The organism is Aureivirga sp. CE67 (assembly GCF_015767245.1).
Taxonomy (GTDB): Bacteria; Bacteroidota; Bacteroidia; order Flavobacteriales; family Flavobacteriaceae; genus Aureivirga.
In genome coordinates this window covers 1-57,671 of sequence record NZ_JADOTV010000007.1, presented here as the reverse complement: position 1 = coordinate 57,671, position 57,671 = coordinate 1, and the positions used below count along the sequence as shown (strand labels likewise).

52 protein-coding genes (1 of these 52 running past the window's edge) are annotated in these 57,671 nt (G+C 28.8%); 19 read left to right on the top strand and 33 right to left on the bottom strand.

Features of this window, described 5'->3' with window-relative positions:
• The 5 genes from I0K12_RS10355 to I0K12_RS10335 all read left to right on the top strand — a co-directional run.
• Nucleotides 1–857 carry the 3' portion of a helix-turn-helix domain-containing protein gene (locus tag I0K12_RS10355; RefSeq protein ID WP_196887735.1) on the top strand. Its footprint begins 31 nt before the window's first position, so only the last 857 of its 888 coding nucleotides appear in the window; its start codon lies beyond the left edge, outside the window; its stop codon occupies nucleotides 855–857.
• An 86-nt stretch (nucleotides 858–943) separates the two neighbouring features.
• Complete coding sequence (locus tag I0K12_RS10350) at nucleotides 944–1,804, top strand: SDR family oxidoreductase (protein WP_196887733.1); 861 nt, start codon at nucleotides 944–946, stop codon at nucleotides 1,802–1,804.
• A 93-nt stretch (nucleotides 1,805–1,897) separates the two neighbouring features.
• Nucleotides 1,898–2,761 (top strand): helix-turn-helix domain-containing protein, encoded by an 864-nt coding sequence (locus I0K12_RS10345; RefSeq protein WP_196887731.1) that lies wholly within the window; start codon nucleotides 1,898–1,900, stop codon nucleotides 2,759–2,761.
• Between the two features lie 134 nt (nucleotides 2,762–2,895).
• Nucleotides 2,896–3,891 (top strand): zinc-binding alcohol dehydrogenase family protein, encoded by a 996-nt coding sequence (locus tag I0K12_RS10340; RefSeq protein ID WP_196887729.1) that lies wholly within the window; start codon nucleotides 2,896–2,898, stop codon nucleotides 3,889–3,891.
• A gap of 18 nt (nucleotides 3,892–3,909) precedes the next feature.
• Complete coding sequence (locus I0K12_RS10335) at nucleotides 3,910–4,896, top strand: bestrophin family protein (RefSeq protein WP_196887727.1); 987 nt, start codon at nucleotides 3,910–3,912, stop codon at nucleotides 4,894–4,896.
• A 12-nt stretch (nucleotides 4,897–4,908) separates the two neighbouring features.
• On the opposite strand, the gene I0K12_RS10330 is transcribed toward I0K12_RS10335, so the two are convergent.
• Complete coding sequence (locus I0K12_RS10330; RefSeq protein ID WP_196887725.1) at nucleotides 4,909–5,739, bottom strand: LysR family transcriptional regulator; 831 nt, start codon at nucleotides 5,737–5,739, stop codon at nucleotides 4,909–4,911.
• 123 nt (nucleotides 5,740–5,862) lie between these two features.
• Between I0K12_RS10330 and I0K12_RS10325 the strand changes: the two genes are divergently transcribed.
• The 3 genes from I0K12_RS10325 (at nucleotide 5,863) to I0K12_RS10315 (ending at nucleotide 8,981) form a co-directional block, all read left to right on the top strand.
• Nucleotides 5,863–6,594: an SDR family oxidoreductase gene (locus tag I0K12_RS10325; RefSeq protein WP_196887723.1), complete on the top strand. Its 732-nt coding sequence runs from the start codon at nucleotides 5,863–5,865 to the stop codon at nucleotides 6,592–6,594.
• A gap of 210 nt (nucleotides 6,595–6,804) precedes the next feature.
• Nucleotides 6,805–8,583, top strand: a complete 1,779-nt coding sequence (locus I0K12_RS10320; RefSeq protein ID WP_196887721.1) for an AMP-dependent synthetase/ligase — start codon at nucleotides 6,805–6,807, stop codon at nucleotides 8,581–8,583.
• 242 nt (nucleotides 8,584–8,825) lie between these two features.
• Nucleotides 8,826–8,981, top strand: coding sequence for a hypothetical protein (locus I0K12_RS10315; protein ID WP_196887719.1), 156 nt, complete (start codon nucleotides 8,826–8,828; stop codon nucleotides 8,979–8,981).
• Nucleotides 8,982–9,061: 80 nt separating this feature from the next.
• Here the strand turns inward: I0K12_RS10315 and I0K12_RS10310 are convergent, their stop codons facing one another.
• The 11 genes from I0K12_RS10310 to I0K12_RS10260 form a co-directional block, all read right to left on the bottom strand.
• A complete protein-coding gene (locus I0K12_RS10310; RefSeq protein ID WP_196887717.1) occupies nucleotides 9,062–9,538 on the bottom strand; it encodes a tRNA (cytidine(34)-2'-O)-methyltransferase in 477 nt (158 codons plus the stop codon).
• Nucleotides 9,539–9,542: 4 nt separating this feature from the next.
• On the bottom strand, nucleotides 9,543–11,642 hold the full coding sequence (locus I0K12_RS10305; protein WP_196887715.1) for a type IA DNA topoisomerase: 2,100 nt from the start codon (nucleotides 11,640–11,642) through the stop codon (nucleotides 9,543–9,545).
• Nucleotides 11,643–11,920: 278 nt separating this feature from the next.
• Complete coding sequence (locus tag I0K12_RS10300) at nucleotides 11,921–12,568, bottom strand: GPP34 family phosphoprotein (protein WP_196887714.1); 648 nt, start codon at nucleotides 12,566–12,568, stop codon at nucleotides 11,921–11,923.
• A 36-nt stretch (nucleotides 12,569–12,604) separates the two neighbouring features.
• Nucleotides 12,605–13,198 (bottom strand): hypothetical protein, encoded by a 594-nt coding sequence (locus I0K12_RS10295; protein ID WP_196887712.1) that lies wholly within the window; start codon nucleotides 13,196–13,198, stop codon nucleotides 12,605–12,607.
• An 86-nt stretch (nucleotides 13,199–13,284) separates the two neighbouring features.
• The gene (locus tag I0K12_RS10290) at nucleotides 13,285–13,962 is read right to left on the bottom strand and encodes an SH3 domain-containing protein (RefSeq protein ID WP_196887710.1); all 678 of its coding nucleotides are present in this window, start codon (nucleotides 13,960–13,962) and stop codon (nucleotides 13,285–13,287) included.
• Between the two features lie 4 nt (nucleotides 13,963–13,966).
• Entirely contained in the window at nucleotides 13,967–14,686 is a 720-nt protein-coding gene (locus I0K12_RS10285) for a hypothetical protein (protein ID WP_196887708.1), read from the bottom strand.
• 30 nt (nucleotides 14,687–14,716) lie between these two features.
• Nucleotides 14,717–18,379, bottom strand: coding sequence for an SbcC/MukB-like Walker B domain-containing protein (locus tag I0K12_RS10280; protein ID WP_196887706.1), 3,663 nt, complete (start codon nucleotides 18,377–18,379; stop codon nucleotides 14,717–14,719).
• 75 nt (nucleotides 18,380–18,454) lie between these two features.
• On the bottom strand, nucleotides 18,455–19,657 hold the full coding sequence (locus I0K12_RS10275) for an exonuclease SbcCD subunit D C-terminal domain-containing protein (RefSeq protein WP_196887703.1): 1,203 nt from the start codon (nucleotides 19,655–19,657) through the stop codon (nucleotides 18,455–18,457).
• Between the two features lie 190 nt (nucleotides 19,658–19,847).
• A complete protein-coding gene (locus tag I0K12_RS10270; protein ID WP_196887701.1) occupies nucleotides 19,848–20,963 on the bottom strand; it encodes a hypothetical protein in 1,116 nt (371 codons plus the stop codon).
• 241 nt (nucleotides 20,964–21,204) lie between these two features.
• Nucleotides 21,205–21,567, bottom strand: coding sequence for a cupredoxin domain-containing protein (locus tag I0K12_RS10265; RefSeq protein WP_196887700.1), 363 nt, complete (start codon nucleotides 21,565–21,567; stop codon nucleotides 21,205–21,207).
• A gap of 418 nt (nucleotides 21,568–21,985) precedes the next feature.
• On the bottom strand, nucleotides 21,986–22,819 hold the full coding sequence (locus tag I0K12_RS10260; RefSeq protein WP_196887698.1) for a helix-turn-helix domain-containing protein: 834 nt from the start codon (nucleotides 22,817–22,819) through the stop codon (nucleotides 21,986–21,988).
• 137 nt (nucleotides 22,820–22,956) lie between these two features.
• On the opposite strand from I0K12_RS10260, the gene I0K12_RS10255 reads away from it, so the two are divergent.
• The 4 genes from I0K12_RS10255 (at nucleotide 22,957) to I0K12_RS22105 (ending at nucleotide 25,684) form a co-directional block, all read left to right on the top strand.
• A complete protein-coding gene (locus tag I0K12_RS10255) occupies nucleotides 22,957–23,808 on the top strand; it encodes a histidine kinase (RefSeq protein WP_196887696.1) in 852 nt (283 codons plus the stop codon).
• The gene (locus tag I0K12_RS10250) at nucleotides 23,801–24,520 is read left to right on the top strand and encodes a LytR/AlgR family response regulator transcription factor (RefSeq protein WP_196887693.1); all 720 of its coding nucleotides are present in this window, start codon (nucleotides 23,801–23,803) and stop codon (nucleotides 24,518–24,520) included. Before I0K12_RS10255 ends, I0K12_RS10250 begins: the two co-directional genes overlap by 8 nt.
• Before the next feature lie 105 nt (nucleotides 24,521–24,625).
• Nucleotides 24,626–25,480, top strand: a complete 855-nt coding sequence (locus I0K12_RS10245) for a viperin family antiviral radical SAM protein (RefSeq protein ID WP_255552893.1) — start codon at nucleotides 24,626–24,628, stop codon at nucleotides 25,478–25,480.
• Nucleotides 25,481–25,552: 72 nt separating this feature from the next.
• Entirely contained in the window at nucleotides 25,553–25,684 is a 132-nt protein-coding gene (locus I0K12_RS22105) for a hypothetical protein (protein ID WP_255552892.1), read from the top strand.
• Between the two features lie 60 nt (nucleotides 25,685–25,744).
• Here the strand turns inward: I0K12_RS22105 and I0K12_RS10240 are convergent, their stop codons facing one another.
• The 4 genes from I0K12_RS10240 to I0K12_RS10225 are packed head-to-tail and all read right to left on the bottom strand — an operon-like array spanning nucleotide 25,745 to nucleotide 29,698.
• On the bottom strand, nucleotides 25,745–26,197 hold the full coding sequence (locus I0K12_RS10240) for a DUF1643 domain-containing protein (RefSeq protein WP_196887689.1): 453 nt from the start codon (nucleotides 26,195–26,197) through the stop codon (nucleotides 25,745–25,747).
• Between the two features lie 29 nt (nucleotides 26,198–26,226).
• Complete coding sequence (locus I0K12_RS10235) at nucleotides 26,227–27,420, bottom strand: ABC transporter permease (RefSeq protein WP_196887688.1); 1,194 nt, start codon at nucleotides 27,418–27,420, stop codon at nucleotides 26,227–26,229.
• Between the two features lie 2 nt (nucleotides 27,421–27,422).
• Nucleotides 27,423–28,055, bottom strand: coding sequence for an ATP-binding cassette domain-containing protein (locus I0K12_RS10230; RefSeq protein WP_231372738.1), 633 nt, complete (start codon nucleotides 28,053–28,055; stop codon nucleotides 27,423–27,425).
• 8 nt (nucleotides 28,056–28,063) lie between these two features.
• A complete protein-coding gene (locus tag I0K12_RS10225; RefSeq protein WP_196887686.1) occupies nucleotides 28,064–29,698 on the bottom strand; it encodes a DUF4836 family protein in 1,635 nt (544 codons plus the stop codon).
• A 218-nt stretch (nucleotides 29,699–29,916) separates the two neighbouring features.
• Here I0K12_RS10225 and I0K12_RS10220 point away from each other — a divergent pair, with 218 nt between their 5' ends.
• From I0K12_RS10220 to I0K12_RS10195, 6 genes are all read left to right on the top strand, one after another.
• Entirely contained in the window at nucleotides 29,917–30,504 is a 588-nt protein-coding gene (locus tag I0K12_RS10220; protein WP_196887685.1) for a Crp/Fnr family transcriptional regulator, read from the top strand.
• A gap of 69 nt (nucleotides 30,505–30,573) precedes the next feature.
• Nucleotides 30,574–31,020 (top strand): carboxymuconolactone decarboxylase family protein, encoded by a 447-nt coding sequence (locus I0K12_RS10215; RefSeq protein ID WP_196887683.1) that lies wholly within the window; start codon nucleotides 30,574–30,576, stop codon nucleotides 31,018–31,020.
• A 237-nt stretch (nucleotides 31,021–31,257) separates the two neighbouring features.
• Entirely contained in the window at nucleotides 31,258–31,821 is a 564-nt protein-coding gene (locus I0K12_RS10210; RefSeq protein ID WP_196887682.1) for an RNA polymerase sigma factor, read from the top strand.
• A gap of 21 nt (nucleotides 31,822–31,842) precedes the next feature.
• Nucleotides 31,843–32,373: a hypothetical protein gene (locus I0K12_RS10205; RefSeq protein ID WP_196887680.1), complete on the top strand. Its 531-nt coding sequence runs from the start codon at nucleotides 31,843–31,845 to the stop codon at nucleotides 32,371–32,373.
• Nucleotides 32,357–33,418 carry a hypothetical protein gene (locus I0K12_RS10200; RefSeq protein WP_196887679.1) on the top strand — a complete coding sequence of 354 codons (1,062 nt, stop codon included), beginning with the start codon at nucleotides 32,357–32,359 and terminating at the stop codon, nucleotides 33,416–33,418. The genes I0K12_RS10205 and I0K12_RS10200 overlap by 17 nt, the downstream gene beginning before the upstream one ends.
• A 9-nt stretch (nucleotides 33,419–33,427) precedes the next feature.
• Complete coding sequence (locus I0K12_RS10195) at nucleotides 33,428–34,144, top strand: head GIN domain-containing protein (protein ID WP_196887678.1); 717 nt, start codon at nucleotides 33,428–33,430, stop codon at nucleotides 34,142–34,144.
• A 314-nt stretch (nucleotides 34,145–34,458) separates the two neighbouring features.
• Here the strand turns inward: I0K12_RS10195 and I0K12_RS10190 are convergent, their stop codons facing one another.
• From I0K12_RS10190 to I0K12_RS10110, 17 genes are all read right to left on the bottom strand, one after another.
• Nucleotides 34,459–35,211: an EI24 domain-containing protein gene (locus I0K12_RS10190; protein ID WP_196887677.1), complete on the bottom strand. Its 753-nt coding sequence runs from the start codon at nucleotides 35,209–35,211 to the stop codon at nucleotides 34,459–34,461.
• Nucleotides 35,212–35,431: 220 nt separating this feature from the next.
• Nucleotides 35,432–35,884, bottom strand: a complete 453-nt coding sequence (locus tag I0K12_RS10185) for a hypothetical protein (RefSeq protein WP_196887676.1) — start codon at nucleotides 35,882–35,884, stop codon at nucleotides 35,432–35,434.
• 253 nt (nucleotides 35,885–36,137) lie between these two features.
• A complete protein-coding gene (locus I0K12_RS10180) occupies nucleotides 36,138–37,574 on the bottom strand; it encodes a hypothetical protein (RefSeq protein ID WP_196887675.1) in 1,437 nt (478 codons plus the stop codon).
• 358 nt (nucleotides 37,575–37,932) lie between these two features.
• Nucleotides 37,933–38,478, bottom strand: coding sequence for a hypothetical protein (locus I0K12_RS10175; RefSeq protein ID WP_196887674.1), 546 nt, complete (start codon nucleotides 38,476–38,478; stop codon nucleotides 37,933–37,935).
• A 9-nt stretch (nucleotides 38,479–38,487) separates the two neighbouring features.
• A complete protein-coding gene (locus I0K12_RS10170) occupies nucleotides 38,488–39,036 on the bottom strand; it encodes a hypothetical protein (RefSeq protein ID WP_196887673.1) in 549 nt (182 codons plus the stop codon).
• An 8-nt stretch (nucleotides 39,037–39,044) separates the two neighbouring features.
• Nucleotides 39,045–39,587: a hypothetical protein gene (locus tag I0K12_RS10165; protein ID WP_196887671.1), complete on the bottom strand. Its 543-nt coding sequence runs from the start codon at nucleotides 39,585–39,587 to the stop codon at nucleotides 39,045–39,047.
• An 8-nt stretch (nucleotides 39,588–39,595) separates the two neighbouring features.
• Nucleotides 39,596–40,144 (bottom strand): hypothetical protein, encoded by a 549-nt coding sequence (locus I0K12_RS10160; RefSeq protein ID WP_196887669.1) that lies wholly within the window; start codon nucleotides 40,142–40,144, stop codon nucleotides 39,596–39,598.
• 223 nt (nucleotides 40,145–40,367) lie between these two features.
• On the bottom strand, nucleotides 40,368–40,937 hold the full coding sequence (locus tag I0K12_RS10155; RefSeq protein WP_196887667.1) for a hypothetical protein: 570 nt from the start codon (nucleotides 40,935–40,937) through the stop codon (nucleotides 40,368–40,370).
• 113 nt (nucleotides 40,938–41,050) lie between these two features.
• Nucleotides 41,051–41,569, bottom strand: coding sequence for a hypothetical protein (locus tag I0K12_RS10150; RefSeq protein WP_196887665.1), 519 nt, complete (start codon nucleotides 41,567–41,569; stop codon nucleotides 41,051–41,053).
• Between the two features lie 29 nt (nucleotides 41,570–41,598).
• On the bottom strand, nucleotides 41,599–42,144 hold the full coding sequence (locus I0K12_RS10145; RefSeq protein ID WP_196887663.1) for a hypothetical protein: 546 nt from the start codon (nucleotides 42,142–42,144) through the stop codon (nucleotides 41,599–41,601).
• Between the two features lie 8 nt (nucleotides 42,145–42,152).
• Nucleotides 42,153–42,695, bottom strand: coding sequence for a hypothetical protein (locus tag I0K12_RS10140; RefSeq protein WP_196887661.1), 543 nt, complete (start codon nucleotides 42,693–42,695; stop codon nucleotides 42,153–42,155).
• A 246-nt stretch (nucleotides 42,696–42,941) separates the two neighbouring features.
• Nucleotides 42,942–43,562, bottom strand: a complete 621-nt coding sequence (locus I0K12_RS10135; protein WP_196887659.1) for a hypothetical protein — start codon at nucleotides 43,560–43,562, stop codon at nucleotides 42,942–42,944.
• 163 nt (nucleotides 43,563–43,725) lie between these two features.
• Nucleotides 43,726–44,295 carry a hypothetical protein gene (locus tag I0K12_RS10130; protein WP_196887657.1) on the bottom strand — a complete coding sequence of 190 codons (570 nt, stop codon included), beginning with the start codon at nucleotides 44,293–44,295 and terminating at the stop codon, nucleotides 43,726–43,728.
• Between the two features lie 216 nt (nucleotides 44,296–44,511).
• Entirely contained in the window at nucleotides 44,512–45,051 is a 540-nt protein-coding gene (locus tag I0K12_RS10125) for a hypothetical protein (RefSeq protein WP_196887655.1), read from the bottom strand.
• Between the two features lie 440 nt (nucleotides 45,052–45,491).
• Nucleotides 45,492–47,018, bottom strand: a complete 1,527-nt coding sequence (locus I0K12_RS10120; RefSeq protein WP_196887654.1) for a tetratricopeptide repeat protein — start codon at nucleotides 47,016–47,018, stop codon at nucleotides 45,492–45,494.
• Nucleotides 47,019–47,211: 193 nt separating this feature from the next.
• Nucleotides 47,212–48,333 (bottom strand): hypothetical protein, encoded by a 1,122-nt coding sequence (locus I0K12_RS10115; protein WP_196887652.1) that lies wholly within the window; start codon nucleotides 48,331–48,333, stop codon nucleotides 47,212–47,214.
• A gap of 33 nt (nucleotides 48,334–48,366) precedes the next feature.
• Nucleotides 48,367–49,695, bottom strand: coding sequence for a hypothetical protein (locus I0K12_RS10110; protein ID WP_196887650.1), 1,329 nt, complete (start codon nucleotides 49,693–49,695; stop codon nucleotides 48,367–48,369).
• 800 nt (nucleotides 49,696–50,495) lie between these two features.
• On the opposite strand from I0K12_RS10110, the gene I0K12_RS10105 reads away from it, so the two are divergent.
• A partial coding sequence (locus I0K12_RS10105) for a hypothetical protein (RefSeq protein WP_410548828.1) occupies nucleotides 50,496–57,671 on the top strand: 7,176 nt, incomplete at its 3' end.

Below are 57,671 nucleotides of genomic sequence, written 5' to 3'. Positions count from 1 at the left end.
ACGATTTATTTGAAGCAACTGGGTTTCAAAAAAGAACAAATATTCCAGAGTTTTTTATTTTAAAATTTGAAAAAATCCCTTCTGATACAGCTTTCAAAATGCTTCCTTATCAAAAGGATTTTTATCAAGTTTCTCTTATTTTAAATACAAATCAAGAAACAGAAATAGAGATTGATTCCGAAAAAAATAATCAATTGAAAAATTCGCTTTTTTTCCTATCTCCTGATCATATTTATTCTTGGAAAAGAAGTGAAAATACTACTGGTTTTATTCTTTATTTCAAATTGGATTTTCTGAATTTTTATCAAGGAGACTTTAAAAAAGACTTTTCATTTTTTGATGTTGCTGACAAAAATTCTTTTCAATTAACATCAGTATCAAAAGAAAGTTTGAAAGCTGATTTCGAAAAGTTGTATAAAGAATATTATGTCGAAAATTTATATCGCTATGAAATACTTCAATCTAATTTACTGTCATTTTTATTCAAAATTAAAGGTCTGAATGAACTAACCATAAAAGAGAAACAAACTTCTACTCTTAAAGAAGAATTGGTTTTTAAATTCGAAAATTTATTGAATAATTATTATTTAAAAAATAAACAGACCATTTCTTATGCAGAAAAATTGAATGTTTCTCCCAGTTATTTAAATCAAGTTTTAAAAGAATCTAAAGGAAAAACAGCTAAAGAATTGATCAATGAAAAAATAATTCATGAAGCAAAAAAAGAATTAAAATATTCTACATTTTCTATTTCTGAAATAGCTTATAATTTAGGTTTTGAGGAGCCAACACATTTTACAAGATTTTTTAAAAAGCTAGTAAATATGACGCCAAAAGAATACAAAAAGCTTTACTAATTTTTGGTCATTCTTCCCTCATTATTGGTTATTTTTTGGTCAGAAACGAGCCTAACTTTGTATTAGAAATTTTAAATAAAATCAAAATGGAAAATATCATCGTATTAGGAGCAAACGGAAATGTTGGAAAAACTGTTATAGAAAAACTTCAAGATAAAAATGTGAAAATTTTTGCAGGTGTTCGAAATGAAAGTTATTTCGAATCTATTGAAAAACTTAGTGCTAAACCATTAAAAGTTGATTTTACAAATCAACAAGAATTGGATGAAGCTTTAAAAGATAAAGATCGTGTTTTTTTAGTAACGCCTTTAATGCAAAATCCTGAATTTATCACACAATTAGTGATAAATGCTGCAAAGAAAAATAATGTAAAACATATTGTTCGAAGTACTGCTTTAGGAGCTGATTCTAATGGACAAATTGAAATGGCTCGTTGGGCTGGAAAAAGTGAAGATTTGTTGAGAGAGTCAGGAATCAATTACACTTTTGTTCGTCCTAATAATTTCCTTCAAAATTTCATCAATTTTCATAGTCAGACAATTAAAGAGCATAACGGATTTTATCTGCCAAATGGAAATGCAAAATTAGGAATGGTAGATGTAAATGATATTGCAGAAGTTGCTGCAATTGCTTTAACTTCTGATCAATATTTTAATCAAGTGTTTAATTTAAGCGGATTGGCTTTAACAAATGAAGAATATGCTGAAATTTTGAGTGAAATTGTTGGAAGAAAGATTACTTACATTGATATTCCAGAAGAAAAAGCTAAAGAAAGTATGCTTGGAAACGGTATGCCAGAATGGTTAGTAAATGCAATAATGGAATTGAATTACATCATGAAACAAGGTTGGACAGCTGAATATTCTGAAGATTTCAAAAACTTGACTGGAAAAGAATATATTTCTGCAAGGTCATTTTTTGAAAATAACAAACAATATTTTATCTAATAATATTTTGTTCCTTATTTTATGATGCAACTTGTGTAATATTTGATATCATTACACAAGTTGTTTATTTTTATAATGTTAAATTTTAAATCAATGATAAAACAAATTTCTAGTTTTCAAGAACTTTATGAGTTTGTGAATTTTGATCGAAAACCAATCTCTGAGAATTTTGATATTTTTTCTCATCAAGAAACCTATCCATCTACTTCTGAAATGGTTTTTCCACATCGAAGAGATTTTTATTCGATTATTTTTTTAGAAAATCAGCAAGAAGGAAAAATGCAATTGAATACAAAGAAATTTGAACAACAGAAAAATATATTGTTTTTTCAATCTCCAGAGCATATTTTTAGTTTTGTTCGAGGAAAAACTATGAAAGGATTTTTGATATTTATTAAACCAGATTTTTTATTACCAATTGTAGAAAAAATAGAAAATAAGTATTCATTTTTTGATATTTTAAATCAAAATGTTTTTCATTTAAATGATAAAGAAAAAAAGGAATTTTTAAAGTTTTTTTCAATGATTTTAGAAGAAAAAAACAATCTAGAAGTTGTAAAATATTTGGTTTTAGCATTCTTAGAAAAGACGAAAAAAATACAAGAAAATTCACTTCAAATTAATGATAATGAAAATTCAGGACAAAAGTTAATTTCCAATTTCAAAAATTTGGTAAATAACTATTTTATAGAAAAGAAACATGTTGATTTTTATGCTGAAAAATTAAATCTTACTCCAAATTATTTAAATCATCAAATTAAAATTCTTACAGGAAAAACAATTAAAGAACACTTGACTAATCGTTTACTTTTAGAAGCGAAAAATCTTCTTAAATATTCAACTATTGATATTGCAGAAATTGCTTATTTGTTGAATTTCTCAGATCCTTCTTATTTTGGGAAATATTTCAAAAAACAAACAAATTTCACTCCAAAACAATTCAGAGAAAATCGTTGATTTTTACCAGAATCAGATAGATAATTCCTATTCAACCACTCCTTTATAGCTTAATTTTACAAATTCAAATCAATAAATTAAGTGTTGATTTTCAATATTTTAATTATTAAATTTATTAAAGTAATTAGCAAAAAATGAAAGCGATTCAAATAGAAAAAAATGGAGGTATAGAAGTTTTGGAATATAAAGATGTAGAAACTCCAAAATTGGAAAAAGGACAAGTTTTAGTAAAAATCAAAGCTGCGCCAGTAAATTTTATCGATACCATTTTACGTGAAGGAAACATGCCTCCAGGAATGATGCCTGATTTACCATTTATACCTGGTGTAGAAGGAGCAGGAATTATTGAAGATGCAAATGATACCAAACTAAAAAAAGGAGATAAAGTTGCTTTTCTAGGTGTAATTGGTTCTTCAGTTTATGCAGAATTTGCTGTAGTTGATGCAGATAAATTAGTTGTTTTAGATCCTAATGCAGATTTATTAAAAGCTGCTGTTTTACCTGTAAATTATTTTACGGCATATCATATGTTGAAAAATGTTGCGCAAGTGAAAGAAGGAAAAACAGCAATGATTTATGCTGCTTCTGGAGGAGTTGGAACTGCATTAATACAAATTGCAAAAATCTTTAAACTTAGAATTGTTGCTTTGGAAAGACGAGCAGAAAAAGTGGAAAACGCTTTAAAACTTGGAGCTGATTTAGCATTCAATACTTCTGAAGAAAATTGGAAGAAAAAATTAATTGCAGAAATTGGCAAAAACAACATTGATTATGTATTTAATCCTGTTGTAGGGAATTCTGTGAAAAATGATTTAGAATTATTAGCACCACTTGGTCATATTGTGATTTTTGGATTTTTAGCAGGTTTAGGTGATTTTAACTTAATGGAAGAAAGTGTAAAATATTTCGGAAAAGCTCCAACGATTTCTTTTTCTGAATTATATGCAACTTTTAATAATAATTATCCATTAGTAGATGAAGGATTAAAGAAATTATTCCAATGGTTAGATGAAGGGAAAATAAATCCGATTTATGAAACGATGCCTTTAGAAGATGTTCAAAAAGCACATGAAAAATTAGAAAAAGGATTAGTTAAAGGAAAATTATTACTGACAACCTCAACAAATTAATCATTAAAAACAAGTAATATGTATGTAAGAAGAAAATATAGTTTTTGGATGACTCTAATTTGGTCAAAATGGCCATTTATTATTGGAGCATTATACGGTTTTATAATTTATTTTACTTCACATTATTTCAATATTGATTTCAGTTTACCTTGGGGACCAATTGCAATTATTGGAATTGCAGTTGCTTTTTATTTAGGGTTTAAAAATAATAGTTCTTATGACAGAACTTGGGAAGCTCGTAAAATCTGGGGAAGTATTGTGAATAATAGTAGAACTTTTGGTGCTTTTGCAATTTCTTATGTGCAAGGAAAAAATCAGGATGAAATCCGAAAAGAACTTATTTACAGACATATTGCTTGGATGACTGCTTTAAGACATCAATTAAGATTAAGTAAACAATGGGAACATACAGAAAATCGCTTGAATTTCTTGTATGTTCCTACTGTTTGTGAGGATTATAATAATAAATTAAATAAAGAGCTTTCTTGTTATATTTCTCAAAAAGAAATTTTGGAATTGGAAGGAAAATCTAACAAAGCAACTCAGATTTTAAAAAATCAATCCATAAGGCTTCAAGAACTTAGAGATCAAGATTATTTTGAAGATTTTAGACATATGGAGCTTTCAAAATTGATTGGTAATTTATATACAGATCAAGGAAAATCTGAAAGAATCAAAAATTTTCCTTTTCCACGTCAATATGCTTCTGTTGCTATTTGGATGACCTATGTTTTTTGTGCTTTTATTCCTTTTGGATTGATTGATGCGATTGAAGATAAACAAAACTGGATTATTTATTTATGTCCTTTCCTTTCTGGTTTAATCACATGGATTTTTTTCTTGATGGAGAAAATTGGTGATTATTCTGAAAATCCTTTTGAAGGGACTTATAATGATGTTCCAATAACTTCTATTTCAAAATCTATTGAGACAGATTTGAAAGAAATGATTAATGATCCTGATATTCCTGAACCATATTTAGAAAATAATGGATTTTTGATGTGAAATTTGTAGAAATTATTCCTTCGAATACAATTCCACAATTTCTTTAACGGCATTATTTTTCAAACTTTCTTTTGCATAAGAAAGTCCAATCTCACGATAATATTTTGGACCAACATAATCTTTTATCTGAAAACCACTCCAGTTTTTAGCAAAATAATCTGGAAGAAAAGAAATTCCCAATCCAGCCATTAATAAACTTAAAACTTCTGTTTTTGTACTACAATTAGCAACTGTATTCCATTTTTCTCCAGAACTATTCAAGATAGATAAACTTTGCTGATGCGCTTCACAAGGAGGACAATGAATGAAAGGTTCTCCACTTAAATCACTAAGATGAATTTCTTCTTTTTCAACCAAAGGATGATTATTTGGAATACATAAAACATAATTTTCTTTCCAAATCGGAAGAAAAAGATGCGCTTCAAATTTCCATTCTCGAACTAATAAATTCAGTTCACAATCACGATGCATTTCACGAACATCCCATTCGATATTTTCAACGTTTTTGGAAACATTTAGAAAAAACTCACTTTTAAACTGTTGTGACAAACTATCTGCAATTCCTATTACTACTTTTTGATGAAATTTCTCTTCTTTAAAAATAGTTGGAATTGATTGTAGTTCTCCAAGAATTCGTTTTGCAATCGGATATAAATAATGTGCACTTTCTTTTAAAACTACACCTCTCTTATGTCTTGTAAATAATTCTTTTCCTATAATTTCTTCTAACTGTTTGATTCCGTTAGAAATATTCGGTTGCGAAACAAAACACTTTTCTGCAGCTCTTGACAAGTTCTTTTCTTCATATACTGCAACAAAAAATCTTAACAAACGTTCATCCATAATTTTAACTTATAATAGATATACAAAAATAGTATTTTGAGCTAAAAATATTGTAACTTAATTTTGTTTTCAAATTAATTAAGACTGATTTTCAGTTATTTAAAATAAATAAAAAATAGTATCATGGAAACTAATAACAAAGGATTAATCGTAATTACAGGAGCAAGTTCAGGAATTGGAGCAGCAACAGCAAGATTGTTTTCTTCAAAAGGACATCCAGTTTTATTATTAGGAAGAAGAATTGAAAAATTAGAAGAGTTGAATTTACCAAATTCAATGTGTCGTAAAGTAGATGTTACAGATTATAATGCTTTTCAAAATGCTGTGGCAGAAGCAGAAGATACTTTTGGTCCAGTAGAAGCTTTGATTAACAATGCAGGTTTAATGTTACTTGGAGATATTGCAGTTCAAAATCCAGAAGAATGGAAGAAAATGTTTGATGTAAATATCATTGGAATGTTGAACGGAATGCAGATTGTTTTATCAAAAATGAAAGAAAGAAAAACAGGAACTATTTTTAATGTAAGTTCTATTGCAGGAATTAAAACATTCCCGAATCATACTGCTTATACAGGAACAAAATTTGCTGTTCATGGGTTGACAGAAAATGCTCGTGAAGAAGCTGCAAAAGATAATGTAAGAATTATCATTATTGCTCCAGGAGCTGTAGAAACAGAATTACTATCTCATACAACTTCAGATGACATTATTAATGGATATGAAGCTTGGAAAAAAGAAATGGGTGGTGTTTTAAAACCAGAGACAATTGCAAATTCAATTTGGTTTGCTTTTAGCCAACCACAAAATGTAAATATTAGAGAAATTGTACTTGCAGCAACAAGACAAGAAGCATAAAAGAATGAAGCGAATTCTAAATTTAGAATTCGCTTCAATTTAAGAGTAAATAAAATTACTTTATCGATTTATACAGATTTAATTTACGAATAATAAAAATCTTTCACAAAAATTAATTTTATTTTAAAAAAAAATCAGAATTTAAAATCCTCTATTTGTTTTATGATTTATATTTTTCTATTTTGCATTTGTCTGAAAACAGAATAGATCATGAATGAAATAACTAGGATTTTTGATTTCCCATATCACCAACTTAAAAAGCACAACCTTTCTAAGTCCCTGGTAATGAAAAGAAATCATGTATGGAGTGCTACTTCTACGGAAGAATATATATATCAAGCGAATGCTATTAGTAGAGCTTTAATTAAATTAGGAGTACAACCAAATGATAAAATTGCTGTAATATCTTCGACAAATAGAACAGAATGGAATATTGTCGATATTGGAATTTTACAAACTGGAGCACAAAATGTCCCAATCTATCCTACCATTTCTCACCACGATTTTGAATACATTTTCAATCATGCAGAAGTAAAATATTGTTTTTTATCGGACAATGATTTATTAGAAAAAGTAAATGAAATTAAGGATAATGTACCAACATTAGAAGGTATTTATTCTTTTGAAGAGATTGAAGATTGTAAAAACTGGACAGAACTTATTGAATTAGGAATTCAAAACGAAGATCTACAACCAGATGTTGAAAAAAGAAAAGATAATGTAAATGCAGATGATTTGGCAACAATCATCTATACTTCAGGAACTACTGGAACTCCAAAAGGAGTAATGCTTTCTCATAAAAATATTGTTAGCAACGTTTTAGATAGCCATCCAAGACTTCCTTTTGTGGAAGGAGAAACTCGTGTTCTTAGTTTCTTACCCGTTTGTCATATTTTTGAAAGAATGCTGCATTATCTATATCAATACGAAGGAGCAACTATTTATTTTGCAGAAGCTATTGATAAAATAGCAGATAATGCTAAAGAAATAAAACCTCACTTTATGAGTGTTGTTCCGAGATTATTAGAAAAAATCTTCGATGCAATTACAGCAAAAGGAGCAGAATTACCATTTCCTAAAAGACAAATTTTCTTTTGGGCTGTTTCTGTAGCAGAAAAATGGGTACCATATCAAGAAAACGGTGCTTTATATGAATACAAATTAAAAATAGCGAATAAGCTTATTTTCTCAAAATGGCGAGAAGCTTTAGGAGGTGAAATTAGCGCAATGGTTTCAGGAAGTGCTCCACTTCAACCAAGATTAGCAAGAATTTTTACAGCTGCTGGACTTTCAGTTATGGAAGGTTATGGATTAACAGAAACTTCTCCTGTAATCGCTGTAAACATGATGAAAGATCGAATGTTTAAAATCGGAACTGTAGGAAAACCTATTAGAAATGTTGAAGTAAAAATTGCAGATGATGGTGAGATTTTAGTAAAAGGTCCAAATGTAATGCTTGGATATAATAAAGATCCTAAAAAAACTGCAGAAGTATTAAAAGATGGATATTTCCATACTGGAGATAAAGGAGAAATTGACTCAGAAGGATTCTTGAAAATTACAGGTCGTAAAAAAGAAATCTTTAAAACTTCGGGAGGAAAATATGTATCTCCTGCCCTATTAGAAAATGAAATGAAACAATCTCGTTTTATCGAGCAAATTCTTGTAGTTGGTGAAGGTGAAAAAATGCCAGCAGCTATTGTTCAGCCAAATTTTGAGTTTGTTTTAGAATGGGCTCGTAGACATGACCTTGATGTTGGAAGTTCATTTGAAGAGATGGCTAATAATCCAAAAGTAAAAGAAAGAATTTTCCAAGAAATCGATGAAAGGAATCATCAGTTCGGAAAATGGGAACAAATCAAGAAAATTGAATTGACACCTACAGTTTGGACTATTGATAATGGATTACTTACTCCAACTTTAAAACCAAAACGTAATGTAATTCTTGATCATTTTAAGAATTTATACAATAAATTATACGACAAATAATATCGTAAATTCACGATTTTTTATAGAAAACTCGGTACTTTTAAGTATCGAGTTTTTTTGTTATTTATTACACAAATTTTTCTAATTATTTACCACGAACAATTATCACTAGTTTCCGGTATTTTGACTACAAACTATTATTATAAACATTAAATAAATGCAAAATAACATATATTTGATGTGTCAGAAAAAAATATTTTTCATAACTTTAAGTAAGTAAGCAACTAAAAAAAAGAAAAATTATGAGCAACCAAAGAAACCATGAAACGATTACCGAAAACGAAAAAAGCGAAATCAAAAGAAGTTCTTTAAATTACAAACAATTAGCACAGAAATACAATATTAGTATTGTGTACATCGGAAGAATTGTTAGAAACGAACCAATTACTGGATATTAGAATCTAAGAATCAATCCCTGAAATTTTACCTAAAAATATTTTCCCCCACTTTAGGTAAGATTTATTTTTTTTTGAAGTCCTTACATACTTATTTTTAACTGACGTAACCCCTCTCCTAATGCCATCGCAACAGCATTTGAAATATTAAAACTGCGAACTTTACCAGGAAATGGTATTGTAGTTGTTTGCGATTCAAATCTCTCTAAAATCTCTTTTCCAAGCCCCACAGACTCTTTTCCAAAAATTAACCAGTCTCCAGGTTTAAAATCTATTTCATAATAAGTTTTAGCCCCTTTTGATGAAAAGAAAAACATTCTTTCTCTATTTTCTACTTGATTTAAAAAAGCTTCAAAATTTTCATGGTATTGTAGTTCTAACTCTCCCCAATAATCTAAACCTGCTCTTTTTACTCTTTTGTCTGTAATTTCAAATCCAAGTGGTTTAACCAAATGTAATTTACTTTTACTTCCAACACATAGCCTTCCAATATTTCCAGTATTATTTGGAATTTCTGGTTCAACTAAAACTATATTAAAATTAATTTTATTCTGCTCCATCTTCTTAAGCTTTTTCTATATTCAATAATCCATTTTCATCTAAAGTGACTATTCCGTCAAACTTTTCATCATTTAATACAAAGCCTTTTAAAACTTGAGTTTTTCCTGTTTTTAAAAGTTTTTTAAACTGTGTATCAGAAATCTTTTTTCCAAAAAACACAAAAGGCACACGGAAATCACATCCATTTTTCCATTCACTACAGCCGTAGTTTTCTTTTCCTTTTAATACTTTTCCTTTTTTACATTTCGGACAAATTTCTGGTTTTTCTTCTTTTTTCGGTTTTGGTTTTTGTAAAATTGGCTGCTCTGTGATTCCCTTTGATTTTGATTGTAAAATCCTCACTTCGTCTACCAAATTAGAAACCATTCCTTTCATGTTACGAATAAAAACAGAAGCATTATGATCCCCTTGTTCGATTTCCTTCAATTTTTTCTCCCATTGCCCAGTTAATTCAGCAGATTTCAATAACTGATTTTCAATAGTATCAATCAATTGAACCCCCATTGAAGTAGGAAGAATATTCTTTTTATTTCTAGTAATGTAATTTCTTTTAAAAAGTGTTTCAATGATATTGGCTCTTGTAGAAGGTCTTCCAATTCCATTTGCTTTCATCAACTCTTTCAATTCCTCATCTTCAACCTTTTTTCCAGCTGTTTCCATCGCCCTTAAAAGAGTAGCTTCCGTATAATTTTTTGGAGCTGTTGTTTTCTTTTCTACAAAATCTGGTTTATGTGGTCCTGATTCTCCTTTTTCAAAAGTAGGCATGATTACCTCTTCTGTTTTTTTCTTCGAATCTTTATTTTCTTCTGTTTCTTTTTTAGGTAGAAAAATCACTTCTCTCCAACCTTTTTCTAAAATCTCTTTTCCAGTAGTTTTAAACGAAACTGAAGTTACTTTCCCTAAAACTGTTGTCGTAGAAAAAATACAATCTGGATAAAAAACAGCTATAAATCTTCTTGTTACTATATCATAAACTCTTTGCTCATCCCAACCAAGTTCCATTTCAAAACCTGTAGGAATTATCGCGTGGTGATCTGTAACTTTTTTATCATTAAAAACCTTGGTAGATTTTCGAAGTTTTGTTCCTAAAACTTTTTCAGTAAAATTCGCATATTTAGAAAGTTTACTCAAAATCCCTGAAGATTTTGGATAAATATCATTTGGAAGAAATGTAGTATCAACTCTTGGATAGGTAATCAATTTCTGCTCATAAAGTTTCTGAGCTATTTTCAACGTTTTATCCGCTGAAAAACCAAACTTTGTGTTACAATAAACCTGTAAACCTGTTAAATCAAAAAGTTTTTGTGGATGTTCTTTTCCTTTTTTCTTTGTTACAGAAGTCACTTCAAAAGGAGCATCTTTTACTTTTTCTAAAAACTTCTCTCCTTCTTCTTTCTTTTCAAACTTTCCTTCTTCGCAATTGAAAATTGTATTTCTATAAGTAGTTTGTAATTCCCAATAAGGTTTTGGCACAAAATTTTGAATCTCTTTAAATCGTTCTACCAACATCGCCAAAGTTGGAGTTTGTACACGACCTACTGAAAGCACTTTTTTATCACGCCCATAAATCAATGTATACAAACGTGTTGCATTCATTCCAAGAAGCCAATCTCCAATTGCCCTTGACATTCCTGCATAATACAAATTATCATATTCCTCCGCATCTTTCAAGTTTTGAAAACCTTCTTTAATTGCTTCAGGTGTTAGCGAAGAAATCCAAAGTCTTTGCACTTTCCCATGATAATCCGCATGCTTTATCACCCAACGCTGAATCAATTCTCCTTCTTGCCCAGCATCGCCACAGTTTATAACAACTTCTGCTTTCTGAAATAAACTCTTTACAATTTGAAATTGCTTTTCTACACCAGAATCTTCAATCACTTTAATTTCAAACTTCTCTGGTAACATTGGCAAAGTATTCAAATTCCAAAACTTCCAGTGAGGCTTGTAATTATCTGGCATAAACAAAGTACATAAATGCCCGAACGTCCAAGTTACGCAATATCCGTTTCCTTCAAAATATCCATCTCTTCTAGTATTAGCACCCAAAATGGTTGCTATTTCTTTTGCTACACTTGGTTTCTCGGCAATACATACTTTCATAAATTCCTTTCTTTTTTAGTGAATGCAAAAGTAGGAATTCGCTGTTTTTTATTCAAGAAAACTCTAAAAATATTCTAGTTTGATGCTATTATTTTATTGAATTCGTTTAAACTTTTTTGCCAAAACAAGGAGTTTTATCTGATGTTTATTAATGGTGAAGAGAAAAAATTTCAGCATAGCCTTAGCTATGGTTAAAATTTTTCACAAGCCAGTGATGAACATGCTTGAAACGAATTTTGAGTTAAAAAGTTTAAATGAGTTCATTTTTAAAAATGATTTTAAGCATAACCATTATAAGCCAAATGCAAAGCATAATTATTCACAATTTTCTCGTGTGAATTCATCGTAATCGCTTTCAATTGTTTTTTGTTTTGTTTTTTAAGCTCAGAACGTTCTTTCCAAGTTTTATTTTCAAATGCATAATAGTAGAAATAATTATTATCCAATTGCCTTAACAATAAAGTTTGTTTTTTATCTTGATAATGTCCTTGTTGAATTGCTTTTTCAAGTTGATTTGCTAGATCGATTTTCACTTTAGGTTTTAATAAAACAATGGTTTTTACAGGGAAAACACCAAGAAATTTTCCGTTTTCTATTTTAATGATACTTTGAGCTTCCAATCTTCTTAAGCTTTCATCTATGTATTTATTTTTCTTTAAATAAAAACGCTGCATCCAGTTATTGAAACTTCTTTTTCTTGTAGAAAATTTCACCATTTCATAGAAGACTTTTTTTCTAGCATTATCAGAAGAAAATTTTCCAGCGGATAATTTCTTTCTTTCCATCAAAAGCTCATTGTCTTGAAACATTTCTAAAACATCAAAAAGTAATAAAGATCTTTCTAAAACTTTAAAAGTATTTACATAATTCTTCTTTTGTGTTCGCAATCTCATCAAAAGAAACTTCTCTTTAATTCCTAATTCCATAGTATTTTCAATTTAAATCAAACTTCTTTTCAGTCCTTACAATATAGGAATTCTTTCTTCAATTTTAGCTATTTTATGTAAGTTTTCTTTTAAGAATTTATTCAAATCTTGAATGAAGAAATTTCGGTAACTAGACTTTTGAAAATTGGAATTAAATTTATGATACACCTTCATTTCTCTATCATGAAAATCAATATCATATAGATTTCGAAAATCTTCTTTTGTTCGACATTTATCAGTCTTTTTTATAAAATCTTCTCGAACGCTACAAAATGAAAAACTGATCGTTTGTACAAATTGAATTGCTTTTTCAAGTGCATCTAATAAATTTGGGAAATGGCAACAAAAATACCAAATATCAAAATCCTTTATTTTTTGATAAAAGAAACCTAAAAGTAAGACTGCTCTTTGTTGCTTGGTAAGTATATTCCATTTTGAAGTATCTTGCAGTAATTCTTCATTTTTTTTCTCTTCAAAAATTAAATAATAATAATCAAAAAATAATTTTTCAGGAACAACTCTTAATCTGTGTTTTCTTTCTATTAATCTTAACTCTTGCTTTTTTAAACTTTTTCCAATCTGTATTCCCAACAACTCATTCGTGTTGAAATCTAAATTATTCAATAACATTTTTTCGCTTTTTAAAGCAAAATTAACATTTTAAATATTAAATAATCACAATAATTCGTATTTATTTAAAAATTAAAGATTTCCAATTAACAACCAATTGGCTCTATAATTTCAGTAATTTTCCATTGACCATTTATTTTCTCGACTTTAATTTGTGTATCATAATAATATGATGTTAGTTTAGCAACTACATATCCTTTTTCTCCATTTTTTAGAAAAACTTCAAGCCATAAATAACCATCATTTACATTTATATTGCTCTCTGAAAAGGTATTAGAATCATCATTATATTCAAACTCTTCATAGGAAGCTTTTTTTATAATCTTTGCATTTAAACTTGGTTTCTTTCTAATATTTACATTTTCACCAAGAATCAACAATTTACTTTCAGATTCAAGATTATATTTAAAACTTGGAGCAAAAAACGCAAACTCTTTTGGATTTTCTTCAACTCTCATAAAACCGAAACGAAATGTATTAAAAAAACTCTTCCAAGAACTCTGAGGATTATTATCATCACTAAAAAAATATTGAATTACGGCATCCTTTGAGCATTTTGGAGAATCGCAAACATCCTTCATTATTAAAACTTTCGATGCTAAATGTTTAGCAAACCCTGCCTCGTCTTTACTAATAACACTTTGCATCAAAGAAGTTTTGAACTTCACAAAATCTGTATCCAAATAAGAATCATCTTTTATGATTTGACTAAAAGACGAAATAGAAAAAGTCATTAATAATAGTAAAAGTAGTTTTGTTTTCATTTGATTATTTTTTCAAAATAGAATATATTTCTTTAAATGTTAACTGTTCCAATATGCAACCCTCCAAGTTATTCATTTTACTTTCTCGATTACTAATATATTCAATTAGTTTTTGTTCTTTTTTAGTTAAATCTCCTATTTCCATTATACCAATAGCTCCTAACGTTTGTAATTCAAAAGAAAAAGAAGTCATCATTTTGTGTAAAGCTCCTCTATTTTTTGTTTCAACATAATCAAACATTTCTTCCGTTTCTTTTTCATAAGTGTATTTACCTCCAATAGTTATTCTTCTCGTTATATCTTTTAAAAAGTTTTTTTCTGTCAAACTTACACTATAAAATTCATTATGTTTATTTATATACTCATGTAAAAGTTTAGCTTCTTTTTTAAAAACCTTATATTCACAATTATCTTTATTATCTATATCAATCTCACCTAATAATCCAAGTACAATTTCACCATCTTTCGAAAATAAAATAATATCTTGATAATCATATAAAGCTAATTTACTATACAATCGAAAACTCCATTCTTCAAAACCAAAATCAACCTTCCTTTTAACTCTAGACGGTATATATTTATTATAACAGATTCCTTCTTTCACTAAAGAATCTATTTGAATTTGATTTACATTTTCAAGATTTGAAAAATAATCCATAGAATTAATTTGACTAACCCCCGTAAATGAACACATTAAGACTAACATTAAAATTATCTTTTTCATACCTATTTATTAAAATTTATATTTGATTTCTTAACCAACAACCGAAACTTCACTCACACCATTACTTTTCTTTTGCACCTGAATTTGTGTAGGAATTCTCTCTTTCAAACTTTCTACATGCGAAATCACTCCAATCATTTTCCCTTGTGCTTGCAGCGTTTCTAAAGTAGCCAAAACAGTTTCTAAAGTATTGTTATCCAAAGTTCCAAATCCTTCATCGATGAAAAGCGACCCAATTGTCACATTTTTACTCGACAAATCTGATAAACCAAGAGCCAAAGCTAAACTGATCAAGAATTTTTCTCCTCCACTTGAAGTATCCACCAAACGCATTTCATCTGTTTGATAATGATCGATTAATTGAAAACTCAACTCCTCTCCTTTTCCATATTTTCCTGGCATTTTCAGAGAATATCTCGGATTCAATTTCGCTAAATGCACATTTGCCAACCGAATTAAATTCTGCAAAGTCAATCGTTGCACATAAGTATTAAAAGCATCTTTCGAACCTCCAAGCAAATCAATCAATCTCTGCCATTTTCGCATTTCTTTTTCTTGCGATTCAATCAGATCATAGGTATTTTTATTTCGAAGCTTTACTTCTTTATGTTTTTCAAATTTCTGTTTTATTTCTCCTCGTTTTGTATGAATTTCTTTTAGTTTCTTCTGATTTTCGCTCAATTCTTTCTGAAATTCTTCTTCTGTTTTTTCAAAATTCTTTTCTTTTTCTAAAACTTCCAAAGTATTTTTCTGCTCTTTTTCCAAAGTTTGAATTTCCACTTCTTTTTCTCGAAGTTTCTTCTGTAAATTTTCAAATTCTGCTCTTTTTTCTTTGGACAAAACAGCTCTTTCTAAACTTTCTAGACTAGAAAATTCACTTTCTTCAATTTGGTTTAAAAGCTGATTATTTTCTTTTTCAATTTCAGATTTTAAATTCTCAATTTCCGAAGTCAATAATTCTTTTTCTTTTGTTTTTTGGTGAAAATTTTTCTCTTGCGATTGTAACTTTTCTTCTGCTTGTTTTTTCAAATTTTTCAAATCTTCCAAAACATTTTCTAATTCTTTTCGCTTAACTTCTGTAGTTTCATTCAAAGGTAAAATCGAAATTCTTTCTTCTTTAATTTTTCCAAATTTCTGTTTTAAAACTTCAATTTCTTTCGTTTTTTCCTTTTGATCAGAAGTATATTTTTTCTCATTTTCTTCCAACAACGAAAACTCTTTTTGTAAACTCACCAACAAATTTTTCACTTTAAAAAGATCTTCACTCGTGTTTCTATATTCTTTCAAAAGCGATTCTTTTTCTGCAATAAATCTACTCGCATCCTCAATTTCTGGAACTTTCCACTCATATTCTGAAAAAGCAATTTGCAAGTCTGTATTCATTTCATGAATTTCATGTTCTTGTCTTTCTTTTCTCGTAAAAATCTCTTGAATATTTTTATTCACGCTTTCTTTTTGCGCTTTCAAACTCTCAATTTCCTTATCAATTTGAGAAAATTCTTCTTTTATATCTGAAAAATCTTTTTGTTTCTTTTCTTTCGAAATTTCTAATCGCTCCAACTCCAAAATTTGCTTTTGTAAATCTGCCAACTCATCCGTTCGCTTTTCTACTTCTTTCACAATTTTCTGATGTTCTGAAACCGAAAATTCCAAATTCAATTTTGAAGATTCTTGGATTATTCCTTCCATTTCTTTCACCACAACATGTAATTGCTCCAAAATACTTTTCAGCGACTCTTCTTTTTTAGCCAAAAGCAAAGAATTTTGTTCTTTTTCTTTTTGCAAAGCTTCAAAAGTCACTTTTCGATGTTGCAATTCTTTCTCTGTTTCTGAAAGTTGCACATTTTCATATTTTTCTACAAAAGGATGCTCCAAAGAACCGCACAAACCACAAGCTTCTCCAACTTTTAGTTTTTTTCTTTCTTCTTCAAAACTTTTGATTTTTTGCTCCAATAAAAAGATTTTCTCCTGATCTTCATAAGATTTTTTTGCTTGAAAAAACTCTTTTTCCAATCGTATATTTTCTTCTTTTAATTTTAAAATTTCTGGTTCTAAATTCTTTTTATCCTTTGCTAAATGTGTTTTTTTATGATGTAAATCCACAAATCTATCCGAGAAAACTCGCAATTCTCCCCAGATATTTATTTGCTTTTGTTTTTCTTCTTTTTGACTTCTTAATAGTTTCAAATTATTTTCTTCCAACAAAGCCAATAACTCCGAAACTTCTTTCTCCAAAACATCTTTTTCTTTGATGATTTTCTCTAGAAATTCTTGTTTTGTTTTTTCTTTTTCTTGTAAATCTTGAATTTCTTTTTGCTTAGAAGTATAGCTCAGTTTTGTTGCTAAAAACTCTTCAAACTTTGTCGTTCTTAAAATCAATTTCGCATTCCAATCTTTCCATAATTCCTGAACTTCCTCCAAATATTTATACTTCGAAATATATTCGTTTAAATCTTTTTCCTTTTCTTGATTCAACTGAATTTCCTTCGAAAGTTTTTCTAAATATTCTTTGTGTTTAGCATATTCTTCTTGCAATTTTTCGATTTTATCTTTTTTCTCTAAAACCTGTTTTTTACCAGTTTCAATTTCTTGATCCAAAGAAAAAACCTTCTCCATTTTTGGTTGCCATTCTTTATTTTTTTCTTCTTGTTTTAAAACAAATTCAGCCGTTTTTTCTTTTTCTATTTTTAAATTTGAAACTTCTTTTTGAAGCATTTCTAAACTCGGAAGTAACAAACGAAATTTTGTATTTCTTTCTTCAAATTCTTTTTTATTTCGTCCAATTTTCTCTAAACTTTCCTTAAACGGATTTGCTAGAATATCTTTTTGCAACAAATCTAAAATAGTATGATTTGTTTCTTTTTCTTTGTTTAAATTTTCTTTTTCAAATGCAATTTCGGCAGCTTTTTTCTGTAAAGATTTTTGTTTTTCAAACCAATTCAAATAAATCCCAACTTGCTCCAATTCTTTCTGTAAAACTTCTTCCTGAACTGTAATTTCTTTTTCTTCTAAATTCAATTCATTTCGCTGCTCTTCCGAAAGTAAATCATCACTATTTATTTTCGCTTGCAAAGTTTCCAACTTCTTCCTTTCTGAATACAACTTAGAATTAATCGCTTCTCCAATTCGTTTATAAATTTCCTCACCTGCAATTTGTTCTAACAAAGCAGCTTTATCATTTTTTTTCGCAGACAAAAATGCAGCAAATTCACCTTGTGCTAATAAAACAGAACGTAAAAACTGATCAAAATTCAACTGTGTAATTTCTTCAATTTCTCTTTTAAATTCTGTTTTCTTTTCTGCAATAATTTTCTCTGTCGTTACATTTTTCAATCGAACTTGCTCTTTCGGACTTGCCAAAAGTTTCCCATTACTCGAAGCCAAACGAATTCCCCAAAAAGCTTCATAAATCACATTTTTACACTCAAAAAGCACCATAGAAGAAGCTTCTGTTGCACCATAACTCACCACAGGTTCCAAACGATTTATCGAAGAATTTCCACGAAAACGAGCAACTTGATGATACATTGCAATGGTTATTGCATCTAAAATTGTCGTCTTCCCAGCTCCTGTAGAACCTGTAATTGCAAACAACCCTGTATCTAAAAATGGATCCTTTGTAAAATCAATTTCTATCGGTTTTTCAGATTTTAATGAATTTATATTTTGAAGCGTAATTTTTAGGATTTTCATTTTTTGGTATTTATTGTTTCCTTTTTAAAAAAGGCTAGAGAAATAATTTATTAAACAGTTTGGGTTAAAATTGAATTACTCACCACGAGCAATACTCAAAGCTTCGCTAAAAGCATCTAAAACTTCTTGATTATTTTTCAAATCAAATTGCTGTTCTTGACATTTTAGTTTAAAAACTTCCATTGGAGACAAATCTTTCACATGTTTTGAACTTTCTATCAATTGCTCAATTCCTGCTTGATTTTGCTCTTTTTCATAACTCACTTTTAAAACTTCTACAGGAAAATCTTTAATTTCTTTTTGAATTTCACTGAACTTCGTGTGCTCTTTATCTTTTAAAACAACCTCAGCCCAAGGATTCAAACCAAATTCATTTGTAGTCAAGTTTTGCAATTTTGAAATACATTCTAAAGCATCTCCTTTTACTTTCACTACTTTTCGAAATTGTGGAATTGTAATATCTTCTACTTTTTGAATTTCATTTTCATTCGTCTCTAAAACATATACTTTTTTATCATAACCAACTTCACTAAAACTCAAAACATTTGGCGAACCAGAATAACGAATAAATTCATTTTTATCAATTTTTTGTGGTTTATGTAAATGTCCTAAAGCGATATAATCAAAAGTTTTAGAAAAATCACCAGAACCAATATCACCAAGATTCCCAATATAAATACTTTGCTCACTTTCAGAAGTTGTTCCACCAATCGCAAATAAATGTCCCATTGCAATCACAGGAACATTTTCTTTATTAATAGAATCACAATAATCGGCAACTTTTTGATAATGATTTGTCAAAGCTTTTTTATATCGATCTCCAATCTGATCAAAAGTTTCTCCAGCAACTGCTTTTCGAATATCTTGATCTCGCAAATATGGAACTGCTGCAATAATTACTTTTTCAGCATCTTTTTCAACCATAAAAACTTCATTTTCTACTTCTTCATCTGCCTTTCCAACCACATGAATTTGCAATGCTTCCAACAAAGCTTTTGGCGCATTTAGTGTTCCTGGCGCATCGTGATTTCCTCCAATAATAAAAACTTCTTTGCACTTTGTATTTCGTAATGAAATCAAAAAATCATAATAAAACTTCTGACTTTGCGTTGCAGGAACTCCAGTATCATAAATATCTCCTGCTACCAATAAAACATCTATTTCTTGTTGCTCAATTTCTTTCAACAACCAATCTAAAAATAGTTTTTGCTCTTCAAATTGCGATTGCTCGTGCAAACGGTGCCCCAAATGCCAATCAGAAGTGTGTAATAATTTCATGTTTTTAGTTTTTATAAAAAAGTAATCTAATATAGCCTCTTTTTAAGAAAAACGATAAAAGACTTTTGATTAATTTTACAAAACTATTTTATTAAAATGGAAAATAATTACGACTTTCCACATTCTTTGAAAATAAAAAAACCTCCTCCAAAAAATTGAAGAAGGTTAAACTAAAAAATGAACTAAAATATTAGTCGATAATTTTTGTTGCTACATGATACTCTTTTAATTCTTTTTCTGTCATGAAATGCACATTATCAAATGGTGCAGCTTCTAATGTGTAGAAATAAAATTTCTCTCCATATTCTTTTCCAAGACAATAATTTGAATAATCAATTAAGCTTTCATGAGCTGGAAAATCTTTAGGCAATTCTCTTGCTGTTTTATCTTCATAACAACACCAAGAATGCACTCCTATTTGCGCACCTTTTTCTACAGTTCTGTTTACTCCTGCAAGAAATAAATCCACACCACCAGAGGCGATAAAACTATTTTTAAGCGCTTTTGTATTTAATTTATTTTCTCTTAAAATTCTTCCTGTATGCACATTGATTAAATCATTTACAGAACCTGGAACAATTCCTAAAACGATCGTTTTTACTTCTGGATGATCTTTTACCAAATTTTTCATTTGAGTATATGTTTTCAAACCAAGCTCTCCATTTAAATATGCTTCATCTCCTTTTACCTCAAAAGTTGTAGTTCCCATAGAAATTAAATCTTCTAAAAATGAATAAGAAAAATCATACGAAATATTTCCACCATCTAAAGTTCCTGATAAATCTATTTTTGCTTTTCCATTTACTTCTTTTGTAGATCCTTTCAGAGTTCCTTCAGCAATTACATGAGATAGTATTTCTTCTGTAGATTTTTCTTGCTCTAATAATGGCAAAATATTTTGGTCATAATATTTTACAGGAACTTTAAAACTTGATTTCCCTATTGAGTTAAAATTTAAAGTAGAAACCAACATTTCTTCTTTTCCTTTATTTTTAAAGGACGAAAAAATCAAAACAGTTTCTCCTTCTGCAAAAATTGCTTCTTGATTATCAAACGGAATTTCTTTTCCATTAAATTTTAAGGATAAATCTTTAATCTCCTTAAGACTTTTAGCTACATATGTATCAATATAAGTCACAGGAATTGACTTTGAAGTATAATCCCAACATTTGTCTTTATACCAATATCCTTTTTTGTTTTCACAATCTTTTTCATTTGTTGATTCTATATTTTTCACCACAGAACTACAACCAATAACTGACAATGCAACAAGCACTTTCAAAATTCCATTAACATGTTTCTTCATAATGTTTTCATTTAAATATTGTCCAAAAAAAAAAGCACATACCCCAAAACCAAAAAGGTTCTGAAGTATGTGCTTTCACAAAAATTAATCGTTACTTCTCCAATTTCTTCTTCAGTGATAAGAAGTAACTTATGTTGACACAAATTTAATTAAATTCGACAATATTGCAAATAACAAAAAAACCTCGCAAAAGCGAGGTTCCAATAATTAATAATCTTTAAGACTCTGTTTTAAAAAAAATCTATTTCACAATCAGGGTATATTGTGGCGTTGGATTTAGAGGACAGAAATAAACATATTCACCTTTAGCCAAAACTACTTCTTTTGACTTCGATTTTTTATTATTTTTCACTAAAGAAGTTACGTAAGCATTTTTAATATGATGTTTTTCATCTGTTTTACCTTTTGGTGCTAAAACAAAACCTACATCATGTCCTACTCCTGCATTTTCGATTTCGAAAACATAAGTTCCTTCTGAAAGTGTTAAACTCTTTTGTGTAAACTCTCCTTTTGTTTGTTCTAAAGCTACTTTTTTAACTTTTTGTGCTTGTGCTGAAAAAGTAAAACCTAAAACCATTACTAAAATTGCTAAAAAATTCTTCATTTTAAAATTGTATTGATTGATTTGTTTATTAAAAACCTTCTTCCGAAAAAGAAGGAATTATTGTGATATAAATTAACTACTCTCTTTATTTTTCCGTTCCTGTTCCATATTCTTGGTATCCCCAACAATTTGGACATTCTTTCCCTGTTTCATGAGTGGTTCCGCATTTTGGACACTCTTTATTGCTCTTTGTATTTTCCATAATTCCTTGTTTTTGTTTTACACTACAAAGATGCGACAGATTGGAAGGTGAGAAAATGGACAAAAGTTCCTAAGGTTTGGACTTGTGAAGTTTTTGGTGATTTATTGGATAATTACCACCCCTACCCCCTCCTTTTAAAGGAGAGGAATTATACTTTTTATTTTAAAGCATAGCTATTAAATAAAATAAGTCTTCCTAAACAAGAAGACTTAAATTTTATTTTCTAAACTGTACTGGAGATTTTCCAACAGCTTTAGCAAAAAATCTTGAAAAATAAGCTGGATCATTAAATCCCAAATCGAAAGCAATTTCTTTGATGGTGGAATCAGAATATAAAAGTTGTCGTTTAGCTTCTAAGATGATTCTATTCTTTATATAATCACTCGGAGTTTCTGTTCCTATTTTTTGAAAATGTTTCGTAATCGATTTTGGCGAAAGTCCAAGTCGATTTGCATATTCTGTGACACTATGAAGTTTTCTAAAATTTTGTTCCACTAAAAGACTGAAATCTTTAAAAAGTTTCGTTTCATTATCTTCTTTTAAAATATGATTTTCTTTTTTGATTCGAACGGAAAGAATAATAAACTGTTTCAAATATGCTTGAAGCATATCATATTTCGCAGTATGCGATTCTTGAAATTCTTCTATTAAATTCTCTAAAATAAAATCTAATTTCACAACATCTTTCGCACATGGTTTTACAAATGGAGACTCATATATATTGTTAAACAAAACTCCATTACAAGCAATCTCGGCATCATGTGTTTGAATACAATAAAAATCAGGATTAAAAGTTAACTGATATGCTTCTTTTATTTTTTCTGATTCTACATTGAAAATCTGTCCTGGGGAAAGAAAAAACAAAACTCCTCCTTCAAAAGAATAACTTTCAAAATCAATATGATACGTTCCTTTTCCTTCTTTTATCCAATAAATCGAATATGCATCTACCTGCGTTGGTTTTGCTACCACACAAGCTTTTTCAAATTGCACAACTTGTAATGTAAAATTATCTTGGTAAGTGTATGTTTTTATTTCTTGAATCGCCATCCTAAAATCCGTTTCGGATTTTGTCGGAATTTTTGACAAAAACTGACATGAAAACCTCTTAAAACTTCATCACAAATAGATGGTTTTTCTTTTATATTTTAACAAAAAAAATAATATTTTCGCAAAAACAAAAAATTATGAATGATCAAAATGCTGAAATTATTATTCTATCTATTTTAATTTTCATTGTCTTCTTTATTTTAATTCTTGTTATTATTTCTATTTATTTAAAAAGAAAAAATAGAAAAATTAAAAAAAGATTATTTGAAGTTACTAAAACGAATAATTCTTTAGAAAAAGAAAAAACAGATTTAATCGAAGAAAAAAATAGTCTTGATAAAAGATTAAAATTTCTTAATGATGAAAACAAAGAACTCGAAGAAAGAAAAAAGAACCTCCAATTCGAATTGAATCGTTTAAAATTAACAAATTTAAGATCAACAGTTGATTCTCATTCCTTTAAAAACACATTAAGTACCGTTGATTATTTTGCTGATAAGACAATGATTGCAGTAAAAAGTATTTCAAAATTATTTGATTACATGCTATATGATTCTAATGATGAATATGTTTTATTAGAAAAAGAATTAGATTTTGCGAATCAATATGTTAATTTATATAAACTTAGACTTGACATTAATTATGATATCACTTCTACTATCGAAGAACTATTAGATAGTGAGTATAATGAAAATCTAAAAATTGCTCCTCTGATTTTAGCCAATTTTATTGAAAATATTTTTAAGCATGGAGATTTATCTTCTGAAGATGCTAAAATTCAAATTGAAACAAAAATATTAAATGATAATGAATTTGTTTTTGTAGCAATAAATACCATTAAATCAGAATCAAACAAAGAAAAAGGAGGGGTTGGTAAAAATAATTTCGAAGAACGACTGAAATTATTATATCCTGACAAATATGAACTACATAATAAAATTGAGAAAAATTGTTATATCGCAGAACTAAAATTAGAATTACATGAATAATAAAGAATTATGTGTTTTAGTTGATGATGAAAAAATTGCATTAGGTAACTTAAAACAAAAAATCGAAAAATTAAAACTTTTAAAAATTGAAAAAACATATACCTGTCCAGATGAATTTTTAACTAATGTTGATGATTTAAATTCTAAAATCGTATTTCTTGATATTGATATGCCTATAAAAGGTACTGAAGTGGCTAAAGAATTAAGAGGTAAAAAAATAATTTTTGTAACTGGGTCAAGTGAGATAAATAAAGAAATTACAGAAGAAATTGATGATTTAAATCATACTGGATTTATCTCTAAACCTATTAAAGATTTTAAATTAAAAAAGGTTATCAATAAAACTCTTAAAGAATTACATAATGAAAAAAAATTCATCATTCTAAAAACTCAAGATGCCTATAAAGAGAAAATTCTATTAAATAAAATTTTAAATATTAACACAAATAAACTAGAACCAAGAGATAAAACTATACATCTAACTGATGGAAGAAAAATAATTGCTAAAAATATAAAACTAGAAAAAATTTTAGATTCATTACCAGATTATTTTATGCAAGTTAATAGAAGTTGTATTATCAATAGTAATTATGCTTCAAAAATGACTCAGAAAGATGAAATAGCTCTCTGTTTTAATGAAAAAGAAATTCCTGTAGATTTAGGTGATTCTTATAGAGATAACTTTTTTCAAAAAATCCCTGATTTTAAATAGTTTTCATTACAAAAAAACTTCTATTGATTACATAAAATCACCTTTTCACTACAAATCCAAAAATCGGTTTCATTTTATCCTTTCCTTTGACAAAAAGAAAGAAAAATGAAACCGATCATTCCTAGTATAAACTACCATATAACAAAAGCTTGCAACATGAAATGTAAGTTTTGTTTTGCAACATTTCATGATATTGGAAAAGTCAAGCATGATATTAATTTTTCAAAAAAAATAATATCAGAAATAGCAAAAAACAACTTTGAAAAAATAACATTTGCTGGTGGTGAACCAACATTGATCAAAGAATTACCTGAGCTTTTAGAATATGCTAAAAATCTTGGTTTAGTAACAACTATTGTTTCAAATGGAACAAATTTAAATACTCCCAAATCACTCGAAAAAATAGCAAAATTTACCGATTGGATTGCTATCAGTATTGACTCTATTAATGATAATACAAATTTAAATTCAGGGAGAGCTATACGTGGAAAAACAGTTTTAACAGAACGATTCTATAAAGACTTATTTCAAAATTTAAAATCTAAGGATGTGAAAATTAAAATAAACACTGTAGTTTCAAATTACAATTATAAAGAATCACTTGAAGATTTTATTATAGAAACACAACCAAATAGATGGAAGATACTTCAAGCTTTGAAAGTTAATGGTCAAAATTCTCCTTTTCAAAACGAATTTAAAATAAAACATGAAGAATTTAATTTTTTTATTAAAAATAATAAACGAGCGATAAATCTATTTGAAAATGCCATTGAAACGACCGACTTGATAAAGGGTAGTTATCTTATGATTAGTCCTGATGGTAAACTTTATGATAATAATGAAGATTCCTACAAATACAGTTCTCCTATCACAGAAATTGGACTAGAGAAAGCTCTTTTACAAATTAAAATCAATAAAGAAAAATTTAAAAATCGAAATGGTTTTTATAATTGGAATTAAAATAAAGGTCTGAATAATCCGAAATATAGACTTTAAAAAAGATAGTAGGAAAAAAATTTTAAATATAATATTATGAGTAATAAACAAAATAACAACAACTCAAATCAGCAAAATGCAAACAAAGGTACTTCTGGAACAAATAAGCAATACGACAAAGGACAAGGAAACAGAGGTAAACAAATGAACCCAAATCAAAAAAAATAACTATTTGTTAAAAAAGGAATTCTAATTTTACTAGAATTCCTTTTTTATTTAAAATTCCTCCTACAAAAGACTCATTTCTAAATCTTTTTTCAAATAAAGTGGATGTTTTGGTGTACCATCTTTAGCTAAATCGATATAATGAAGTTCTTCAAATATTTCTGTAATATATTCAGGAACTCCTTCTCCATTTCCCCAAGCACAAACTACTTTTTGACATTTATTTTTCATTTCGAGTAAATTTTCAGTATTAAATTCACCTCGTTGAAAACCTGCTTCTTTTAATTCTTTAGGATATGCTGTTCTAAAAGCATAAAGATTTCCGACATACAAACCTCCAAATCCCCAATCTTTTGCATAATTAATACATCTTCTTATTGTAGGATCATCAGCATTTGCATCTGCAGTACTCGGATTCAACATTAAAAACATAACCAAAGGTTTTGTTTCATCCCATTTTCTCCAAAGTTGATATCTAAATTTTTCACAATCTGAAATTACTGCTCCTTTTTCCATTTTTTATATATTCTTTAGGGTTAATTATTTTATCTCCCTTTCTCACAAACCCTCCTAATTTTCTTTAAAATCATCCAATTATAAATCAATAATAAAATAACAAGTATGATGAACATAAAACTAAAAAGAATGTTTCCTTGTTTATCAAAATCTAATAAGCTTGAAATTTTATCTAGATACAATCCTCGGATAAAAAATGTCGTAACGGCTGCTAGAAATAGTGAGATTGTAGTTGTTAAACTAATTGTTAGTTGGTAGAATTTTGCAATTTGTTTGTAATCATATCCAATACTAAACAAATTCAAAATCATTTCTTTATTTTTCTGAATAATCAAGTTTAAGCTTAAAAATATAAAAGCAATCGATAAAATAATAATGATAATTGCTACAGCAAAGACAAAAAACAAAGCTGTTTTGAAGAAAAATAATAGTTTACTAAACTCTAATTTATCTTTACCTATTGTATAATTATTTTCATTAAAAAACTTTAAAACACCTTCATCAGAAGGTTTATTAAATTCTATAAAAACTCTACTTGTTCGTTCTTTTTTCGAAGAATTTCCAAACTCTTTGTTTGCCCAAGTTAGAAATGCATCTGGAACCAAAATAGAGTTAATTTTATTAGAAAAACCTACAATTTTACTTTTATAATTTTTAGATTTAAAACGATTTGAAATCTGAAGATTGAACTCTACATTTGAGATTGTATTTTTAGACAAAACAGGTAAACCTTGACTTTCTGCAAAACCAAAATTGTAGAGATTTAAATAATTTTCTGGTATAATAATCGGAATAAAATCTTCTGATTCTTCCCATTTCCATTCTTCCGAATCTACATCCAAATATTTATCTGGAATACTCTCGAAAAACAAATCTGTTCGAAACATCGGAAAGCCTCCAGAATCACTTGTAAATGCTTGAACTTTAAAATCCGCATTCTTAAACTTAGAAACATCTTCTATAAAATCTTGATTTTTTAAATCTAAAATTTCTTCTTCTGTAAAATAGATTTTATCTTTATTCAACGTTTTAAGAAGAGAAATTCTCTTACTAATAATAGCCGATTGATTTTTAAAAACATCTGATTCTTGGTTCAATAATGGTTTTAAATCAAAATATAATTGTGAAATTAAAAGTAAAATCGAAATCCCAACAAATAAGGTAAATGCATATCCTATTATTTGAGATTTTATCAGTGTTTTTTTCTGAAGTTTTAATAGCATATTTAAAGATTTAAAACACAATTGTATTTAAAAAAAGAAACTTCCCCTAAAGAAGTCATAATCAAACTAGCATTTCTATTTTCTAGTTCTTCGTCAATTATTTTAGTAAGAATTTCAATATTTTCTGAATCTAAATGACTGAAAGGTTCGTCTAAAAGTAAAAAATCAAAAGACTGACACAAAGCTCTGATGATTGCAATTCTTTGTCTTTGTCCTAAAGAAAAATTCTTAACTAACTGATCTTTTTTCTCTAGTAGTTGTACTCTTTTTATCAGTTCTTCTATTTCTTTTTCTGTTTTAAAATTCGTCAATTTATTTTTCAACTGAATATTTTCAAACAAAGTCAGTTCTGGGAATAATTTAAAATCTTGAAAAACATAGCTGATATTTCTTTTTCTATAATCAAACACCTTTTTCCCCTCAAAAGAAGTATCGTATTTTATTTCTCCTTCAAAGTTCAGATTATTTCCATAAATAAAATTAAGAATAGAAGTTTTTCCGTGTCCAGAATTTGCTTTGATCAAATATTTTTTTCCTTTTTCAAAAACGACACGTAACTGAAGATAAATGTCAGAAGCCTTTACCTCAGCTTCTGACATATATTTTGGTTTTACATTTTTTAATTCGATTTGCATCTTACAAATTAAAATGATAACATCTTTTTGTAATTTTTATCTATAGTTTTAATAATCGTATTCAAACTATTGTTTTCGCTATCGTTTAATTTTAAAATAATCTTAGAAGAAGTAGTATTGTTTTGCTCCATTTCTACGCTATTCATTAAAGAATTCCAAGTATCGTATACAAATTTCTCATCCTTTCTTTGGTATTTTGTAAAGTCATTTTGTAATGTTTCTGGATATGTCGAAAAGTTTAAATTAGCATACATATACACTGGATTGTTTTCCATTTCACTTGCATATTCTGAAGATTTTAAACTATTTGCAGCATAACCTCCATTTGCAAATTTTTCGATTCCATCTTTACTTGAAGTAATGTACATTAACTCCTCATTGTAAGCAAAATAAAGTGGAGCATCTCCTCGAAGATTCATTTTATAATATCCATTTTCTTTTTCAAATTCTGATTCTTGAGAAAGTTTTTCTATAATTTTCTCTGTAACTTTTGTTCCGTTCAAATCAAAAGCAATTCCCATCTGCGGAGATAAAACTGTTCTTTCTATCATCTCATCGTTATAATAAGATTTATAAGAATATGTATAATTTTCAAAACCAGAAAGTGTGAAAACTGCACTTCCTCCTAATTCTTCAAAAATATCTTTAAAAGTGAATCCCATTTCTTTTTGAAACTCCGAATCCATTTTCATTAAATCTTCTCTTTCAGAAAACATTTTATAATAAGCCATCGGATTGATTGAAGTACTTGCTATCACATATTCTTCTTTAGGAAAATAATTCACAAGACTTTTATTTAATTTATCTCCTAATACTTTATCAGCATTCATTTTCTCTTGAAGCTCTTTGTTTAAATCCATTTTTGTTGAAAGAATAATTTCTCCATCTTCAAAATCTAAATAAGCACTCAAATAATTATCATTGATATCAAAACCAACTTCTTTCTCCATTCTATCTATATTATCCATGTGCTCTACGATATTTGAAGAAAGCCATAAACTCACATCTTTTTTATTTTTATAAAATTCTGTAAACTTTTTGTTAGCTGTAATCTGATCTCCACCAGAAAGTTCAAAAATTCTTTTGATTTGACCTTCTAAAGATTTTCTTGCTCCATAATTCATTGCAGATAAAAACACTGCTTTATTATCATCCCAAGCAAATGCAAATTCTCTTTGAAAAGCAATGTAAGAATATTTTGCTTCACTAGTTACTTCAAAATTTGCTCCCATAGCTTTGTAAACAGATCTTAAAAGATTTTCAAAATCTTCTTTACTTGTAAGTTCTATAGCTGTACAAAAAATAGCATTTCTTTCTCCTTCATTTAAAAGAAACCCGACAACATCTTTACGAAAGTCGATTCCTAAATTTAAAGGATTTCCCATCAAAGCTTTTAATTCTTGCGATGCTTCCGACTTATCATTTTTAAATTCTTTTTGCATCATTTTGAAAAACTCCAAGTCTTGAAGCTCATACAACTTTCCTTTTTTAGTCAGAGAAAACACATCAAAAACAGTAACAAAATCTGTTTCTTTTGGAATCACTTTTAAATTTTCTGGAGAACTTGTACATGAAGTAAATAACAACATACCAATTCCTACTAGAATCATTCCTAGTAGTCTCATTTTCTTTAACTGTTTCATAATTTAATTTTAAATTTTACAATTTTTATTAAAAAGCAATATTTTAATATTTAAGATACAAATATCTTTCTTTTACATTTCGCATACAATATATTTTATATTTATTTTAGATATAATATTTTACTTTTACCCACAAAAAAATAAACTTTGAAAAAACATTTTTTCCTACAAGCTTGGTTAAATTAGCAGAAGAAGAAATCAGAAGTTTTAAATAAAAAATGACAGAACAAGAAGAAAAAAAAGTACACGAATATTTAAACAGATATCATTTTTTCGAAAAAGAAGAAGTAAATCTTCTATTGAAAGAACTTGAATTTGTTACTTATAAAAAGAAAGAATTTGTTTTAGAAAAAGGAGAAAAATGCAAGTATCAATATTTTATTTTGGAAGGTTTGGTTCGTTTTTTCTATGAAGACAAAGAAGGAACTGCACATACTTTTCAGTTTGGAATTGAAAATTGGTGGTTTACACACTATGAAAGTTTTGTACTTCAAATTCCTTCTGAAGATTTTATTCAATGTCTAGAGAAAACAAAACTTCTACGAATTTCAAAAGAAAAGCTGGAAATTCTTTTTGATAAACTTCCGAAGCTAGAAAAAGTTTTTAGAATCATCGCAGAAAATACTTTGATTGCTGTAAATCGAAGAAATCGTTTTTATATGGAAATGGATGGGATAGAAAAATATAATTTTTTGATCAAATCTTTTCCAGATATTTCACAGAGAATTCCACAATATATTATTGCTTCCTATCTACAAATGACACCAGAATATTTGAGCAACCTTCGGAAGAAATCACTTTCTTAAGATATCTTAAGAAGATTGCAAAAAGCTGTCCCTAATTTTGAAATCAGATAATTATTAAAAATTCAAATTATGGGACAGATTACATTTAATGACATTCCTAAAGGAATGTTCGAACACTTAAGAAACATTGAAGATTTTTCAAATTCATTTACTTTACCTTTTTCTTTATTAGAATTAATCCGACTTCGAGTTTCTCAAATAAATGCTTGTGCTTATTGTGTTGATATGCATCACAAAGAGCTAAAAGCAGCTGGAGAATCAGAACTTCGACTAGCTACTTTAGTGGTTTGGGAAGAAATGGATGTTTTTACAGATCAAGAAAAAACAACTTTAGCTTTTGCTGAGAAAGTTACTCGTGTTGAAAAAATTCCGAATTCTCTTTTTGAAAAACTTGAAAACTTCTATTCTAAAGAAGAAATTGCAATGCTTTCTTTGGTTGTTACACAAATCAATACTTGGAATCGTTTAATGAGAACTTTTGAATTTAAAGCTGGAGAATATGAAGTTTCTAATTAGAATTTATTTTTTCAATTCCATTTTCATTTAAAACCTTATCTAAATAGCATCTAATTCTTGAATAATTAAAAATATTCAATAGATTCGATGTTTTAAAAAAATCAAGAAGTTTCCCTAGAGATTTCTTGATTTTTTGTTTAAAAATAAATCCATTTTTTACACTATCTTTCCAAAAAATTTAAAAAAAACTGTCACAGCAAAGTTGTCCCCAAGTCTTTATTATAGAATTTCTAAGAAATGGATGAATTAATACTTAAATGTAAAAAAGGAAATAAGGGAGCTCAGATGGATATTTACAAAAAATATTTCCATGCAATGTATAATACTTCTTATCGTATTTTGAATAATCAGTACGAGGCAGAAGATGTGATGCAAGAAGCTTTTTTGGCTGCTTTTACAAAAATTGATTCTTATAAAGGAGAAGTTACTTTTGGTGCTTGGTTAAAACGAATTGTAATTAACAAAAGTATCACAGCGCTGAATAAATATAAACAAACTGAAACACATTCCTTAGAAATTGCTTACGAATCCGCAGAAGAAGATATTGACAATTCTGTTTTTCTTTCGGATGATGTGAATGTAAAAATTATTTTAGATTGCATTCAAAAATTGAAAGAAAATTACCGAATTGGCGTAACGCTTCATCTGATTGAAGGATACGATTATGAAGAAATCTCTAGTATTATGAATATTTCGTACGACAATAGTAGAGCAATTGTTTCTAGAGCAAAAGCAAAACTTAGAAAAATGTTGATTGATAATTCAGAGATTTCGTTGAACAATAGATTTAAAAGAAAATAATCCTTAAACTTTTTATACAATATGAATAACAAGTTTGACATACATGAACCTTCAGAATTTCACTTAGAAAGGTTTGAAAAAAAACTAAAGGAGCAAGCAGATTTATCAGTTCCTAAGAAAAAATCATATCAAAAGTATTATTTAGCAATTGCTGCTTCTCTTCTACTTTTGGTGGGAATTGGAATTGGAAAAATCATCAGTCCTGTTACTACTGTTGGAAAATTACAGGGGAAAGATTTAGCCTCTGTATCTCCAAAAATGGAAAAAACACAATTGTATTATACCAATGTTCTGAACGAAGAACTGGATAAAATTCGTCAGCTCGAAAATCCTGAAAACAAAAAAGTTATTGATGATTTTTTAAAGCAAATCGAAAAACTGGAAACAGAATATACGAAACTGACTATTGAATTGGAAAAAAGTGGAAATCAAAAAGTAATTTTTGCCATGATATCCAATTATCAAAAAAGAATTGAGATTCTACAAAATCTGATTCTAACATTAGAAAAAATAAACTCTCATAAAACAATTAATAATGAAAACTTCTCTTAAAATAACACTAATTTGTTTCTTATGCTTGCCTCTTTTCTTATTTGCGCAAAAACAAGAACAATTAGACATCATCGAAAAAACTTTTGATGTTGAAAAGAACAGTACTTTAGAAGTTTCTAATTCTTACGGAAATATCAATCTAAATACTTGGGATCAGAATAAAATCTATATCAAAATCGTCAAAAAAGTTAAAGGAAAATCTAAAGAAAAAGTTGAAAAATTAGCTAGAAAAATCACATTTGATTTTGAAAACAGAAACAATAAAGTAGTTGCAGAAACGAATATCGGAAACTTTGGAAATTATGGTTCTGGAAATCTATCAATGCAAATCGATTATTTTATCAATGCACCAAAATCTGTAATCACAAATTTGAAAAATGAATATGGAAATATTATTATTGATGATCTATATAATTCAACAAAAATCCAATGTGCATACGGAAGTTTGGTTGCACATAGTTTGAATAATTCTATCAATAAAATTGTCTTAGAATATTCAGATGGTTCTACCATTGATTTTGCAAATGAAATTGATTTAAACACAGATTATTCAAATGTTTCAATAGTGAAAGCAAATTATGTAAAGTTACTTTCTGATTATTCAAATATTAAAATGGAAAATATTGAAAATCTAGATTTTAATATTGATTATGGAAACCTTTCTATTGATCAAGTAAAAAATGCAAAAGGAAATAGCGAATATACAAATCTTGAAATTGGAGAAATGCAAAACGTTTTAAATGTTGTTTTGAGCTACGGAAGCATTAAAGTAAAAGACATTTCTACAGATTTTTCAGATATTAATTTAAGAACAGCTTATGCTGGTGTAAAACTGCAATTTCCTGAAGACATTTCTTTTAACTTTGATTTATTTACAGAATATGGAAGTATCTCAGAATTGAACAAAATGTTAATCAGAGAAAACTTCCAAGAAAACACTTCGCACAAACTAAAAGGAGTATATAACGAACAAAAAAACAAAAAGAATTTACCAAAAATAAAAGTAACATCGAGTTATAATTCAATACGTTTACAAACAAAATAAAAATTAATCATGAAACACATTTTAAGCATATTAGTATTTTTTGTTGCTATCACGACAGCAAATGCACAGTGGAAAAAAGTAAAAGGGAATAAAAATGTAATCACTGCTACAAGAGAAGTGAGCGATTTTCAAGGAATCAAAAGTTCTGGTTCTTTTGACGTGGAACTTACAGACGATAATTATGGTACATTAGAAATTACCGCTGAAGAAAATTTAATGGAATACATCATTACAAATGTGGATGATAATATTCTAAGAATTGGATTTAAAAAAGGATATAACATTAGAGCAAATAAGCCTTTAAAAATCAAAGTTCCTGTGAAGTTTTTAAATTATGTGAAACTTTCTGGATCAGGAAATTTAGTTTCAGATGTTTCTCTTAAAAACAAACAATTCGAATTAGGTGTTTCTGGTTCTGGTGATATCGAAATGAAAAATATCAAGAGTGAGGAAATCTTTGTTACAATGTCAGGTTCTGGAGACATGGAATTAGAAGGAAAGACAAATAAATTGAGTATCAAAATTTCTGGTTCGGCAGACTTTAGCGGAAAAAAATTAGATAGTAATGAAACTTCTATCAAAATTTCTGGATCAGGAAATGCAACTGTTGTAGCTAACGAAACTCTAAAAGGAAAAGTTTCTGGTTCTGGAGATATTTACTACAAAGGAAATCCTAAAACATTGAACGTAAAAACTAGTGGTTCTGGAGATGTTGAAAAATTATAATTCAACTGACTTTTATCAAAATATGGAAATACAAAAACCAATTCATTTACGAATTGGTTTTTTGTTTTTTATAAATCTATCCAAAAATTTAATAAAGATATTTTCGGAAATTTAACTGACCTATTTTTAAAATTGTAAAAATATAGAAGTTTGAAAAAAGTAGACGAGAAACTGTTTGAGCGATAGCGAGTTTTTTGAGTCTTTTTCTAACTTCGTAGATTTTTGATTTTAAAAATACAAGTCTTGATTTTTTTGGTTCGTTTTTTTATCAAGAAAAAAATGAATGATTAAATTTTAAAAAAATAAACCTTACACTACTGCGCAATTAAATTCATTTGCTTCTGCCCTTCTTCTACTCTATCAGCCAAAGCAACTGTTGCTGCTACAGCACCTAACGGAATACAGAAAAGAAAACCTACGAAAGGAATCATTGTAATTAGCATAAAAACACTCCCATTTCCAATAGCTCTCCATTTATTATCTCTTACAAAAACAATACTTTGTTTGTATTTAAAAAATCTTTCTAGAGTATAATCCATATTTCCAAAACCAGCATAATAAGCTTGAATTAAAAAGATCAATACAACAAAAACAATTCCTACTACAGGAATTAAACTAAAAAGTAATAATGGGATTGTAAGTCCAAGTTCGATTAAAAGATTTCGAACGTTTACTCGAATTCCTCGCATCAAACTTTCTCCAAAAGAAATCTTAATTTCATTTGTTTTTAAATCAGGATTCAAATGATTCATTACTTTCTCTGCTACCGGACTCATAAATGGTGCAGCAGCAGCCATTACGATGTGTTTGTAAACAATCATTCCTAAGGCCAAAACAATTAACCCTCCAAGGAAATTGCTAACTCCTTGAAAAAAACTTTTACCAAAATCCCAAACCCAAATTTTACCAATATAATACCCAAGATTATCCGAAAGACCATAAGAAGAAAATAAAATTAAACTACCTACAGCTAAACTTATCAATACAGGAATCAGTAATGCTTTTCCAAGATTTAACTTAAATATTAAAGAAATTGCTTTAAAATAAGCTCCAATTGACTTTATCATTGTATAATTTTTTGATTTGTACAATACTATATATTTTTTCTCTAAAACGCACCTTTTTTCCATAAAAAAACACCTACAAAAAAATTGTAGATGTTCTAATTAAAGGGCAATAATTCATCTTATAAAAATGCAATACAAAAATTCAACCAACAGCTATTTTTAATCCTAATCTTATAAACCAAATAGCTAATAAAAGCACAATTAAATTATTACCCAATTTCTATCCTCTTACCAAAGGCATCATGCTAGAAAGTTTATAATCTCTAGCTATCTCAATAAAATGATCGATTTGGTAAAAACGCATAAAATTCTTTGCAGAAAGCTCTTTCATAATCTTTTTCAAATAATCCTTTTTCAAATTTTCTAGGTTCAAAGTAACTTCCATTACTTCCAAACTCATTTTCTTAATCTGACGATCATTCAATTCAGAAATATCTTTTACAGACATCTTCAATTGTTCTTTAACCAAAGGTTCTCTTTTCTTCAAATATTCATTCAATAAAGGCCAAAAAGCTTCCTTTTCTTTTTTCGAAAAAGTCATATTATACAACAAAACATCCTTATACTCATCATTTGCATAAGTAATCACGTCTTCAATTTGCTTGTCCGAAACTTGTGCATTCACGCTAAAACTCGCCAAAACAATCATTAAAAAAACAAACATATTTTTCATAATTTCTAAATTTTAATTTTAAACTTAAACTGTTTCACTTAAAACCCATTTATATTTCAAACAGATTCTTTTAATTATGAAGCAAAAATCTAAAATCTAGAAATAGCATTTTTTGACTTGAATCAAAATCGTATTAAATTTTATTTTATTTGGGCGTTTCCCTACGGGTCGAGCTTTCCGTTATATCTTTTGTTCCGTACCTCCACAAAAGGATGCCACTGCAATCCCTAACGCAATTTATTGCAAAACCTAACTATACCTCAACACCATTCTGAATCTTCTCATACGGACTCAAATCCACTTCTGGAAAGTATTTTTGCATGCGTTTTTTAAAACCTTCATATATCTCAGGGTTTTGAACAGCTAGTAAATAATTCCACATATGCATTCCACGAGTCTGAAGCATCATTTCTAATAAGAAGTCCATGTCGTCTGTGATGTGAATAAGGTTCATATATTCATCATCAAAACTATGACGCAGATAAGATCTTAAGACTCCATCAGCAATAGGCTCAATTATGATCTCTGTATAGTTGTCTTGATAAAATAAATACTTACCCTTTAACTGTGGAAGTTGTTCTTGATTCGAATCAAAATATTTAAGCGCAGTATCTGAAGGTTTCCAATTACCATCAACATAGACACCAAAGATATTATCTAGTCGTAAAGTCTTAACACTAGCACTAGCAAATTGATTATCATCTCCATTGATCAGCCATTTAAATAAAGTTCCCCACAGACCGCCAGATAACTCAAACATATAAGCTTTGAAAGCATCAGGAAGAGTATATCCTAACCTTAGTTCTAGATTATAAAATTCTTGTGGTACTCTGGCTACTTTTGTCCAAATATAATTATCAGTTGCTTGATCTAATACCGTAATTCCTTCTGGAACTTTATCCGGATTGAGAACATCGAACCATCGTTGTCCGAATCGATATGTTCTTAGAATACTATTGATGGAGTGCTCAGGATTGGTATGTTCTCTATGCGAAAAAGCACTTAAGTCAACCTCAGGAAACAGCTCTTCCATATTTTCAAAAAAACCATCGTAAAGCGTGTTTTTTAATTGAAGTGGATAGTCCTCAGTAAGATAAAGTTGCCACCTAAACAAGCCTTTGGTTTTGACTAATAAATCCAAATACTCCTCTATTTTTACTTGCAGTTTATGCAGTGTACCATCTTCCAGATACAAATATAATTCATGCGTTTCAGCTGTAAACTTTACAAAAACAGTTGTTCCAGTTTCATCAATAGCAAATAAATGATAATCTCCTGTTTTTAACCAATATCCAATACATTTATCATACTCACTTACATATCCTTCTTGAATTTCTTCATTTATATATTCAATAATTTCTTTAGTTTTATTGATATAGTATCCAATAGGCATGATACAAGATCCGCCATAGATGAGAATATTTTGCTTTGAACTAGAATGATGGTATTTCCATTCGGTAATTAATTTTGAGAATTTAGAATCATAAAGTGAACAAAAATCCTCTGACAATTTAAATTCAAATTTCTTTTGAAATTTATTTCTATATTCGTTTTCTTTTTTCTTCCTATCTGGATTTATAAAATCTGTGGTAATTAAATAATTTGAATAATTATCAAGAAATAGTTTATTACTTTCGATTTTTTCTTCAAAAAGATCTATCTCGTCTTCTAATATATTAATGTCAATCATATTTTTTTCAATTTCAATTTTCTTCTTTTCCTATTAATTATTGTATACTCAATTTTTTCCATGATTTTTTTCTATTGCTCATTTTTTTAAAATATTTTATACTTCTATCAATAAGTCATAAATTATTCGTCTATCTAAATCAAAAACCTTATAAATCATTAAATATAAAATAAATAAACCTAAAAAAACAAAATACCAAAACAAGTATTCCTATAACAATTTGGGCGTTTCCCTACGGGTCGGGCTTTCCGTTATATCTTTTGTTCCGTACCTCCACAAAAGGATGCCACTGCAATCCCTAACGCAGTTAATTACATTTTCACAAAAGTTCTCGATATCAAAATAAAAGCAATTTTTCTTATTTATCAGCTAGATAGTCTTTCATGGAGAAGTCGCAATCCTCTGGTTCTAAATATCGTTCACAGGAGATGAATTTGTCTGTATTTTCAAAAGAAAGGTCACCATAACCATCTGACATTTTCCAATACTTATTTCCATAATCTCCATCATCTTCAGTAACCCATGCCTTTTTTGCGATTTTGAGATTATCTTCTACTTTAGTGATGAAAAAGCAATTGAAATATTCTAAATTAAACTCATCTCCATCTTTGCTTGACACATAAGCCAAATACAAGTCACCATACTTTTCATGACTATAATGACTTAATTTGAAGAGGTGACGAGGAGAGAACTTTGAAGCATCTTTATTTCGTTCATAAAAATCATCACTTTTATGAACTAATACTCTTACTAAACCAAATTTGTTGTGTAATTTCTCAATACAGAAAGAGTGCATTTTATCTATTTTCTGTTTTGTATTGTCAGTATCTCTTTTAGTCGAAGCGTGCCACGCTTCAACTTCAGCTTCAAAAAAAGAGTTTAAAAATTGTTTTATTTCATTCATTATCGCAATTTATTTTTCTGTTAAATAATCGTTCATTGAAAATTCGCATTCTGTTGGCTCTAAATAGCGTTCACAAGAAATGAATGTTCCTAAGTTTCCAAAAAACAAATCATTAACTCCTTCACTTTCTCTCCAATATTTTTCTTCTGTTTGTTCATCTTCAGAGAAAATAAATCTTTTAATTATTTTTAATTTGTCATCAATAAACGTAATACATAAACACATGAAATAGTTTTGACTATAGCTAGAATTCGGATTATCTATAGACACATAAGCCAAATACAAATCACCGTATTTTTCATTTTTATAATGACTGATTTTGAAGAGGTGGCGGGTGTTTTTAGGTAATGGACTCAGCAATGTTGACTTATAATAGCCCTCATTATCTAATTCATTTAAAGGTACAATCCCGAAAGAATTTTTTAAATCTTGTATTAAAAAAGTATTCATTTCTTCTAATCTTGCATTATAAAGATCTAAATCACGAAATCTTCTTGAAATTCGAGCATCGGTTTCAATGTCTAAAAATAATTTTAAAAAATTATATATTTTCTTCATTTCATCAATTATTTTTCTGTTAAATAATCTTTCATAGAAAATTCGCAACTACTTGGTTCCAGATATCGTTCGCAGGAGATGAATTTTCCAGCAGTTTCGAAGGTTATATTTTGTAAACCTTCCCCCTCTACCCAATCATATGTATAATCATATTCATTTTGACTTTTAAAATAACTCTTCACTATTTGTAATTTGTTATTAATATTTGCAATAAAAAAACAATTGAAATATTTAATACTAGACATTCGAGGGGAATTTATAGATACATATGCCAAATACAAGTCACCATATTTTTCATGACTATAATAACTTAATTTGAAGAGATGACGAGGATTAGATTTTGGAGCATCTTTATTTCGTTCATAAAAATCATCACTTTCATAAACTAATGTTCTTACTAAACCAAATTTGTTATGTAATTTCTCAATACAAAAAGAGTGCATTTTATCAATTTTCTGTCTTGTATCGTCAGTATCTCTTTTAGTCGAAGCGTGCCATGCTTCAACTTCAGCATCAAAAAAAGAATTTAAAAATTGTTTTATTTCGTTCATTAACTCTTTTATTTATCTGTTAAATAATCTTTCATAGAAAATTCACAATGTTTTGGTTCTAAACAGCGTTCACAAGAAATGAACGTTCCTAAGTTACCAAAAAACAAATCATTAACTCCTTCACTTTCTCTCCAATACTTTTCTTCAGTTACCTCATCTTCAGAGAAAATAAATCTTTTAATTATTTTTAATTTGTCATCAATAAACGTAATACATAAACACATGAAATAGTTTTGACTATAGCTAGAATTCGGATTATCTATAGACACATAAGTCAAATACAAATCACCGTATTTCTTATTTTTGTAATGACTGATTTTGAAGAGGTGGCGGGGATTTGTTGGAAGTGAGCTATATTTTACATCATTATAAAACTCATCGTCTTTTGGTTCACTCAGATATACCATTCCAAATGATTCTTTCAAATCTTCAATCAGGAATGAGTTCATTTTTTTTAATTTGATATTATAGTTTTCGATATTATTAAACCAACTAGAAATTTTAGCATCTATTTCTGATTTAAAAAATCTTTTTAGAAAAGTATTTATTTTATCCATTTATAGGGTATTTCTTTAATATTTTATCCTCTTTCATAGTATCTCTTTCTTTTTCTCTACAAGAATCTAAAGATATTACTTTAATCTCTGAATTCAAGAACTTTAATTAACTCAAACACACCTCAACATCACAAGTCATCATCTATAGTGAATTTGAACACATTTTCATTCATTTTTTTATTTTTTCCGTCTTTATCAGCTGAGTAAACATTCTCTGTGATAATTACTCTGTATTATAATCCATCAGACTCGTTTCCTCTTCAGGAGCTTGGTATTTTTCAACAGAGATAAGAGTGCCAGGGTTGAGTACCTGGAGTACTTCTCCATTATGCGGATGATACCATTCTCCATTATCAGAATCAAAACTCATTTTATAAATAATTTTTAAGCCTTTATTGGTATTAGCCACAAAGAAAATAGATGAGAAATAAAGATCACGTCCACCTTGCTGATCATAACTCAGATAACAAGCCCAAAGATCATCATCTTTGATAATAGACTCTAAGCTAGAACCTAATTCAGGATGTTGGTAATGTTTGATTTGGAAAAGCGTTCTAGGTATGATTTTATTTATTTTTCGTGAAAATCTATTTAAATACACTTGATCATTAAGAACAGAAGCCACCTTTCTAACTCTGTTTTGATTATAATTTAGATATGGATGAATATATGAATTGAGTTTTGTAGATAATTTGTCATGGTTTTCATCTGATAAACTTATATCATACTTTGTCCTATGAATCTCATAATCATTTCTAACAAACTCAGTGATAAAATTGTATATTTTTTCCATACTTTTATTTTGTTCCAAATAATAAATTGGATATTTCTAATTAAATTATTTTATTGATACCATATAATAAGTCAGGTCCTCATTCAACACTAATATTTGGTTCATCAGCTCTTTTATTTATCAGTTAAATAATCTTTCATAGAAAATTCGCATGCAGAAGGTTCTATATAACGTTCAGCGCATATAAATTTTCCAGATTGAGTAAATGAAACATCATTATAACCATCCATAGAAGACCAATATTTTTTTTTCTTTGTTCTATTATGATTTACAATACTCATTTTTAATATTTTCCATTCACCTTCCACCTGTGTGATATAAAAGCACTGGAAATAGCTTAAACTAGGTTTTAAAACAGGATTTGTGTTCGAAGTATAAGCAAGATATAGTTTTCCATACTTTGGATGTTCATACTCACTTATTTTGAAGAGATGTCGAGGTCTATTTTTAGTTTCCCCTTTTTTTCTCTCATAGTATGAATCATCAAAAGGAGCTTCTAATTCTGCATATGTTTCCTGAAGTTCATTAACGAAATGATCCTCATATCGCTCTAATTTCCTGTTATACAAATCAATATTTTTATTTGATAATAAGTCAAAAAGCTCTGATTCTATTATAAAAAATTTTTGCAAATATTTTTTTATTTTATTCATTCACCATTTTATTTATTTGTTAAATAATCTTTCATAGAAAATTCACAACCATTTGGTTCAAGATATCGTTCACAGGAGATGAATTCACCAGCGGTTTCGAAGGTTACGTATTCTATACCTACTCCTTCCGCCCAATCATATGTATAATCATATTCATTTAAGCTTCTAAAATATTCTTTTATTATTTTAAGATGACCATCTATTTCAGTAATAAAAAAGCATAGTGAATAATGTAATGTATATTCATCAGCATTGGTATTAGAAACATAAGCCAAATACAAATCACCGTATTTCTCATTTTTGTAATGACTGATTTTGAATAGATGGCGAGGATTTGTTGGAAGTGAGCTATATTTTACATCATTATAAAACTCATCATCTTTTGGTTCACTCAGATATACCATTCCAAATGATTCTTTCAAATCTTCAATAAGGAATGAGTTCATTTTTTTTAATTTGATATTATAGTTTTCGATGTTATTAAACCAACTAGAGATTTTAGCATCTACTTCTGCTTTAAAAAATCTTTTTAGAAAAACATTTATTTTATCCATTTCATCAATTATTTATCAGCTAAGTAATCTTTCATCGAAAACTCACATTCTGAAGGCTCTAAATATCTCTCACTGGAGATGTATTCACCAACAGTGTCAAAATCAATATCTCTATCACCATGATGAGGATTCCAATTAATTGTTCCCATATCACGATCTTTATGAACAAAAAAATCTCGAATTATTTTGTACTCATTATTAATTTTAGTGATAAAAAAACAATCAAAATATTCTAAATCATATTTACTATCAGTATTTGGTTCTGATACATAAGCTAAATACAAATCACCGTATTTATCATTGATATAGTGACTGATTTTGAAGAGATGACGAGGTTGAAATTTTTTAGACCCCATAGCTCTTTTATAAAATCCGTCTGGCAAAAGATTATCCATTTTAGCTACAAATGCATTATCAAGCTCTTTAATGCAAAATTCATTTAAAATATTAACTTTATCAGTTAATGATTTTAAATCAGGAATTAACATAGCATCTTTAGCAACTGCTTCAGCGTTAAAAAAAGACTTTAAAAATTCTTTAATTACATTCATTATAATAATATTGTTTTAATTTTTTATTTTCTTTTATAAAATCAAATTTAGAATTATCTAAGTTATAATCTTAGACATTATTATCATTTTATGTAACATAGCATATATAAATACTCCTCACATTCACTAATTTATTTACTTTGGCAAGTTTAACGACACTTTCTCCAAGAAGTTAATAAAGTGATAATTTATATAAAAATCCTTCAGCTTAGAACCAAGAAATTTTGGTGTGATTCAAATTTAAAATTACTCTGCATTATAATCCATCAGACTCATTTCTTCCTCAGGTGCTTGGTATTTTTCTACTGAAATAAGTGTTCCAGGATTGATAATATCCATCACATCAGTATCCGCTTGATGTTCCCATTTTCCTTGAACAAATCTATTGTAATCTATGATCTTTAAACCTTTTTCTGTATTGGCTACATAATAAATACGAGAATAGCTTAATGGCTTATCAAAATCTTCAGAATGGCTCACATAACAAGCCCAAATATTTTTGGAATCAATAAAGTTGGTAGTGACATCTGGATCATTTTTAAATTCTTTATCTAACCAACTTCCTTTACAATGTCTTTCCAAAAGATCTCCCATTTTTGGATCTTGATAATGTTTGATTTGAAAAAGAGTACGTTTTATAATTTTTTCACGACTTTTACTAGATAGTTCAACCTCATATGCATCATCTTCATCATCAATTTGTCTACAAAACAAAGAATTTCCTAAAATAGAATGATGAAAATTTTCATATATAATATTTTCTTTAATTTCAAATTGTTCTTCAGATACATTGTAATCATATGAATCGAGTAATAATTCATTTTCACTACACAGATATTTATCAATAAATTTTAAAATATTTCCCATATAAAATACTATTTTTTTAAGTCCATATAAATTATACGAATCTAATAATTATCTAAACACACCTCAACATCACAAGTCATCATCTATAGTGAATTTGAACACATTTTCTTTCAATTTTTATTTTTTCCGCCATTATCAGCTGAGCAAATAACCTCTGTAATAATTACTCTGTATTATAATTCATCAGGCTTGTTTCCTCTTCAGGTGCTTGGTATTTTTCTACTGAAATAAGTCTTCCAGGATTTAGCACTTGAAGTACTTCACCATTATGTGGATGATACCACTCTCCATTATCAGAATCAAAACTCATTTTATAAATAATTTTTAAGCCTACATTGGTATTAGCCACAAAGAAGATAGATGAGAAATAAAGATCACGTCCACCTTGCTGATCATAACTCAAATAACAAGCCCAGAGATCACAACCTTTGACAATAGACTCTAAACTGGAACCTAATTCAGGATGTTGGTAATGTTTGATTTGGAAAAGCGTTCTAGGTATGATTTTCTTTATTTTTCGTGAAAATCTGTTTAGATACACTTGATCATTTAGAACAGAAGCCACCTTTCTAACTCTGTTTTGATTATAATTTAGATATGGATGAATATATGAGTTGAGTTTTGTAGATAATTTGTGATGGTTTTCATCTGATAAACCTATATCATACTTTGTTCTATGAATCTCATAATCATTTCTAACAAATTCAGTGATAAAATTGTATATTTTTTCCATGCTTTTATTTTTTATTCTGTTCCAAACACTATCTAATTCAACTCTTTATTTTCCAATTTCCTTTTGGGTAAATATCCCAGAGGTTTTTGTCATTATCAATTACATCATAACACTTTACATACGCTAAGTGACTGACGGGCAAAAAATCCTTCAGCTTAGAGGCTAGGGATTTTGGTATTAGCAAATATGGCAAATACATAGTTTTGCTTTTACTAATTATTTATCCAACCAATAATCTTCTTTAGAATCATCATCAACAGGCTCTATAAAACGCTGAGTTTCTACAAAGTCTCCGATAGTTTCGAAAGTAAGTTCATTCTCACCAGGCCCTTCAATCCAGTGATCTTTATAATTCATGGGATCTCCGAAATAATAATTTTTGGCAAATTTCCATTGATCACCTTCTTTAATAATAAAAAAACAATCCATAAACTCTAAGTCATAGTCATCTAATGGATTCACCATAGTCGTATATGCTAAATAGACATCGCCATATTCTGATCCTGTATAGTGACTTAGCTTGAGGAGTTTACGAGGTTCGGACATTGGTAAGTCTTTGCCTTCTTCATAATATTCATCAGGGTTAAATGATAATCTATTTTTTACAATTACATTTTTAAAATTTAAAGTGCAATGTCTATCATTAAAGCTCCTGACAATTTCATCTAAGGCTTTTTTATCAGGTTGTCTAAATGCATATTCGTAAGTCACTTCTTCTCTAAATGCAACTTCTAAAAAGTTTATAATATCAATCATCTTTCATTTTTTAAATAATTAGATAAAAATTTATCTTCATTGATTTCTAATGCCTGTTTGTTCTTGGATATTAAGTTTTGATAAATAAGCATAAACTTGTTACCATTTGCACTTTTATCACTACTTCCATTAAGCTTAATGTTCTTTATTTCATATTTAACACCCATACACAACTGCGGAATGCTTTTGTGCTGTAGAGCTTGGTTTATCTCTTTAAGCTTATCTTTAAGTTCATCTCTTTTTAAATTAGCGGCTTTAGGTAATTCATTTTTGAGGGTGAACGATAAAGTTAATACTAAACTAACTTTTTCAGATTTGCTCCATTGTTAAACAACTATCCAATTTTTAATATAACAAATCTATGTATGAATAAATTAAAGACAAACAAAAAAAACCTTCAGCTTAGACCAAAGGAATTTTTGTAATTAAAGAAAGGATATTTAATTAAAATATTCTTCTTCTATTTTTATTCTAGCGATTTCTAAATATTTTTGAGCTTGTTCATGATTTGGATTAATTTTAAGTACTTTTTCAAAATAGACTTCAGCTTCATCAAATTCCTCTTGGTTGAAAACAAATACTCCATAAACAAAAAGAATCTGAGTATCATGACCATTCGAGTAATTAACACTATTTTCTAAATTCTCACCTGCTTCTTCAACTTTGTTCAAAATCAACAAAATTAAACCCTTGTTCATATAAGCACGAGCGAACTTAGGATTTGCCTCAATAGATTTGTCAAAATATATAATTGCCTCATTATAATTTTCTTTAGCTTTTTCAACAAGACCTAAATTTTGATAAATATACTCAGCAGAAATACTCCCACTTGGAGAAATTTTTAATAAACTTTCGGATTTTAGATAATCTTCTTTTGCTTGATCATAATCTTTGATAGAATAGTATACATTTCCTCTACAGTAATATGCGTTATCATAAGGCTTCTCTGATATAAGTTTATCAAATACTTCAATAGCTTTTGTTGACTCAGAATTATTATAATAAGCGATACCTAAATTTAATAAAGCCTCATAATAATCTGGCTGAAGTGATAATGCCTTTTCCAAATTACGGATAGCATTCTTTGGATTCGTGTTAATGACTATCGTCCCTCTTTCAAAATATGCCTCTGCCAGATCAGCATCAAGATTTATGGCTTGGTCGAAGTAATCTTTTGCTTTATCGAATTGAGACTGTAGATTATATATTTGTCCAAGTTTCAATGTCATATGCTCATTTTGTTGATATCCTGAATATTCTGATATGATTCGAATAGCTTGTTCATACTTTTCATTTTCCTTATATTTTGTAGCCAGTTCAATAATCTGCTCTTCACTCATAACTTTGAGTTTTTCAAGCTTAGGTATGTCATCAAGCACCCAATTTTCACCCTTATATGTTTCTAAGACAGATATGGCTTTTTCTTTAATCTCAGTAGTATCTGATCCTTGATAAAGATTTAATACAGGAGTGTACAACTCGTCCCATTCTAGTGCCAATACAGCATCTAGTGCGCCGATAAGTAATTCATCATCATTACTCTGCAATGCTTTTGATACAATATCAAATACTTCTTCATTGAAAGCTGATCCTGAAAAGTGGATAGCTAAGGACATTAAATTTTTACAATTTAGTTTTAAATTTATATTATTAAATAATTTAGTAGTATGTAAAATTGGAATATTATTATTTATAATAGCTTCAATTTTATCAATAGAATTATTATCCTCTGAATGTAAAACTACATAACCTAAACCATATTTATATAATTTGATGAAATGTATTTTTATTTTTATATCCTCATAAACTTTTATGGCTATTTTTGTATTGATGATTCCATAATCTTTGTTTTCTTTGAAATCATAGTTTAACTCGTTGTTTATCTGGTTAATAACTCTCTTGAACTTTCCTATCATTAAAGACTTTAGATCCTTTGCGTCAAAAACAATTTTTCTTTTATTTATCATCAGATTTTATTAGTTTTTTTTTAAAGATTAAACATTAGATATTATCACGATTCATTTTGTATTAAGTTTAGCAGATTATCAAATTCCCCTCTTGAGAGGGGCTAGGGGTGTGTTTTTAAAATAATTAAAATCTACCATAAGGTTTCAATCGTGATAATGTCTATTATCACATTTGATTTATAAAAAGAAAAATTCAACTCTTTATTTTCCAATTTCCTTTTGGGTAAATATCCCAGAGATTTTTGTCATTATCAACATAGAGTAGTTTAGATACACCTAATGATTTTGCATGCTCTTCAAGACTCAGTGCCAATTTTCTAGAAGTAACAATAAGTAAAATTTGATTTATTTTTCTACCGTCTTCCAGTTCCATTGATTTATCAAATTTTTTCAACTGCTCAGCAGAGTCTTCATCGACTTCTGTATCAGAAGGACCAGCATAAGCTTTAAAAGCAGCCTTGTAATTTCGGTGAGTATAAGTGAAAAAATACTCTTCAGGCAATAAGTCCATATCATGAATATTCATTATCTTTTTGTCTCCTTCCTCATTGAAGTAAAGATCTAAAGGCAAAGAAACATTTTCGTAGAAAAAGTCCTCACGCTTAGAAAGGATGTCACTTAATTGATCAATTTGTAAAGTATCTGACCAAGTAACCATCGTAAAGCGATCCTCTCTTTTCTCAACTTGATATGGATGATCTTTAGTCTCTAAAGCTTGAATTAATTCATCCACTTGATATTTTTTGATTCCTGCCAGTTTATCCGGAAATGCTTCAAAATAAGCATGGTCGAAGATATTGATGATGGCTTTTTTAACAAATACACCGAAATTACGCATAGGTCGAGGCTCTAAATAATCTATGTGTGGGGACATAACTTGTATTTCTCCCCCTTCCAAATAACAATCATTTTTCATTACGTCTATAGTATTCCAAATGAACTTTTGAAGTTTAGAAATATTTGTTTCTGTATCAAATGAATTTAGAAATAAACAAAGAACAAATTCACCTCCATATAGTGAAGATTTGGAAAATTCCATTCCATCATCAAAAGGCTGATCGGATTGTTCTCTGTATAGTTCTAAAGAACGTGTTTGTCCTTCTTCAGTAATTATATAGTTTTCAATGATTTCTTTTTGATTAATCGGAACTAAGCGATCATCTTCAAGGGAATAATAATGCAAAGGAACAATATCCTGCTCCAGCATTATATTCACAATCTTGGGGAACAAACCATCTTCTGTGATCCATTCTTTTTTTTCTTTGAGCTTAAATCTTAAATATAAAGAGATATTTCCTGATGCATTCTTCTTCATAGTTTTATGTTTTTGTTTAAAAAATAGTTATAATTATTCTACAATTAATGTTTTTCTCTCATATCTTGAAATATCTGCATTTGGAAACAAACGAAGTAGTTTTTCTTTGAATTCGACATAGTCAGGATCATCAAGACTGTGTTTTGTTATCAAGTATTTAGGCCAGTGAAACATCCCTCTGGCATTGAGCAGATCATCCATAAATTGGTCAAAACTATCTGTATAATGATAGCATTCCCAGTTTGGGTTGCTGTCAGTCGGAATGATGAACAAAGGCATCAGTCCATCGTCTTCAAAGTGCAAAACGATATCATGATAAGGATCACAATAAAGTATATATTTATCTTCAAGATGGGGATACAATCCTTTCTCCAGTCCGTAGTGTTCAGCGGCATTTTGACTAAAGATATCTTCGATGCGATGAATTTTAAAATTGGCACGAACATCATTGTCTTCTTGCCATTCCATATAAGTAAAAAGTGAACACAATCTATACGCAGTAAAATCCTCTGGAAAGACCTTGCCCAAACCCAGTTGCCAGCTAAGGACATTTCCATACTCAGCATTATTGACCGGAATATCCTGTCCGGGCAGGCATTGAATGACTTTGCAGTTTTCAGGAAGATTAAGAAATGCCTTTTCGAGCCTACCTTTGTAATTCCATTTATGAAAACGGACATTGAGTTCTGGTTGATCAGCAAAAAGTTCACGATGACGAAAACGACTCAAATCTTCTTCAGGAAACAACATTTCCATTTGCTCAAAAAATCCTGTATATGGATATTTTTTCATACATTCTGGAAATTCTTCTGTAATATAAAGTGGCCATAGTTCCAAGCCTCTTGTTCGGATACTTAGTTCAGCAAATTCCTCCGCATTGACGGTAAGTTTGTGAAGACTTTCTTCATCGGGAATGTAAAGATAGAGTTCATGCGTATCATTGTAAATTTTGGCAAGGACTCTGAAGCCTGTCCCTAATGTAGAAAAAATGATATAACCATTTTTTAAATACTGAAGTAGTTTAGTTCCAGTATACTTCTTTATTATGGCCCTGTGATTTTGAAGGATTCCATACATGGATTCAACTTCTTGATTCCCTGAAATACAATACCATATATCGTTTTGATCGAAGTTACCTCTCCATTGAAAATAAATACTGGTGCTTATTTTTTGGTATGATAAGAAATCTTGAGGTAATTTATACCCCAAGTATTCTTCTAAGTTCTTCAATTCATTTGAATTTGTTTTTAATTTTCTTTCTGATAATTGGGAATATTTATCTTTTATTCGAATACGAGCATTACTTCTACAATATTTTTGAAGTGATTCTTTAAATTCTTCAAAACATTCTATAATTTCCATAGTTTTTTCTATTAAAACTTTCTTTATTAATTCGTTAAAACTGTAGGATATTGTCAATTTTTAAAAAATTAAATTTAAAAAAATAGTTAAGTATTTTAAAAACTTTCTTAAATAAATATTATCACGTTTGATTTTGTATAAAAACATACAGATTGTCAAGTTCCCCTCTTGAGAGGGGCTAGGGGTGTGTTTTTGATGAAACAAAATTCCCTCATAAGATTCTAAACGTGATAATGTCTAATATTTATTTTGATATTTTTTCAGATTTTTTTCCTTTTCCGAAACAAATGAATGCAAAATATTTTTTTTACTAATCACATAATATTTTTTTAGATTTTTCGTTATTTATTATTTAGATTCAATTTAAATAAAGAAAAATATCCTGTTTTTTTTCTAAAATTTTCACTTCTTTTCAAACTTAAAAAATCATCATTTTTTAACATTTTCAGAATCTTGTGTAATGTTAGTTAAAATATGAGTTTATGAGATAAAATATCACATATCACTCAAGCTTATGAACTATATTTCAAATACTTATAATTTGTTATTATTTTTATCATTCTAAAATCCAACTTCTAATTTTACACTTTTTTTTTTCGATTAATATTATTTACCTTGCAGTATAATTACAATATTTACTTAAAATTTTGCATAAAATTTAAAGTTTTCACGGAAATATTATAATTAAACTATCACATCCCCCACATATAACATATTATTCATATTTGTTGCATTTAAGACGATGCGATACGTATTTGTACATTATATGGGAGGATATTCTCAACAAATACTAACTAAATATGAAATTAAAATTACTCGTCTCATTTTCATTGTTATTATTATGTCAGCTCCACTCCTATTCTCAAAATAACAATTCAACTTTCGAAAACGCCGATCCTTTTTGTGCAGAAACAGGGCTATTTTTTCCAAATACATCCAATGGATCTACTGCACAATCTGGACCAAATTATTCTTGTTTGGGTTCGCAACCAAATCCTGCTTGGTATTATCTTCAAGTTGGTGTAAGTGGCTCAATCGAATTAACAATTTCTCAAAATTCTTCTTCGGATTTCTCAGGTTCTGGTTTAGATGTCGACTTTATTTGCTGGGGACCATTTAGTGATTTAAATATGGTTACTAGTGATTTAAATTCGTCGAACGAAATAGATTGTAGTTATTCTGCCAATCCTGTAGAACAATGTGATATTCCAAATGGAGTTGTAGGTGAATTTTATCTAATTCTTATCACAAATTATAATGGTTCACCTGGTTTTATTCAAGTAGAACAAACAGGAGGTACTGGTTCTACAAACTGTGAAATTCTAGCATCTCTTACAGATCAAGATGCTTGTAAAGGAACAGATTTAGAAATTGACGGAACAGCTGAAAATAATCCAACTGGAAACCCGCTGAGTTATCAATGGTCTTTGTTAAATGAAAATACAGGAATTTTTGAAGATATTCCTGGAGCAACAAATCCTGTTTATACAATTACAACTTCAGGAACATATGGTTTGACCATCACGGATACAATCACAAATGATCAAGCTTTTGAAGATGGTGTTATTACTTTTCATGAAGTACCAATAATTACAGCTACAAATCTAGATTTCATTTCCTGCGATTTGGATCAAGAAGTTTTTAATTTTCATACTATGTATGATTCCACTATTTTGTCTGGATTAAATGCTTCACTCTTTTCGGTTTCTTACCATCATTCTCTTTCTGAAGCCAATAATAACTCAAATCCTATTACTGGAAATTTCACAACTTCAAACCCAAAAACAATCTGGGTTCGTGTGGAAAATGTAAACTTAACGGATTGTTATGATATAACTAGTTTTGAACTTAACGAGCATCCAGAAGTTGTGGCAAATCAGCCAAATGATTTATATAATTGTGAAAATAATTTGATCTTTGATTTAACACCTCAAAGTGCAATTATCAACAATAGTTCAGATGTAACGATTATTTACTATGATAATTTGGGAGGAATTATAACAAATCTAGATACATATTTTGGTACAAATGGGGAAGTAATCACGGCTACAGTAACAGACAATAATACAAATTGCGAAAATTCCGTAAGTTTTCAATTATTTTTAAATCCATTGCCAAATGCACCTCCAACTTATACAGTTTCTGATTGTGATTTTGATGTTGACGGTCTCATCACTTGGGATTTAACACAACAAAATTCTACACTAGACAATGGAGGAAATTTTAATGTAAAATATTATTCCGACGCTACTTATACTTCTGAAATCTTAAATACTACTTCATATACTTCTGGAAATTCTACTATTTATTATCTCTTAACTGATAACGCAACTGGATGTGAAAATATGGGATTTTTTCATCTAGAAGTAAATGACATTCCAATCATCGATCAATCTTATTCTATAGAATTATGTGACGATTCAGTCCCTGATGGTTTTCGTCCTTTTGATTTGACTGTTTTAGATAATGAAATTATAGGAACAAACACAAATGCCTCTGTTTCCTATTATGAAGTTTTAGATTTCGCTTCTGGAGCTAATCTACCAACGAGTCCTGCAATTTCAAATCCATCGAATTATATTTCAGATACAAAAACTATTTTTGCGTATGTAAATAATACAATCACTGGTTGTTGGGCAACAGCAGAAATTCATTTAACTGTTTATGATTTACCGATTTCTACAATTCCTGTTCCTTTTGAAATTTGTGATGAAAACAATGACGGAAAAGCAATTTTTGATTTAACACAAAAAGAAACGGAGATTTTAAATGGACAAACCGGAATTTCAGTTACCTATTTTACAGATTTAAACGAAGCTAATTTAGCAGTAGACGATATCAATGGAAATACGAGTTCTACAGCATACATTTCGAACACTACAACTTTTGAAAATACAACAAGTCCAGCACAAACAATTTATGCTGTTCTTAAAAATAATATTACAAATTGTGGAATCGTGACTCCTTTTGTGATTGAAGTTTTACCACAACCAGCTTTACCAGCAACGCAGCAAATTTTAGAAGTTTGTGATGATTCTTCAAATGATGGAATTGAATCTATTGATTTAACATTAGTCGATTATTTATTTAATCAAGCTAATCCAGATTTTTTAGTTTCTTACCACCATACAGAAGCGGAAGCGCATAGTAATTCCAATGCTATTGCTTCTCCTTATACCAATAATATTAACCCAACAAATTATACAGTTTGGGTTCGTTTGGAAAATAATATTACACATTGTTATGATTTAACAACTTTAGATGTTTTTGTTCACGAACTTCCGATTTCTACAATTCCTGTTCCTTTCGAAATTTGTGATGAAAACAATGACGGAAAAGCAATTTTTGATTTAACACAAAAAGAAACGGAGATTTTAAATGGACAAACTGGCATTTCAGTTACCTATTTTACGGATTTAAATGAAGCTAATTTAGCAGTAAATGATATTAATGGAAATACAAGCTCTACAGCTTATATTTCAAACACAACAACTTTTGAAAATACAACGAGTCCAGCACAAACAATTTATGCTGTTCTTAAAAATGATATTACTAATTGTGGAATCGTGACTCCTTTTGTGATTGAAGTTTTACCACAACCTGCTCTACCAGCAACGCAGCAAATTTTAGAAGTTTGTGATGATCCTTCAAATGATGGAATTGAATCTATTGATTTAACAACTGTTGATTATTTATTTAATCAAGCTAACCCAGATTTTTTAGTTTCTTACCATCATACAGAAGTGGAAGCGCATAATAGTTCTAACACTATTGCTTCTCCATATACAAATAATATTAGCCCAACAAATTATACAGTTTGGGTTCGTTTGGAAAATAATATTACGCATTGTTATGATTTGACAACTTTAGATGTTTTTGTTCACGAACTTCCAATTTCTACAATTCCTGTTCCTTTTGAAATTTGTGATGAAAACAATGACGGAAAAGCTATTTTTGATTTAACACAAAAAGAAACTGAGATTTTAAATGGACAAACTGGCATTTCAGTTACCTATTTTACAGATTTAAATGAAGCTAATATTGCAGTAGACGATATTAATGGAAATACAAGCTCTACAGCATATATTTCGAACACAACAACTTTTGAAAATACAACGAGTCCAGCACAAACAATTTATGCTGTTCTTAAAAATAATATTACAAATTGTGGAATCGTGACACCTTTTGTGATTGAAGTTTTACCACAGCCTGCTTTGCCAGCAACGCAACAAATTTTAGAAGTTTGTGATGATCCTTCAAATGACGGAATTGAATCGATTGATTTAACAACAGTTGATTATTTATTTAATCAAGCAAACCCAGATTTTTTAGTTTCTTACCACCATACAGAAGCGGAAGCGCATAGTAGTACTAACGCTATTACTTCTCCTTATACAAATTCTACAAGTCCAACAAATTATACGGTTTGGGTTCGTTTAGAAAATAATATTACACATTGTTATGATTTGACAACTTTAGATGTTTTTGTTCACGAACTTCCGATTTCTACAATTCCTACGCCTTTCGAAATTTGTGATGAAAACAATGACGGAAAAGCAGTTTTTGATTTAACACAAAAAGAAAATGAGATTTTAAATGGACAAACTGGTATTTCGGTTACGTATTTTACAGATTTAAACGAAGCTAACTTAGCAGTAGATGATATCAATGGAAATACGAGTTCTACAGCATACATTTCGAACACTACAACTTTTGAAAATACAACAAGTCCAGCACAAACAATTTATGCTGTTCTTAAAAATAATATTACAAATTGTGGAATCGTGACTCCTTTTGTGATTGAAGTTTTACCACAACCAGCTTTACCAGCAACGCAGCAAATTTTAGAAGTTTGTGATGATCCTTCAAATGATGGAATTGAATCTATTGATTTAACATTAGTTGATTATTTATTTAATCAAGCCAATCCAAATTTTTTAGTTTCTTACCACCATACAGAAGTGGAAGCGCATAGTAGTTCCAATGCTATTGCTTCTCCTTACACAAATTCGACAAGTCCAACAAATTATACGGTTTGGGTTCGTTTAGAAAATAATATTACGCATTGTTATGATTTGACAACTTTAGATGTTTTTGTTCATGAACTTCCGATTTCTACAATTCCAACACCTTTCGAAATTTGTGATGAAAACAATGACGGAAAGGCAATTTTTGATTTAACACAAAAAGAAACTGAGATTTTAAATGGACAAACTGGAATTTCGGTTACCTATTTTACGGATTTAAATGAAGCTAACTTAGCAGTAGATGATATCAATGGAAATACAAGTTCTACAGCTTATATTTCAAACACAACAACTTTTGAAAATACAATAAGTCCAACACAAACAATTTATGCTGTTCTTAAAAATGATATTACTAATTGTGGAATCGTGACTCCTTTTGTGATTGAAGTTTTACCACAACCAGCTTTACCAGCAACGCAGCAAATTTTAGAAGTTTGTGATGATCCTTCAAATGATGGAATTGAATCTATTGATTTAACAACTGTTGATTATTTATTTAATCAAGCTAATCCAGATTTTTTAGTTTCTTACCACCATACAGAAGTGGAAGCGCATAGTAATTCCAATGCTATTGCTTCTCCATATACCAATAATATTAGTCCAACAAATTATACAGTTTGGGTTCGTTTGGAAAATAATATTACACATTGTTATGATTTAACAACTTTAGATATAATAATTCATAATCTTCCTGTTTCTACAACTCCAAATCCTCTAGAGCTTTGTGATCCAAATAATGATGGAAAAGAAATTTTTGATTTGACAATTAAAGGAAATGAAATATTAAATGGACAAATAGATATTTCTGTTACGTATTTTGAAGCTTTAATAGATGCTGAGCAAGAAAATTTCGCGAATGCAATTACTAATTTTACTGCTTTTGAAAATACAATTTTAAACAATCAAACTATTTATGTTTTATTAAAAAATATTCATACTGGTTGTATTGAAATTGAAACTTTTGAATTAATCGTAAATCCAACTCCAGAAGTACTTATTCCTGAAATAATTTCACTTTGTAGTGATGATACCATAAACGGAATTGTAGTTTTTGATTTAACAATTCGAGAAAATGAAATTGTTTCTCAAACAGGAATTTCTTTTGAATATTATTATACAGAAAATGCTGCTTTGGTTGGAGATATTTCAGATACAACTCAAGGAATCGGTTTTATCTCAGATCCAACAAATTTTATAAATGATACCAATCCTCAAACTGTTTGGATTCGTACAGAGTTTACCAATTCTACTACAAATTGCTCTACAATTGTTCCTTTAGATTTAGAAATAAATGAAGTTCCAAATCTAGCACAACCTACTCCTATCGAACTTTGTGATGAAGATTCTGATGGTGATGGAGCAAATGGAATTGTACAGAGTTTTTTATTATTTCAAAAAGATTTGGAAATTCTAAACGGAGAAATTTTTGAAGTGGTTTATCATGAAAATTCAGTTGATGGTCCGATTATTAATAAATTGGTTCCTTATACAAATATAAACCCTGGAATTCAGAGTGTTTATGCTGTTGTTACCAATCCAATAACTGGTTGTGATTCTCATGTTATTTTAGATCTAATTGTAAATCCTTTACCAGTTATTCAAGATTTAGAAAAGCTAACTGTTTGTGATGATAATAATGATGGAACTGCTGATTTTGATTTAGAAGAAGGAACTCTCATAATGGATCCATTAAATGAATATAATATTACTTATTATGAAACGGAATCTAATGCAGTTTTAGGAGATTTAAATAATGCTATTATCGGAGCTTATTCTTCAAGTGCAAACATTGTTTTCGCTCGAATTACGAATCCAACTACAGGTTGTTTTATTACACATCCTATAGAATTAGAAGTTTTTGAAAAACCAGAAATTAATCCTATTCCAAATTATGAACTTTGTGAAGATCCTAACAATATCGGACATGCAGTTTTTCACTTAAATACGATAAAAGAAGATATTACAAATAACTATTCTGAATTAATTGTAACCATGCATGAATCTGAAATTGATGCAGAAAATTCTATTAATTCTATAGATGTTGATCAACCATTTACGAATACAATTCCTAGTCAGCAAACTATTTGGGTTCGTTTAGAAAATTATGTGACACATTGTTACGAAATTGTAACATTCGAATTAATTATTCATGCGTCTCCAGTTTCGTCAAACCCTAGTCCATTAGAAGTTTGTGATTTAAATAATGATGGATTTACAGAGTTTGATTTAACTTTAAAATATACTGAAATTGCTTATTCTTTAGGGCAAATTGAAATTACTTATTTTGAAGAATTAATTGATGCTCAAGAAGAAGTTTATCCAAATGCTATTTCCGATGTAAACAATTATTCTAATCTTGATATTAATAATCAAACTATTTATGCTTTGGTTAAAAATATTATTACAGGCTGTTCAGAAATAACAACTTTAGATTTAGTTGTAAATCCTACTCCTGAAATAATTGCTCCTGAAACTTTTAATCTTTGTGATGATGAAATAAAAGATGGATTTACAATTTTCAATTTGACTGATAAAGAAAATGAAATTTCAACAGAGTTAGATATTTCTTTCGAATATTATTTTACAGAAAATGCAGCAATTTCAGGAGATGTAACGAATACAACTCAAGGTGTTGGTTATATTTTGAATGAAATTAATTTTGTAAATGAAACGAATCCGCAAACTATTTGGGTTCGCGTAGAATATCCTGATACAAATTGTGGAAAAGTAGTTCCTCTAGAGTTAAAAGTTAATGATGCTCCAATTTTAACACAACCTGAACAATTGGAACTTTGTGATGAAGATGTGGATGGAGATGACACGAACGGAGTTGTTCAAGGATTCTTATTATACGAAAAAGATGCAGAGATTTTAAATGGAGGAACAGGAGAAGTTGTGTATCACGAAGGAGCGATTGATGGTCCAGTGATTAACAAATTAGTTCCTTAT

Excerpts from the sequence above, each read along its gene's own strand:
- I0K12_RS10350 (WP_196887733.1), top strand. The coding sequence starts at position 944 with ATGGAAAATATCATCGTATTAGGAGCAAACGGAAATGTTGGAAAAACT.
- I0K12_RS10345 (WP_196887731.1), top strand. The coding sequence starts at position 1,898 with ATGATAAAACAAATTTCTAGTTTTCAAGAACTTTATGAGTTTGTGAAT.
- I0K12_RS10340 (WP_196887729.1), top strand. The coding sequence starts at position 2,896 with ATGAAAGCGATTCAAATAGAAAAAAATGGAGGTATAGAAGTTTTGGAA.
- I0K12_RS10335 (WP_196887727.1), top strand. The coding sequence starts at position 3,910 with ATGTATGTAAGAAGAAAATATAGTTTTTGGATGACTCTAATTTGGTCA.
- I0K12_RS10330 (WP_196887725.1), bottom strand. The coding sequence starts at position 5,739 with ATGGATGAACGTTTGTTAAGATTTTTTGTTGCAGTATATGAAGAAAAG.
- I0K12_RS10325 (WP_196887723.1), top strand. The coding sequence starts at position 5,863 with ATGGAAACTAATAACAAAGGATTAATCGTAATTACAGGAGCAAGTTCA.
- I0K12_RS10320 (WP_196887721.1), top strand. The coding sequence starts at position 6,805 with ATGAATGAAATAACTAGGATTTTTGATTTCCCATATCACCAACTTAAA.
- I0K12_RS10315 (WP_196887719.1), top strand. The coding sequence starts at position 8,826 with ATGAGCAACCAAAGAAACCATGAAACGATTACCGAAAACGAAAAAAGC.
- I0K12_RS10310 (WP_196887717.1), bottom strand. The coding sequence starts at position 9,538 with ATGGAGCAGAATAAAATTAATTTTAATATAGTTTTAGTTGAACCAGAA.
- I0K12_RS10305 (WP_196887715.1), bottom strand. The coding sequence starts at position 11,642 with ATGAAAGTATGTATTGCCGAGAAACCAAGTGTAGCAAAAGAAATAGCA.
- I0K12_RS10300 (WP_196887714.1), bottom strand. The coding sequence starts at position 12,568 with ATGGAATTAGGAATTAAAGAGAAGTTTCTTTTGATGAGATTGCGAACA.
- I0K12_RS10295 (WP_196887712.1), bottom strand. The coding sequence starts at position 13,198 with ATGTTATTGAATAATTTAGATTTCAACACGAATGAGTTGTTGGGAATA.
- I0K12_RS10290 (WP_196887710.1), bottom strand. The coding sequence starts at position 13,962 with ATGAAAACAAAACTACTTTTACTATTATTAATGACTTTTTCTATTTCG.
- I0K12_RS10285 (WP_196887708.1), bottom strand. The coding sequence starts at position 14,686 with ATGAAAAAGATAATTTTAATGTTAGTCTTAATGTGTTCATTTACGGGG.
- I0K12_RS10280 (WP_196887706.1), bottom strand. The coding sequence starts at position 18,379 with ATGAAAATCCTAAAAATTACGCTTCAAAATATAAATTCATTAAAATCT.
- I0K12_RS10275 (WP_196887703.1), bottom strand. The coding sequence starts at position 19,657 with ATGAAATTATTACACACTTCTGATTGGCATTTGGGGCACCGTTTGCAC.
- I0K12_RS10270 (WP_196887701.1), bottom strand. The coding sequence starts at position 20,963 with ATGAAGAAACATGTTAATGGAATTTTGAAAGTGCTTGTTGCATTGTCA.
- I0K12_RS10265 (WP_196887700.1), bottom strand. The coding sequence starts at position 21,567 with ATGAAGAATTTTTTAGCAATTTTAGTAATGGTTTTAGGTTTTACTTTT.
- I0K12_RS10260 (WP_196887698.1), bottom strand. The coding sequence starts at position 22,819 with ATGGCGATTCAAGAAATAAAAACATACACTTACCAAGATAATTTTACA.
- I0K12_RS10255 (WP_196887696.1), top strand. The coding sequence starts at position 22,957 with ATGAATGATCAAAATGCTGAAATTATTATTCTATCTATTTTAATTTTC.
- I0K12_RS10250 (WP_196887693.1), top strand. The coding sequence starts at position 23,801 with ATGAATAATAAAGAATTATGTGTTTTAGTTGATGATGAAAAAATTGCA.
- I0K12_RS10245 (WP_255552893.1), top strand. The coding sequence starts at position 24,626 with ATGAAACCGATCATTCCTAGTATAAACTACCATATAACAAAAGCTTGC.
- I0K12_RS22105 (WP_255552892.1), top strand. The coding sequence starts at position 25,553 with ATGAGTAATAAACAAAATAACAACAACTCAAATCAGCAAAATGCAAAC.
- I0K12_RS10240 (WP_196887689.1), bottom strand. The coding sequence starts at position 26,197 with ATGGAAAAAGGAGCAGTAATTTCAGATTGTGAAAAATTTAGATATCAA.
- I0K12_RS10235 (WP_196887688.1), bottom strand. The coding sequence starts at position 27,420 with ATGCTATTAAAACTTCAGAAAAAAACACTGATAAAATCTCAAATAATA.
- I0K12_RS10230 (WP_231372738.1), bottom strand. The coding sequence starts at position 28,055 with ATGCAAATCGAATTAAAAAATGTAAAACCAAAATATATGTCAGAAGCT.
- I0K12_RS10225 (WP_196887686.1), bottom strand. The coding sequence starts at position 29,698 with ATGAAACAGTTAAAGAAAATGAGACTACTAGGAATGATTCTAGTAGGA.
- I0K12_RS10220 (WP_196887685.1), top strand. The coding sequence starts at position 29,917 with ATGACAGAACAAGAAGAAAAAAAAGTACACGAATATTTAAACAGATAT.
- I0K12_RS10215 (WP_196887683.1), top strand. The coding sequence starts at position 30,574 with ATGGGACAGATTACATTTAATGACATTCCTAAAGGAATGTTCGAACAC.
- I0K12_RS10210 (WP_196887682.1), top strand. The coding sequence starts at position 31,258 with ATGGATGAATTAATACTTAAATGTAAAAAAGGAAATAAGGGAGCTCAG.
- I0K12_RS10205 (WP_196887680.1), top strand. The coding sequence starts at position 31,843 with ATGAATAACAAGTTTGACATACATGAACCTTCAGAATTTCACTTAGAA.
- I0K12_RS10200 (WP_196887679.1), top strand. The coding sequence starts at position 32,357 with ATGAAAACTTCTCTTAAAATAACACTAATTTGTTTCTTATGCTTGCCT.
- I0K12_RS10195 (WP_196887678.1), top strand. The coding sequence starts at position 33,428 with ATGAAACACATTTTAAGCATATTAGTATTTTTTGTTGCTATCACGACA.
- I0K12_RS10190 (WP_196887677.1), bottom strand. The coding sequence starts at position 35,211 with ATGATAAAGTCAATTGGAGCTTATTTTAAAGCAATTTCTTTAATATTT.
- I0K12_RS10185 (WP_196887676.1), bottom strand. The coding sequence starts at position 35,884 with ATGAAAAATATGTTTGTTTTTTTAATGATTGTTTTGGCGAGTTTTAGC.
- I0K12_RS10180 (WP_196887675.1), bottom strand. The coding sequence starts at position 37,574 with ATGATTGACATTAATATATTAGAAGACGAGATAGATCTTTTTGAAGAA.
- I0K12_RS10175 (WP_196887674.1), bottom strand. The coding sequence starts at position 38,478 with ATGAATGAAATAAAACAATTTTTAAACTCTTTTTTTGAAGCTGAAGTT.
- I0K12_RS10170 (WP_196887673.1), bottom strand. The coding sequence starts at position 39,036 with ATGAAGAAAATATATAATTTTTTAAAATTATTTTTAGACATTGAAACC.
- I0K12_RS10165 (WP_196887671.1), bottom strand. The coding sequence starts at position 39,587 with ATGAACGAAATAAAACAATTTTTAAATTCTTTTTTTGATGCTGAAGTT.
- I0K12_RS10160 (WP_196887669.1), bottom strand. The coding sequence starts at position 40,144 with ATGGATAAAATAAATACTTTTCTAAAAAGATTTTTTAAATCAGAAATA.
- I0K12_RS10155 (WP_196887667.1), bottom strand. The coding sequence starts at position 40,937 with ATGGAAAAAATATACAATTTTATCACTGAGTTTGTTAGAAATGATTAT.
- I0K12_RS10145 (WP_196887663.1), bottom strand. The coding sequence starts at position 42,144 with ATGGATAAAATAAATGTTTTTCTAAAAAGATTTTTTAAAGCAGAAGTA.
- I0K12_RS10140 (WP_196887661.1), bottom strand. The coding sequence starts at position 42,695 with ATGAATGTAATTAAAGAATTTTTAAAGTCTTTTTTTAACGCTGAAGCA.
- I0K12_RS10135 (WP_196887659.1), bottom strand. The coding sequence starts at position 43,562 with ATGGGAAATATTTTAAAATTTATTGATAAATATCTGTGTAGTGAAAAT.
- I0K12_RS10130 (WP_196887657.1), bottom strand. The coding sequence starts at position 44,295 with ATGGAAAAAATATACAATTTTATCACTGAATTTGTTAGAAATGATTAT.
- I0K12_RS10125 (WP_196887655.1), bottom strand. The coding sequence starts at position 45,051 with ATGATTGATATTATAAACTTTTTAGAAGTTGCATTTAGAGAAGAAGTG.
- I0K12_RS10120 (WP_196887654.1), bottom strand. The coding sequence starts at position 47,018 with ATGATAAATAAAAGAAAAATTGTTTTTGACGCAAAGGATCTAAAGTCT.
- I0K12_RS10115 (WP_196887652.1), bottom strand. The coding sequence starts at position 48,333 with ATGAAGAAGAATGCATCAGGAAATATCTCTTTATATTTAAGATTTAAG.
- I0K12_RS10110 (WP_196887650.1), bottom strand. The coding sequence starts at position 49,695 with ATGGAAATTATAGAATGTTTTGAAGAATTTAAAGAATCACTTCAAAAA.